The sequence below is a fragment of the Salmonella sp. 5800 genome (assembly GCF_046558195.1).
Classification (GTDB): Bacteria; Pseudomonadota; Gammaproteobacteria; order Enterobacterales; family Enterobacteriaceae; genus Salmonella; species Salmonella enterica.
This window is the reverse complement of sequence record NZ_JBGDOX010000006.1, coordinates 224,176-281,846: the sequence shown is the minus strand read 5'-3', so window position 1 is coordinate 281,846 and position 57,671 is coordinate 224,176. Positions and strand designations below refer to the sequence as shown.

The following is a 57,671-nucleotide window of genomic DNA, read 5'->3' as shown; positions in this document are numbered from 1 at the left end:
GCCCTTAATGATTATCTGGCGGGAATGGCGCTCGATCAGCTCAGCAACCAGGCGGCAGTGGGCGGCATTAGCTTTTCTACTAACGCCAACAATGGTCTGATGGTCACTGCGAACGGTTATACCCAGCGTTTGCCGCAGCTTTTCCTGGCGTTGCTGGAAGGATATTTTAGCTACGACGCCACGGAGGAACAGCTGGCGCAGGCGAAATCCTGGTATACGCAGATGATGGATTCTGCGGAGAAGGGAAAAGCCTACGAACAGGCGATTATGCCGGTGCAGATGATTTCGCAGGTGCCTTATTTTTCCCGTGATGAACGTCGTACCTTGCTGCCGTCCATTACGTTGAAAGAGGTGATGGCCTATCGTAATGCGTTAAAAACGGGCGCTCGTCCGGAATTTCTGGTTATAGGAAATATGAGCGAAGCCCAGGCGACCTCTCTGGCGCAAGATGTCCAAAAACAGCTCGCGGCGAACGGATCGGCGTGGTGTCGCAACAAAGACGTAGTGGTTGAGAAAAAGCAGTCCGTAATATTTGAAAAAGCGGGCAGTAGCACCGACTCCGCGTTAGCCGCGGTCTTTGTCCCGGTCGGCTACGACGAGTACGTCAGCGCCGCCTACAGCGCGATGTTAGGTCAGATTGTTCAACCGTGGTTTTACAATCAGCTACGAACCGAAGAGCAACTGGGATACGCCGTTTTCGCCTTTCCGATGAGCGTTGGCCGTCAGTGGGGAATGGGATTCCTGCTACAGAGCAACGATAAACAGCCCTCTTACCTGTGGCAACGCTATCAGGCATTTTTCCCTGACGCCGAGGCGAAGCTGAGGGCGATGAAGCCGGAAGAGTTCGCCCAAATTCAGCAGGCGATCATTACGCAAATGCGCCAGGCGCCGCAAACGTTGGGCGAAGAAGCATCCCGTTTAAGCAAGGATTTCGATCGGGGTAATATGCGCTTTGACTCGCGTGATAAAATCATCGCTCAGATAAAATTGCTGACGCCACAAAAGCTTGCCGACTTCTTCCACCAGGCGGTGGTGGAACCACAAGGTATGGCAATATTGTCACAGATTGCTGGTAGCCAGAATGGAAAAGCAGAATACGTGCATCCGACAGGCTGGAAAGTGTGGGATAACGTCAGCGCACTGCAGCAAACGTTACCTCTAATGAGCGAAAAGAATGAATGATGTCGCCGAGACTCTTGATCCTCTACGCTTGCCCCTGACAGGCGAGCGTTTGATTGAAGCATCAGCGGGCACAGGCAAAACGTTTACTATCGCGGCGCTGTATCTGCGGTTATTGCTCGGTTTAGGCGGCAGTGCCGCATTTCCCCGTCCGTTGACCGTTGAAGAACTGCTGGTGGTAACCTTTACGGAGGCCGCCACTGAAGAGCTGCGTGGGCGAATCCGCAGTAATATCCATGAGTTGCGCATCGCCTGTCTGCGGGAAAGCACGGATAATCCGCTGTATGCCCGCTTGCTGGAAGAAATTAGCGACAAAAAGCAGGCCGCGCAGTGGTTATTACTGGCGGAACGACAAATGGACGAGGCCGCGGTCTTTACCATCCACGGTTTTTGCCAGCGTATGCTCAGCCTGAACGCTTTCGAATCCGGTATGTTGTTTGAGCAACAGCTTATTGAAGACGAATCTTTGTTGCGTTATCAGGCCTGCGCCGATTTCTGGCGGCGTCATTGCTATCCGCTGCCGCGCGACATCGCGCAGGTGGTGTTTGACGTGTGGAAGGGACCGAAGGCGCTCTTAAAGGATATCGATCGTTATCTGCAGGGCGAAGCGCCGGTCATTAAAGCGCCGCCATCGCAGGAGGAGACGCTGGCATCGCGTCATGAACAGATCCTGGCGCGCATCAACCAGGTGAAGCAGCAGTGGTGTGAGGCGGTTAGCGAGCTGGACGCGCTGATCGAATCATCCGGCATCGATCGCAGAAAATTCAACCGCGGCAATCAGGCGAAATGGATCGAAAAGATCACCGCGTGGGCGCAAGAAGAGACCAAAAATTATCAATTACCCGAGGCGTTGGGAAAATTTTCACAGCGTTTTTTAGCTGAGCGCACCAAAGCTGGCGGCGTGACGCCCCAGCACCCATTGTTTGTCGCCATCGATAACCTGTTGGGCGAACCGCTATCGATTAAAGATCTGGTTCTTACCCGAGCGTTATCAGAGATCCGTGAAACGGTGGCTCAGGAAAAACGCCGGCGCGGCGAGCTGGGGTTTGACGATATGCTCAGCCGTTTAGATACCGCGCTGCGTAGTGAAAGCGGCGAGGCGCTGGCTGCGGCGATTCGTACCCGTTTTCCGGTGGCGATGATCGATGAATTTCAGGATACCGACCCACAACAGTACCGTATTTTTCGCCGTATCTGGCGACATCAACCCGATACGGCGCTATTGCTGATTGGCGATCCTAAACAGGCGATTTATGCGTTTCGTGGCGCGGATATCTTTACCTACATGAAGGCTCGCAGCGAAGTGAGCGCGCACTATACGCTTGACACTAACTGGCGCTCCGCGCCGGGGATGGTGAATAGCGTTAACAAGCTGTTCAGTCAGATGAATGACGCCTTTATGTTCCGCGATATTCCCTTCAGTCCGGTAAAGTTTGCGCCCAGAAACCAGTCGCTGCAATTTAAAGTGAATGACGCGCCTCAACCGGCGATGACCCTGTGGCTAATGGAGGGAGAAAGCTGCGGTTCGGGCGATTATCAAAGTTATATGGCGCAGGTGTGCGCCACGCAAATTCGCGACTGGCTGCGCGCCGGGCAAACGGGCGACGCGCTGCTGACGAACGGCGATTCGTCGCGGCCCGTTCGCGCCTCGGATATCAGCGTGCTGGTGCGCAGCAGGCGGGAGGCCGCGCTGATACGAGATGCGCTGACCTTACTGGCGATCCCTTCCGTCTATCTTTCTAACCGCGACAGCGTATTCGAAACGCTCGAAGCGCAGGAGATGCTGTGGGTGTTGCAGGCGGTGATGGCGCCCGAACGTGAGAATACGCTGCGTAGCGCTCTGGCGACATCAATGATGGGCCTTACCGCGCTGGATATCGAAACGCTTAACAATGATGAAAATGCGTGGGATGCGGTTGTTGAAGAGTTTGATGGCTACCGACAAATTTGGCATAAACGCGGCGTGATGCCTATGCTGCGCGCGCTAATGTCGGCGCGCAATATTGCTGAAAACCTGCTGGCGACGGCGGGAGGCGAACGTCGGCTGACGGATATTCTGCATATTAGCGAACTGTTACAGGAAGCCGGTTCGCAGCTGGAAAGCGAACATGCGCTGGTGCGTTGGCTGGCGCAACATATCCTTGAACCCGATAGCAATGCTTCCAGCCAGCAACTACGTCTGGAAAGCGATAAGCATCTGGTGCAAATCGTCACCATTCATAAATCGAAAGGTCTGGAATACCCGTTGGTCTGGTTACCTTTTATCACCCATTTCCGCGTGCAGGACCAGGCTTTTTATCACGACAGGCACTCCTACGAGGCGGTGCTGGACCTTAGTCACGCCGAAGAGAGCATAGCACTGGCGGAAGCCGAACGCCTGGCGGAAGACTTGCGCCTACTTTATGTCGCGCTGACCCGTGCTGTGTGGCATTGCAGCCTCGGCGTCGCGCCGCTGGTGCGACGTCGCAGTGATAAGAAAGGCGAGACGGATGTGCACCAAAGCGCGCTTGGGCGACTCCTGCAAAAAGGCGAACCGATGGATGCCGCAGGCCTTCGCGCCTGTATTGAGGCGCTATGCGACGAGGATATCGTGTGTCGAACGCCAGGCAATACGGATAACGACCGCTGGCAAATTGCCGCTGCATCGCACGCGGAACTCAGCGCCAGAACGCTGCAACGCCTGCTTTATGATAGCTGGCGCGTCACCAGTTATTCCGGTTTGCAGCAGCGGGGACATAGCGTGGCGCAAGATCTTATTCCTCGTCTCGACATTGACGCCGCAGGCGTTGGCGAAGCGGCGGAAGCGCCGGCAATGACGCCGCATCACTTTCCTCGCGGGGCATCGCCGGGAACATTTTTGCACAGCCTGTTTGAAGAGCTTGATTTTACTCAACCGATAAACCCCCAATGGGTACAGGAAAAACTGGAGCTGAGTGGTTTTGAAACGCGATGGGAGCCCGTACTTACCCGCTGGCTGGACACCGTGTTGCACGTTCCCCTTAACGAGACGGGCGTTAGTCTGGGCGTGCTGACCGAGCGTGAAAAACAGGTCGAAATGGAGTTTTATTTGCCGATTGCCCAGCCGCTTACCGCCGGAGAGCTGGATGCGTTGATTCGTCGATACGACCCGCTTTCAGCAGGTTGCCCTGCGCTGGATTTCATGCAGGTTCGCGGCATGTTAAAGGGCTTTATCGACCTGGTGTTCCGTTATGAGGGGCGCTATTACCTGCTCGACTATAAATCTAACTGGCTGGGCGAGGATAGCGCTGCTTATACCCAGACGGCGATGGCTGCGGCGATGCAGGCGCATCGCTATGATTTGCAGTACCAGCTTTATACGCTGGCATTGCACCGTTACCTTCGTCATCGAATGGCGAATTACGACTATGAACGCCATTTCGGCGGCGTCATCTATCTCTTTTTACGCGGGGTGGATAGCGAACGTCCGCAGCAGGGTATTTTTACCACTCGTCCTGCGGCGGCGTTAATTAACCAACTGGATGATATGTTTGCAGGTGAAATGAGTGAGGAGGCGCAATGACAATCCAGGAGCGGTTGCTGGAGGCCGTTGAACAAAAACTCTTACGGCCCATTGATGCCCAGTTTGCTTTAACCGTCGCCGGTAACGACGATCCCGCCGTGACGCTGGCGGCAGCGCTGCTTAGTCATGACGCAGGTGAAGGTCACGTGTGTCTGCCGTTGTCGCGTTTAACGTTAACGGAGGAGGCGCATCCCTTACTGGTCGCCTGGATAAGCGAAACGCCTACGCCAATCGACTGGAAAAAGCGGTTACTGGCGTCTGCGGCGGTTAGCTGCGGCGATAGCCCCGCGCCGTTAATTCTGTGCGGCGAGCGTCTCTACCTGAATCGCATGTGGTGCAACGAACGTACGGTTGCGCGCTTTTTTAACGAGGTTAACCAGGCCATCGCCGTAGATGAAGATCAGTTATCCCGTATTCTGGACGCGCTATTCCCTCCGACAGACGAGGTGAACTGGCAAAAGGTGGCCGCCGCCGTAGCGCTAACTCGCCGTATCTCCGTGATTTCAGGCGGTCCCGGCACCGGTAAAACCACCACCGTCGCGAAGCTGCTGGCGGCATTAATTCAAATGGCGGATGGCGAACGTTGCCGTATCCGGCTGGCGGCGCCGACCGGGAAAGCGGCCGCACGCCTGACGGAGTCGCTCGGCGCGGCGTTGCGTCAGCTTCCACTTACCGATGCGCAGAAAAAGCGTATACCGGAGGACGCCAGTACGCTGCACCGACTGCTAGGCGCACAGCCCGGCAGCCAGCGATTACGCCATCATGCGGGCAACCCGCTGCATCTGGACGTGCTGGTGGTCGATGAAGCATCAATGATTGATTTGCCGATGATGTCACGTTTGATTGACGCTCTGCCGCCGCACGGGCGGGTCATTTTTCTTGGCGATCGCGATCAGTTGGCATCCGTTGAGGCGGGCGCTGTGTTGGGCGATATTTGCGCCTATGTCAACGCAGGGTTTACGGCGGAACGCGCCCGACAGCTAAGTCGACTCACAGGGAGCGCCATTCCGGCGGGGGCCGGAACGCAAGCCGCATCTTTACGCGATAGCCTCTGTTTATTGCAAAAGAGCTACCGTTTCGGCAGCGATTCTGGCATCGGCAAGCTGGCGGCGGCGATTAACTGCGGCGACAGGTCGGCAATCCAGGCTGTTTTTCAGCAGGGGTTTAGCGATATAGAGAAGCGTACATTGCAAAGCAGCGACGATTATGCCGGGATGCTGGATGAAGCGCTGGCGGGCTATGGGCGCTACCTGCGGTTGCTGCATGAAAAAGCGGCGCCGGAGGCAATCCTTCAGGCTTTCAATGAGTATCAACTGCTTTGTGCGCTGCGCGAAGGCCCATTTGGCGTGAGGGGACTGAATGACCGCATTGAGCAGGCGATGGTGCAGCAACGAAAAATTCAGCGGCATCCGCACTCTCGCTGGTATGAAGGGCGTCCGGTAATGATTGCGCGCAACGATAGCGCGCTGGGGTTATTTAACGGCGATATTGGTATTGCGCTCGATCGCGGGCAGGGGTCACGCGTCTGGTTTGTGATGCCGGACGGCACGATCAAGTCCGTTCAGCCCAGCCGTCTGCCGGAACATGATACAACCTGGGCGATGACGGTACATAAATCACAGGGGTCTGAATTTGATCACGCCGCGCTGATTTTACCCAGCCAGCGTTCGCCGGTCGTGACGCGGGAGCTGGTGTATACCGCTGTTACGCGGGCGCGGCGGCGGTTATCGCTGTATGCCGATGAACGGATCCTGGCAGGCGCGATTGTGACGCGTACGGAACGGCGCAGCGGGTTAGCCACCTTATTTGATGAAGTCAGTCGTACCGGATAAGACGAGTTCTCGCCGGATGGCGACGCGTAGCGTCTTATCCGGCCTCCAAATGATGCTTTCGAGCGTAGGCCTGATAAGCGCAGCGCCATCAGGCCCACCTTGTTATCCTAAATCCGCCATCAGCACCTTTGAACGTCGCTGATAGTTATACATTTTTTTCTTGCTCTCAGGCAGTAACTCAATATCGACAGGCGTGAAACCGCGCTCCTGGAACCAGTGAATACTGCGCGTCGTCAGCACAAACAATTTACGCAGCCCCATTTGCCGCGCCTGGGCGGCAACCCGCTCCAGAAGCACTTCTCCACGCGATGAGCTGCGGTAATCCGGATGTACCGCTACGCAGGCCATTTCGCCTATTTTCTCTTCCACAAAAGGATACAGCGCCGCGCAGGCGATAGTCATATTATCGCGCTGAATAATGGTAAATTTATCGATCTCCATCTCCAGTTGTTCACGGGAACGGCGTACCAGAATGCCCTGCTGTTCCAGTGGGCGGATAAGCTCCAGAATACCGCCAATATCGTTGATGGTAGCGCGGCGGATCTGCTCGGCGCTTTCCATGACGATCTGCGTACCGATACCATCACGCGAGAACAGTTCCTGTAATAGCGAGCCATCTTCCTGGTAGCTGATCAGATGGCAACGACGAACGCCGCTACGACAGGCTTTTACCGCGCCGCGCAAAAAACGTACGGTACCGGAGTTGTAATCGCCCTGCGCTTCCAACTCTTCCACCCGCGCCTGCGCTTCATTCGGGAAGAGTTCAGAAATGATGCCGCCCTCGCTATTGGTAACGCCCTGAGAAGAACAGAAACCGATCATTTTTTCCGCTTTCAGTTTAACGGCGAGTTGAGTGGCAATCTCTTCTGAGGTCAGATTAAAACTTTCGCCGGTCACTGAGACGGCGACCGGCCCCATCAGAACGATCGCGCCGTTATCCAACTGGCGGTTGATCGCATCTTCATCAATGCGCCGGATACGGCCGCTATGACAGTAGTCCACGCCATCATCAACGCCCAGCGGCTGCGCAATGGTGAAATTGCCGCTGACGACATTAATGTGCGCGCCCTGCAACGGCGTATTGTTCAGACTCATCGACAGACGGGCGGTAATATCAAGCTGGAGTAAACCGGCGGCCTGTTTCACCAGCTCCAGTGCTTTGGCGTCCGTCACCCGCGTGTTTTTGTGGTAAATCGGTTCATGATGATGCGCGGCCAGATTGGCGTCGATTTGTGGTCGCGCGCCATACACCACGACAAGGCGAATACCGAGGCTATGCAGTAGCCCGATATCGCTAACGATGCTGGAAAAATTGTCATGCTCAATGGCTTCGCCGCCGAGCATAATGACAAAGGTTTTTCCGCGATGGGTGTTGATATAGGGAACTGAATGGCGAAACCCTTCTACCAGTTCGGTTTTACGTTCCTTTATCATTGCGCGCCCCGCTAGCGAATTATTATTCGAAATTAGTGTATTTTTATTCTGTTTTTGCCCTCTGTGCAAGCGTAAATTTTATGCGGTCCGATCGCTTTTCTTAGTAATGCCGTGAATATAAAAAGAATGTTTACCCTTTTATAGATGACAGATTATGCGTCATTCGCTAAAGTTTCCGGTCAATTTGGATGAACTTTGTATGATCTCTATTTAGTTTTTGCTCGGGAGAAGCATGTCGGGAGCCAATTCAGCAATCAGCCGTCGCCGTTTACTACAAGGCGCGGGCGCCATGTGGCTATTAAGCGTGAGCCAGGTCGGGCTGGCTGCCGTAAGCCAGGTCGTTGCGGTGCGTATCTGGCCTGCGTCCAGCTATACCCGCGTCACGGTAGAGTCGAATCGTCTGCTGAAATATAAACAATTTGCCTTAAGTAACCCGGACCGCGTGGTAGTAGATATTGAGGATGTGAATCTGAACTCGGTGCTTAAAGGCATTGGCGCGCAGATTCGCAGCGACGATCCGTATATCAAATCCGCAAGGGTAGGGCAGTTTGATCCTAAGACTGTGCGTATGGTCTTTGAGCTAAAACAAAACGTGAAGCCGCAGCTATTTGCGCTGGCGCCTGTGGCAGGCTTTAAAGAACGTCTGGTGATGGATCTTTATCCTGCCAATGCGCAGGATATGCAGGATCCGCTGCTGGCGCTGCTGGAAGACTACAATAAAGGCGATCTGGATAAACAGGTGCCGCCTTCGCAAAGCGGGCCGCAGCCCGGTAAAGCGGGGCGCGACCGCCCCATTGTCATTATGCTTGATCCGGGACACGGTGGCGAAGACCCCGGCGCGATAGGCAAATACAAAACGCGTGAAAAAGACGTGGTGCTCCAGATAGCCCGCCGCCTGCGCGCGTTGATCGAAAAAGAAGGCAACATGAAGGTCTATATGACGCGCAATGAAGACATCTTCATTCCGTTAAAAGTCCGGGTGGCGAAAGCGCAGAAACAGCGCGCCGACCTGTTTGTCTCTATTCATGCGGATGCCTTCACCAGTCGGCAGCCTAGCGGTTCATCCGTATTCGCGCTATCGACCAAAGGCGCCACCAGTACCGCGGCGAAATATCTGGCGCAAACGCAGAACGCCTCGGACTTAATTGGCGGCGTGAGCAAAAGCGGTGACCGTTATGTCGACCATACGATGTTCGATATGGTGCAATCGCTGACCATTGCCGATAGTTTGAAATTCGGTAAAGCGGTGTTGAAGCAGCTTGGTAAAATTAATGACCTGCATAAAAACAAGGTCGAGCAGGCGGGGTTTGCGGTGTTAAAGGCGCCCGATATTCCGTCTATTCTGGTCGAGACGGCGTTTATCAGTAACATTGAAGAAGAACGCAAGCTCAAGACCGCGACGTTCCAGCAACAGGTCGCAGAGTCGATTCTGGCAGGCATTAAAGCGTATTTTGCTGATGGGGCGACGCTGGCGAGAAGAAGTTAACCTGAGATGACGGCGAGTTTATTGCGCGGGTAAGTAGGATGCTGCCCGCACTGTCGTTGCGGACCAGACGACAGATACAAAAAAACACCCGTAAGGGTGTTCATTAAGTTGGTTGCGGGGGCCGGATTTGAACCGACGACCTTCGGGTTATGAGCCCGACGAGCTACCAGGCTGCTCCACCCCGCGTCCGTCTAAACTTGCATTCTCATTGTAATTGGTTGCGGGGGCCGGATTTGAACCGACGACCTTCGGGTTATGAGCCCGACGAGCTACCAGGCTGCTCCACCCCGCGTCCGTGGATGCGCACTATACTCCGCTGAGCTTTTGTTGCAACCCTTTTTTCATATAAATCGCTAATTTCTCATGAATTGCGCAAATACACCGCAGATAGCGCGATTTTTAAACGAATTTACATAATGAGATCGCGATCGCATTTCATTACTTCGGACGGTTTGTTATCTTCACCGGGCACTTTCGATTACGCAGAAGACGAGACACCATGAAAGGACGTTGGGCAAAATATGTGGCGACAGGCGTAATGCTGGCAATGCTGGCTGCCTGTTCATCAAAACCGACCGATCGCGGTCAGCAATATAAGGACGGGAAATTTACCCAGCCCTTCTCCCTGGTAAACCAGCCGGACGCGGTGGGCGCGCCGATTAATGCTGGTGACTTTGCCGAGCAGGTCAATCAGATCCGTTCCGCGTCGCCGCGTTTATACACCAATCAAAGCAACGTCTATAACGCTGTCCAGAACTGGTTACGTTCCGGAGGCGATACGCGCACTATGCGTCAGTTTGGTATCGATGCCTGGCAGATGGAAGGCACCGACAACTACGGTAACGTCCAGTTCACGGGCTACTATACGCCCGTCGTTCAGGCTCGCCATACGCGCCAGGGCGCGTTCCAGTATCCTATCTATAGTATGCCGCCAAAACGCGGACGCTTACCGTCCCGCGCTCAGATCTACGCAGGCGCGCTGAGCGATAAGTACATCCTGGCCTGGAGTAATTCGCTGATGGATAACTTTATTATGGATGTCCAGGGCAGCGGTTATATTGATTTTGGTGATGGTAGTCCGCTGAACTTCTTTAGTTATGCCGGTAAAAACGGCTGGCCTTATCGCAGTATTGGTAAAGTGCTTATCGATCGCGGTGAAGTGAAAAAAGAAGATATGTCGATGCAGGCTATACGCGAATGGGGAGAGAAGCACAGCGAAGCGGAAGTGCGTGAATTACTGGAGCAGAACCCGTCGTTCGTCTTCTTTAAGCCGCAATCTTTTGCGCCGGTCAAAGGTGCCAGCGCTGTACCGCTGATTGGGCGAGCATCCGTCGCCTCCGACCGCAGCATCATTCCGCCTGGCACGACCTTGTTGGCGGAAGTACCGTTGCTGGATAACAACGGTAAATTTAGCGGTCAGTATGAGCTACGTTTGATGGTCGCGCTGGATGTCGGCGGAGCGATTAAAGGCCAGCACTTTGATATTTACCAGGGGATCGGCCCGGATGCCGGGCATCGTGCCGGATGGTATAATCACTATGGTCGCGTCTGGGTGTTAAAAAGCGCGCCGGGCGCCGGTAACGTGTTTAGCGGCTGATTGTGGTATTCTGCGACAACCGGATTGCCCGATAACGCGATCGCTATCGGGCCTGAAAATAGTGAGCAGGGGTGAGGAATAACCTCACCTTTTTTTATTCTGAGGTCATATGTCAGTGGTGATAAGTGATGCCTGGCGCCAACGCTTTGGCGGCACCGCGCGTCTGTACGGTGAAAAAGCGCTGCAGCGGTTTGCTGAGGCGCATATCTGCGTCGTGGGAATCGGCGGGGTGGGATCATGGGCGGCAGAGGCGCTGGCGCGTACGGGCATCGGTGCGATTACGCTGATTGATATGGACGATGTCTGCGTGACCAATACGAACCGTCAGATCCATGCGTTGCGTGATAACGTCGGGTTGGCGAAAGCGGAAGTGATGGCCGAACGGATTCGGCAAATTAACCCGGAGTGCCGGGTAACGGTTATCGATGATTTCATCACGCCGGATAATGTGGCGGGTTATATGGACGCGGGTTTTACCTATGTCATTGACGCCATTGACAGCGTTCGTCCAAAAGCCGCGCTGATTGCGTACTGTCGCCGATATAAGGTTCCTTTAGTGACCACTGGCGGCGCGGGCGGGCAGATCGATCCGACGCAAATCCAGGTCGCTGATTTGGCGAAAACCATCCAGGATCCGCTGGCGGCAAAACTGCGTGAGAGATTGAAACATAATTTTGGCGTAGTGAAGAACAGTAAAGGTAAGCTGGGCGTGGACTGCGTTTTTTCCACTGAAGCGCTGGTTTACCCACAGGCGGACGGTTCCGTATGCGCGATGAAAGCTACCGCAGAAGGGCCAAAACGGATGGATTGCGCCTCTGGCTTCGGCGCGGCGACGATGGTGACGGCAACGTTCGGTTTTGTCGCCGTTTCCCATGCGCTGAAGAAGATCATGGCTAAAGCGGCGCGACAAGAATAAAAGGACGGGGCGGAGTGTCACGCAGACGCGTATCCGGCCCTGCGCCCTTTGTTAGCGAAAGAAGCGCTGTACCCTGCCGAACACCGGTTTCAGACGGGCGCGGAGATAATGGGAATATAAATTTTCAGATATGCATAGAAACAACCCGAACCATACTGCACAAAAGCAGAGCAGTTCCGCGTAATTAATGTGCTCGCCAAATATCATAATGGCAAGTAAGAACTGTAAAGACGGCTCTATATATTGCGCCAGTCCGGTGACAATCAACGAGGTGTGATTTAACGCGATGGCAAATAATACCAGTGGAATGATCGTCACTGGCGCCGTCATGACATACAAAAAGAAAGGAGTATTAGCGGATATAATTGGTCCGCTATCGCTAAAGAGAAAGATTAATAGTGAGACAGGCAATGCCCATAATGTTTCAATCGTTATCGATGTCATCACATCATAATGTATAAACTTTCGCGCCAGTCCATATAGCGCAAATGATAATCCCATGGTTAGCGCCAGCGCCGGGAAATGCCGTAGCATGATAATTTGAAAAGTCAGGCCACAGACACCAGAAAAAACGGCGATGGCCTGAAACAACGACAGTTTTTCTTTAAGAAAAATGCATCCCAGCGCAATAACAAATAGCGGGTTGATAAAATAGCCGAGGCTGGCATCAAGTACCAGATGATGGGTTAGCGCATAAATAAAAGATGACCATGAGACAATCATCAAAAGTCCGGCGATCATGCAGAAGAAAAAAGATTTTTTATCTTTCCAGGCATCATGAAATCGCGTTCGCTGCCGAAATAACAACCTTACTGCCAGTAATAATGGAATTGACCAGAACACCCGGTATATCAATATTTGTGCGAGATTTCCCCCTGATAAATATTGATAATATAAAGGTGTTAACCCCCATAATATAAATGCCAGCACCACAAACATGGTACCGCTACGCAGATATTTTTCCACTTATCCATATCCTGTTATAACTTCACCCGATGCGTATGAATTTTCCAGTTCACCTGCTACGCTACATCGAGTGGCTTTATTTACTCTAAAATCTTCACGCCGTTTTAACATGGATTCTAACATTGTAATTTCATTGTGATAGCTGATAAAAATCAAAAGAATGTTTATCAGGGAAATCTGACGCCGAAACTAATAAAGTGACTGGATTATTTTATCTGCATCGCCTGACCGCCGCGGACGGCGCTGTCAGGCGACAGAATATTTACGCTATTTCAACCCTTATGCGTTGCGGCAACAATCGCTTCGCTCAGCGCGTTCAGCCCCTGACTACGTGAGGCGCTAAGCTGGGCGCGTAAACCCAGCTCATCAAACAGCGCCAGCGGTGAACGAGCCTGCAACTCGGCGGCGTTTTTTCCTTCCACCGCGGTGAGCAATACCGCCAGCAGGCCGCGGACAATCCGCCCCTCACTGTCGCCGAAAAAGTGCATCGTTCCGTTATCTGATCGGGTAAAGCCCAGCCAGACGCGGTTCTCGCAGCCGGCTATCTCTTTCGCCTGCGCTTTGCATTCATCCGGCAGAGCGGGGAGCTGTTTTCCTAACAGAATCAACTGACGATATTTATCCTCCCACTGGGTCAGCGGGAGAAAGATAGCGCGTAACGTCTCTTCCGTTACCGTTGTGCCGAACGGGTGTCCGGTATAAAGAGGGTTTGTCATTAATCCACCAGCAGTTCCAGCGCGCGGTCAACGGCGTTAACCAACGCATCCACATCATGTTGGGTATTATACGGCGCAAAAGAGGCGCGCAGAGTCCCTGTGACGCCAAGTTCCGCCAGCAATGGCTGGGCGCAATGTTGCCCGGCCCGGAGCGCAATACCGTATTCCGCCAGCAGCGTCACCATATCGCCGTGGTGCACGCCGACAAAATCAAAGGCCAGCAGGCTGGAGTCCTGGCAGCGGAACGAACGAAAGCCCGGGCGTTTCGCCAGTGCGTCTTCCGCCAGCGTCGCCAGCCCCCGGCTCCAGTTTTCGGCCTGTTCAATATCGATATCGGACAGCCATTCCAGCGCAGCGCTCAGGCCGATGACCCCGGCGACGTTCGGCGTCCCCGCTTCCAGTTTCCAGGGAGCGCTTTGAGTGGTGAAGCCTTCAAAGCTAACGTCACGGATCATCTTGCCGCCGCCGAGCCAGGGCGACATCGCCTCAAGAAGCTCCGGCTTACCGTACAGCACGCCGATACCGGTCGGGCCATACAGTTTGTGAGCGGAAAAAGCATAAAAATCGATATCAAGCTGCTGGACATCCGCCGGGAAGTGTACCGCGCCTTGCGCGCCATCCACCATCACGACCATTCCCGCTGCGTGAGCGGCGCTGATAGCGCTTGCGAGCTCCGGACAGCCGCCCGTTACGTTCGACATTTGCCCCAGCGCCAGAATCCGGCTGCGCGACGTGATCAGTTCCGGCAGACGCTCAACATCAGGAAGACGCCGGTCATTAAGCGGCAGTTTTATGACCTGCGCGCCGGTTTGTTGCGCCACCATCAGCCAGGGCACAAGGTTGGCGTGATGCTCGGCGACGCTAACGATAATTTCATCGCCGGGACGCAGACGAGGACGGGCGTAACACTGCGCCACCATGTTGATCGCTTCGGTGGTGCCGCGTGTCCAGACGATACTTTTTTCATCGGGCGCGTTTAACAGCCGCGCTGCTTTTGCTCTGGCCGCTTCATATTGCGTCGTCAGGCGCTGCGCCTGCGCAAACTGGCTACGATGAACGTTACCGGCGCTCAAACAATAAAACTGGTGCGTGGCGTCAATGACTGCCTGTGGCTTTAATGCCGTGGCGGCGCTATCGAGATAAACACCCGCATCGGCTAGCGCGGGAAACTGCGCGCGAAACTGCGTGGGATTAAAAGCGTTCATGATATTCCTCGGTTCAGTTTACCGATCGTGGCGTAAAAGCGCGGCTGATACAAGGTTTGTCCTAACCATCGGAATCGTCTGTATATCCTGGCGAATTATGTAAAGGAGGTTATGCTGAATAATGTTAGGCGAATGTTTAAGCCTGTTACGGAGTCCGCTTTAAATAGCACAAACAGCTTTAAGGAGAAGAAGATGAAAAAGACTGCCGCAATTATCTCTGCATGTATGCTGACTTTTGCCCTGAGCGCCTGTTCCGGTCCTAATTACGTTATGCACACCAATGATGGACGTAGCATTGTGACCGACGGTAAACCCCAGACCGATAACGATACCGGTATGATTTCGTATAAAGACGCTAATGGCAACAAACAGCAGATCAATCGTACTGACGTGAAAGAGATGGTGGCTCTGGAAAACTAACCGTTTGTTATACAAAAAAAAGCACCGCAATATGGCGGTGCTACATTAATCACTATGGACAGACAGGGTAAATGTACAGGAAGTGAAAAAGGGTAGTCTCGCTACCGTGGTCTGAATCGCAGACCAATTGCAAACACAACAACACAACATCACAACCGTAAGCCAAAAGCCCATCAGAACACGCATTCCGATAAAACTTTTCGTTCCGGCTCAGGAAGTGCCGCCACTATAGGTATTTGCTGGTAGAACCTCAACGGACAATTTATAATGTCTCAGATTAAAAAAACTAATAGGTTACATGTTGTTACCTATTTGTTAAATTCATTCGACATTAAGTCCAGAGGCCATGTCAAAACGATTACCTCCTTTAAATGCGTTACGCGTTTTTGATGCTGCCGCGCGCCATTTGAGCTTTACGCGAGCAGCGGAAGAACTTTTTGTGACGCAGGCCGCAGTAAGCCACCAAATTAAGTCACTTGAGGATTTTTTGGGGCTAAAACTGTTCCGCCGCCGCAATCGTTCGCTGCTGCTGACGGAAGAAGGCCAAAGCTATTTTCTCGACATTAAAGAGATATTTTCCCAGCTCACGGAAGCAACGCGTAAGCTCCAGGCGCGCAGTGCCAAAGGGGCGCTGACGGTGAGTTTACCGCCCAGTTTTGCCATCCAGTGGCTGGTGCCCAGGCTCTCCAGCTTTAACTCAGCTTATCCGGGAATTGACGTTCGGATACAAGCCGTTGACCGTCAGGAAGATAAACTGGCAGACGATGTCGATGTCGCGATTTTTTATGGCCGGGGAAACTGGCCGGGCTTGCGCGTCGAAAAATTATACGCAGAATATTTACTGCCCGTCTGTTCTCCTTTATTGCTCACAGGCGAAAAACCGTTAAAAACGCCGGAAGATCTGGCGAAACACACGTTATTGCACGATGCCTCCCGGCGTGACTGGCAGGCCTATACTCGTCAGTTAGGGCTCAACCATATTAACGTTCAGCAAGGGCCGATATTTAGCCACAGCGCGATGGTGCTACAGGCCGCTATTCACGGACAGGGGATCGCGCTGGCGAATAATGTTATGGCGCAGTCGGAAATTGAAGCCGGGCGACTGGTGTGTCCATTTAACGATGTTCTGGTGAGTAAGAATGCTTTTTATCTGGTTTGTCATGACAGCCAGGCAGAACTGGGTAAAATAGCCGCCTTCCGTCAGTGGATTTTGGCGAAGGCGGCGACGGAGCAAGAAAAATTCCGTTTTCGTTACGAACAATAATTAACTTAGGGTATGACCATGACCAGCCGTTTTATGCTGATTGTCGCCGCTATCAGCGGTTTTATTTACGTTGCTCTGGGCGCGTTCGGGGCGCATGTTTTGAGTAAAACCCTGGGCGTGGTTGAAATGGGCTGGATTCAGACCGGCCTGCAATATCAGGCGTTCCATACGCTGGCGATCTTTGGCCTGGCGGTGGCGATGCAGCGCCGTATCAGCATCTGGTTTTACTGGAGCAGCGTTTTTCTGGCGCTGGGCACGGTGTTGTTTAGCGGCAGTCTGTACTGCCTTGCGCTTTCGCATCTGCGCCTGTGGGCGTATATCACGCCTGTCGGCGGCGTCAGTTTCCTGGTGGGCTGGGCGCTATTGCTGATTGGCGCCATTCGTATGAAACGTAAGGGCGCGAGCCATGAATAAAGTTGTATTGCTCTGCCGTCCGGGGTTTGAAAAAGAGTGCGCTGCAGAAATTACCGATAAAGCGGGAAAACGGGAAATATTTGGTTTTGCACGCGTAAAAGAGAACGCAGGCTATGTCATTTATGAATGCTATCAGCCGGAAGATGGCGAAAAGCTGATTTCAGAGCTGCCGTTCAGTTCGCTGATTTTCGCCCGCCAGTGGTTTGTGGTGGGTGAACTGCTGCAACATTTACCGCCGGAAGACAGAATTACGCCGATTGTCGGCATGTTGCAGGGCGTAGTGGAAAAGGGCGGCGAGCTGCGGGTTGAAGTCGCCGACACCAATGAAAGTAAAGAACTGATGAAGTTCTGCCGCAAATTTACGGTGCCGCTGCGCGCGGCTTTGCGTGATGCGGGCGTATTGACGAATTATGAAACGCCGAAGCGTCCGGTCGTTCATGTCTTTTTTATCGCGCCAGGATGCTGCTATACCGGTTATTCGTTCGCGCATAACAATTCACCGTTTTATATGGGCATCCCGCGTTTGAAGTTTCCGTCTGATGCGCCGAGCCGCTCAACGCTGAAACTGGAAGAGGCGCTCCACGTTTTCATCCCGGAAGATGAGTGGGATGAACGTCTGGCGAACGGCATGTATGCGGTGGATTTGGGCGCCTGTCCCGGCGGATGGACGTACCAGTTAGTGAAGCGCAATATGTGGGTCTACTCCGTAGATAACGGCCCGATGGCGCAAAGCCTGATGGACACCGGACAGGTGACCTGGTTGCGTGAGGATGGCTTCAGGTACCGTCCGAACCGGAATAATATTTCATGGATGGTCTGCGATATGGTGGAGAAGCCGGCCAAAGTCACCGCGTTAATGGCGCAGTGGCTGGTGAACGGCTGGTGTCGGGAGACGATTTTTAACCTTAAACTGCCGATGAAAAAACGCTATGAAGAGGTATCGCATAATCTGGCGTATCTTCAGGCGCAGTTGGATGAGCATGGCGTTAATGCGCAGATCCAGGCGCGTCAGCTTTATCACGATCGCGAAGAAGTGACGGTACACGTGCGTCGGTTGTGGGCGGCTGTTGGCGGGCGTCGCGACGAGCGATAAAAACGCGCTGCCGTCATCCGGCGCGTCATCAGCGCCGGATGGCGCACGCTTATCCGGCCTATGACTACGGCGCATCTGAAACAATATGCGTCACGTCATCCAGATGGCCGATGCGCGCCTCTCCTGAACGATTAAATTTACTTTTATCAATCAATAATAAAGACTGCGAGGCGCGTCTGAGCAGGATAGATTTAAAATCGGCGTTGATCGCATTGGAGTCCCACAGATCGCCGCCGCTGTCGATCCCCTCGCAGGAAAAGATGAACAGATCGATATCAAGCGATTTTAGCTGTGAGATAAGCGACGGGTTAACGTAACAGCCATATTTACGTTCAAGCTGGCCGCCGGAACTTATCAGCGCAATGCGTTCGCGTTTTCCCAGCTCCTGACAGATAGGATGGCTATTGGTAAAAACCTGAATGGGAATATCCGGCAACTGGCGGGCCAGATACCAGCAGGTTGAACTGGCATCCAGCGCAATCGTCATTCCTTCTTCTATCCACGCTAACGCTTCACGGGCAATATCGGCTTTATGCGCATAATGGCTTTTCAGGCGGATATGGAATGGATCGCCGCTGTCCTGATTTTCACGATGAATATATTTAGCTCGTCCGTGATTACGCAGCACTTTTCCCTGCGTCTGTAGTTCACTGAGATCGCGGCGGATGGTCTCTTTACTGACGTTAAGCCGGGTGGCCAGCGCTTCGGTGGTCAGACTTTTATGATTGATCAGCAGATCGACTATCGCTTGTTGGCGTGCCGCTTTCATTTTTCTCACCCCATCATTCGATGAACGCCCGCGTCATGCGGGCGCACCGGCAAGAGATTACGGCGTTACCCCTTTTTTTAAAAGAATATTTCCGTACTTCGCGCACTCACCTGTGATAACGATCGCAAACGCTTTTTGCGCCCGCTCATAAAACGCATAGCGGTCGATACGAACGATATCCGGGCACGGCGCTTCTAATGACAAGGCATCGCGATAGCGCGCTTCAACGCTGGGATCGAGCGTGTCGCCTTCCACGGCGGCCATCATCACCAGCGGCGGGGCGTAGCTATCCAGCTCAAAGAGCGGAATAATTGCCCGCAGTAGATCGCTGACGCTAAGACCATCGGCGCGAATCACCTGCGGGCCCAGGCTATGCGCGGGAAAGTGAGCGTCAGAAAAAATGATTTCGTCCCCGTGGCCCATCTCGGCCAGCACTTTGAGCAGTGTCGGGGAAATTAACGGTGAAATGGTTTTTAGCATTTCATACTCCCTTAATAATTTCAGGTTCGGTTTGCGGCCAGAAATAGCGATACTGATAATTGACCTGCGCGCGCGCCTGTTCCGGGCTACTAAATTCGCCTACGCCGTACCAGCCAAACATGGCAGCGCCGGCCACGGTGGTTTCCGCGTCGTCCAGCACTTTGATAGGGATATCAAGCTGATTCGCTTTAATTTGATTCCATAAAGCGTTGCGACTGCCGCCGCCAACCAGTAACAGTTCTGTGGCGTTAAAATGGCCGATTTTCTCCAGCGTGCGCAGATTACGTTGAAGTTGCGCCGTCAGGCCTTCCAGCGCGGCGCGATAGAAATGGCCGCGGGTGGTATTGAGCGTCACGCCCTGCCAGCCTGCATTTTGGCAGGCGAGTAGATCGCACTGCATCCGTACGCCTTCCGCGCCAGCGGGAATAGCGCGCGCTTCGTCGATCAGCGTTTGCCATGGTGTTTCCGGCGTCCACAGCAGTTTTCGTACCCATTCGAGTACGCCGGAGGCCAGCCACTGCATTCCGGGGTTATAAAGCCCCGACTGACTGTCCAGTTCACAGGTCGAGCCCGGATACTGGCTGAGCAGCGAGGTATCCACCTGACCGCTGCGCACCATCAGAATCTCCCATGTTCCGGAGGAGAGCACCGGTTCACCTTGCTGCGCGCCAGCGCCGAATAACGCGAACTGAGTATCGTGTCCGGCAGAGATCACCGGCACACCCGCCGGGAGACCGAGTAGCCTGGCCGCGTCTGTCTGTAGCGTGCCTATCGGGGCGCCCGCTTCCACGATACGCGGGAACAGGCGGCGCGCCAGGCCCGTCGCTTGCAGGATTTCCGGACTAAAGTCGCGCTGATGGATATCCAGTAGCTGGCTGGTGCCTGCCATAGTGATATCGGTCGTAAACTCGCCGGTCAGACGGTGGTTAATCAGCGACGAGATAAACAGCCAGCAGTGAGCTTGTTCCAGCAGGCGCGGATGATTCTCTTTAAGCCAGACCAGTTTATACAGCGTGTTAAAGCTGAACGCGCCGACGCCGGAGAGCGTCTGCAATTGCCGGGGCGAGATAAAGCGCTCAATCGTTTCCATCACGGCAGCGGTTCGCGGGCATTTCCAACTGATGACCGGGTAGAGCAGCTTACCCTGCGCATCGACCAGCGCGCCATCGACGCCGAACGTAGTCACCGTAATACCGCGAACAACACACTCCGACAGGGCGCTGGAGAGTGACTTGCAGCAGTCGGCGAAACGTTGCAGGATGGCGTCCAGCGACCACTGATGCCAGGCGCTATTTTCTGCGGCAATGTCGCTGGCGTTAGCGGTTGAGGCGCGGGCGACAATTTTCCCCTGGCGATCAACGGCGATCGCCCGAACGTTTGTCGCACCGCAGTCGAGAACCAGGATAACGTCTTGTTTCATAGATAACTCCATAAACGCCGCCCGATGGCGCTACGCTTATCCGGCCTACGGTTCACGCGCCCGTAGGCCCGGTAAGCCTGCGCCACCGGGCTAAGCCGCATTAACGTTTATACAGCGGGCCATAATTCTGGCAGGCGCGATAATCCTGGCCTTCGATATCCATACCGTGAGCCGCCCAGGCGGAAGGACGGTAGATCTTCGCCTCCTCCACGTTGTGCATACATACCGGGATACGCAGCATTGCGGCGAGAGTAATAAAATCCGCCCCTACATGGCCGATGGTGAGTACGCCGTGGTTAGCGCCCCAGTTCGCCATCACCGAATAGACATCGGTAAACGGGCCTTTGCCGGTAAGACGCGGCGCAAACCAGGTGGTAGGCCAGGTAGAGTTGGTGCGGGCATCAAGCTGATCGTGCATCGCTTTCGGCAGTTCGACGCTCCAGCCCTCGGCGATTTGCAGTACTGGTCCCAGGCCTTTAATGATATTCACGCGGGTCATGGTGAATGGCACGCCGCCTTCGGTCAGGAAACGGGATGAGTAGCCGCCGCCGCGGAAGTATTCGTGAATCGCCGGGCACCATTCGGTGGCCGCCAGACACGCATCCGCCTCTTGTTGGCTGATTTCCCAGTGTGGTTTCATGGTCGGCTTGCCTTCGCTGTCGCGCTGTTTACAGGCACCGTCCAGAGCGGCAGAACCGGAATTAATCAGGTGAATAATGCCGTGTTCCGCCAGGCCGCTGAGCGCCTGGCCGGTGACGCGTTCTACGGCTTCCGGCGACCAGTAGGTTCGCACGTCGGCGAATATCTGCGCTGTACCGGTGAGTTGATGGCCGAACAGCATCGCTACGCCGTTCAGACTGTCATTTTCGGTGGCGACGACAAACGGTTCGCGTACGCCATTCCAGTCAAAAGAGCTATTGAGCAGCGCTTCGGCGGTATCGCCGTTCGGGTATTGATCGGTCCAGTGGCGCTGGCCCTGGAAGCCGGCGGCAATGGCGTTGTAGCCCAGCGATTCTTCAACTAACCCTTTGTCCGCCAGCGTCTTGTTGCCCTGCATCATGTCGCGAATACACATCGCCATCAGCAGGCTCTCTTTTAGCACCGCGCGGTTCTGGGCTTCATTGCGCTTATACTGCGAGGCGTTTTGATCTTCGCCGTAGCGGAAGTTTTTATCCGCCCACGCCAGCGCCATCTCCAGTTCGGCCTCATCATAAATTTTTTGATCGATACGGCGGCGCAGTTCGGTCATATCTACCGCTTGCACCTTCATGCCCAGCCAGGATTCAAAGAAGTTATGATCGACAATGGAACCCGCGATCCCCATCGACACGCCGCCGACGGAGAGGTAGCTTTTGCCTTTCATGCTGGCTACCGCTAACCCTGCCCGCGCAAAACGCAGCAGTTTTTCTTCGACGTCGGCGGGAATGGAGGTATCGTCGGCATCCTGCACATCATGGCCATAAATGGAGAACGCCGGAATGCCTTTCTGGCTGTGCGCCGCCAGCGCCGCGGCAAGGTAAACCGCCCCAGGACGCTCTGTGCCGTTAAAGCCCCAGATGGCTTTCGGACGCATCGGGTCCATATCAATGGTTTCGCTGCCATAGCACCAGCACGGCGTAACGGTAATGGTCACGCCCACGTTCTGGCTACTGAATTTTTCTTCACAGGCGGCGGATTCCGCCATTCCGGCAATACAGGTATCCGCAATGACGCACTCCACCTGTGCCCCGCAGGCGTGGCGGATTTTCTCGGTGATGAGCGCCGCCGTCGCTTTCGCCATGTTCATGGTTTGCTCTTCGAGCGACTCGCGTACGCCCATACGACGTCCATCAATCACCGGGCGGATACCGATTTTCGGTAAGCTGATTTTTTTCATGACAGATTCCTCACGTTATTCGGATAAATGTTCAGTTTGTCGCCGCTTGTGAACGGAAACGGGCAAAAATGAAGATGACGGCAAAGCACAATGCCGGAACCAGTTCGGCGGTCGGGATTTTGCCTGCGGCGTCGCTAACGAAGCCCATTACTGGCGTGACAATACCGCCGCCAATGATGGTCATGACGATAAAAGACGAGCCGTACTTAGTGTCCTGTCCCAGATTTTTGATACCCAGCGAGAAGATGGTTGGGTACTGGATTGACATAAATGCGCTACACAACGTCAGCGCCAGCAGGCCGATATGTCCGCCGCTAAAGGCGGAAATCAGACACAGGAGCATGGCAAACAGGGCGTAGGCGGCCAGCACTTTATGCGGCGCGAAGCGGCTGATAAGCCAGGTCCCGGTGAAACGGCCGATAAAGAAGCACACCATCGTGCCGGTCAGGTAGTTGGCGGCGAAACCGGGCGTCATTCCAGGGATCTCCTCAATGGCGTAGCGGATCAGATAGCTCCAGCAGGCGGTTTGCGCCCCCACGTAGCAGAACTGCGCCAGCACCGCCCAGCGCCAGTGGCGGATACGGATGAGTCGGGAGAGAGAAGATAAGAAAGAGCTTTGTTTCGCATCGCTATGATCGTCACTTTGCAGGGCCGGAAATTTGGTCAGCATAATCAGCAGCGCAACTACTAATACGATGGCGACGATAATCATGTATGGCGTTTGTACCGATAACACCAGGCTGTGTTTATAGGCGCTAAGCTGATCCGGCGTCATTTTATCAAGCGCTTCTTGCGATTGATGCGGCACGTTAGACAAAATAAGGCTTTGCCCAAACACAACGGCGATAATAGCGCCAAAGGAGTTAAAAGTTTGCGCCAGATTAAGCCGGAAATGTCCGCCGCTTTCTGGACCTAATACCGTAACAAAAGGGTTGGCTGCAGTTTCAAGGCAACCTAAACCGGCGGCGATGATAAACAGGCCAATTAAAAACAATGTGTAATTCATTATCTCGGCGGCAGGCCAGAATAATGCGGCGCCAACAGCATACAAAAAAAGCCCGGTGATAATCCCTGCTTTATAACTGAGTTTTTTCATCAAAATCCCAGCAGGAATTGGAATGACGAAATAACCGAAATAAAAGGCTGACTGAATAAGTCCGGCCTGAAAGTTAGTTAGCGTAAAAGCTTGTTGAAACTGCGGTAATAAAATGTCATTCAGATTATTGGCGACGGCCCACAGAAAAAATAGCGAGCAAAGTAAGGCGAATGGAATAATGTAGCGCTTGCTTTTGCTTTGCTCTGCATCCACAGCACGAAAACTCTGTGTTTGTATTGTTGTGTTTCCCATAGCATCCTCATCGGTTCAGAAGCTTTTGCGTGCGGTCGGTTCTGGTCACCAGACCGTAAAATTAGGTGAGTTCGCTTTTCTTACCGGTAATAAATTGGCGTCCGGAATGAACTCATGGATTCATTTTCAAATAAAAAAGGCCTTTTAATATGATGGCGGTCACATTTATACCTGAGAGCAGAGCGTTCTGTGATTATCATCACTTTAATTTTCATAAAAAAATGACCGTTTGAGATGTTTAATTTAAAAAACCACAGACTGAATGCCCGAATTAAATTATTGCCACGAAAACGGGCAGTAGTAACTTATTCTTCATCTTTGCCCGTTTTAAAAAATATTATTAAGAGCGGGCATTTATCGGCGAGAGAAACGGTAGTCGTCTGGTTTATCGTGGCGAATTAATTGATGTGAATCACAAAATATCGTTATTTAAATTCCCTTCTCTTTATTCAGTATGATGATAGTTGCTAACTATTCGATTATTTCAACAGGACAGCAGCGCGATGCGAAAGACGGTTTTGTTGTCTCATTTTGAATCACAGAGAGAGGTAAATAATGGAACGAAATAGACTGGCGCGGCAGATTATTGATACCTGTCTGGAAATGACGCGGTTAGGGTTAAATCAGGGGACGGCAGGTAACGTGAGCGTACGTTATCAGGGCGGAATGCTGATTACGCCGACGGGGATCCCCTACGAGAAGCTGACAGAGTCGCACATTGTCTTTATTGATGCAGACGGTCAGCATGAGCAGGGCAAGCTGCCTTCCAGCGAGTGGCGTTTTCATATGGCGGCATACCAGACGCGCCCTGATGCCAATGCCGTGGTACATAACCACGCGGTCCATTGTACGGCAGTCTCGATCCTCAATCGCCCGATTCCGGCGATTCACTACATGATTGCCGCCGCGGGTGGAAACTCTATTCCCTGCGCGCCCTACGCCACTTTTGGCACCCGCGAACTTTCTGACCATGTTGCCGTGGCGCTTAAAAATCGTAAAGCGACGCTGTTACAGCATCACGGGCTTATCGCTTGTGAAGAAAATTTAGACAAAGCGTTGTGGCTGGCGCATGAAGTGGAAGTGCTGGCGCAGCTCTATTTAAGTACGCTGGCCATTGTCGATCCGGTACCGGTACTGGATGACGAGGCGATCGCTATCGTACTGGAGAAATTTAAAACTTACGGATTACGTATTGAAGAGTGATGTCAGGAGACAGGCGATGGCGAACAGAATGATTCTGAATGAAACGGCATGGTTTGGCCGGGGAGCGGTGGACGCATTAACCGATGAGGTGACGCGCCGCGGTTATCATAAAGCGCTGATTGTTACCGATAAAACGCTGGTGCAATGCGGTGTGGTCGATAAGGTGACAAGCAGAATGGATGCCGCAGAGCTGGCGTGGGAGATCTATGCGGGCGTGATCCCTAATCCTACGATTTCCGTTGTCCAGGAAGGGCTTAAGGTCTTTACCCAAAGCGGCGCGGACTATCTCATCGCCATTGGCGGCGGTTCTCCGCAGGATACCTGCAAAGCGATCGGTATTATCAGTAACAATCCGGAATTTGCCGATGTGCGCAGTCTGGAAGGGCTATCGCCGACCCGTAAACCCAGCGTGCCGATTATGGCGATCCCGACAACGGCGGGAACCGCGGCGGAAGTCACTATCAATTATGTGATTACCGATGAGGAGAAACGGCGCAAATTCGTTTGTGTCGATCCACATGATATTCCGCAGGCGGCATTTATCGATGCCGATATGATGGACGGTATGCCGCCCGCGCTGAAAGCGGCAACGGGCGTGGATGCGCTAACCCATGCTATTGAAGGCTATATTACCCGGGCCGCATGGGCGCTGACGGATGCCTTACATATCAAAGCCATTGAGATTATTGCTGGCGCGCTACGCGGCGCCGTAGCCGGAGAAAAAGAGGCTGGTGAGGCGATGGCGCTGGGGCAATACGTTGCCGGGATGGGGTTTTCCAATGTGGGGCTGGGACTGGTGCATGGGATGGCGCATCCGTTGGGCGCGTTTTACAACACGCCGCACGGCGTCGCGAATGCTATTTTGCTTCCGCACGTGATGCGTTTCAATGCCGGGTCTACCAACGAGAAATTCCGTGATATCGCCCGAGCGATGGGGGTGAAGGTAGAAGGATTGAGTCTTGAAGAGGCGCGTAATGCCGCAGTGGAAGCCGTATTTGCGTTAAATCGCGATGTGGGAATTCCGCTGCATTTGCGTGATGTCGGCGTTCGAAAAGAGGATATCCCGGCGCTGGCGCAGGCAGCGTTCGATGATGTCTGTACGGGCGGCAATCCGCGTGAAGCGAGTCTGGCGGACATTGTCGAACTGTATCATACCGCCTGGTAATTTTGCCGGATGGCGCTGCGCTTATCCGCTCTACATTTCGTGCAGTTCTGTAGGCCGGATAAGGCGTTCACGCCGCCATCCGGCAACAAAACTACCGTACCAGCCGTAGCTGCTGTAAGTTTCCGTCGATATGTAAATCGGTTTGCAGACGTGCAATATCGCGGCAGAGAAATGCCATTTCTTTATGCGTCTCAAGCTTTTTGCGCCACTTTTCCGGCACCTTGTCCAGATGGGCGTAAATTCCCTCCAGATTTTGAAACTGAATCAATAGCTGGGTCGCGCTTTTGGGGCCGATACCGGCAACGCCGGGGACTTTCGAACTGCTGATTCCTGCCAGACCCCAGTAATCCGGCAACTGCCGGGGGAGTACGCCAAACTCTTTTTCAATAAACGGCGCGTCCAGCCAGCGTTTCTGGAAGTAGTCGCGAATGCGTAATCCCGGAGAGAGTAACTGGCAATAGCCTTTATCGGTTGACACAATGGTTGCCTGGTGTCCGGCTTCGGTAACTTTTAGCGCCAGCGTCGCCGCCAGATCGTCCGCTTCGTTACCATCTGATGCCCAACAGCGTACGCCGCGCTGTTCAAACGCGGCGCGTAGGGCGGGCATTTCATTATGTAAATCGTCAGGCATCGGCGGACGTCCTGCTTTGTAGTCCGGCAAACGCTGGTGACGCCAGCCGCTGCTGCGCGCGTCGTCATCAAATACCGCTACGGCATGGGTTGGCTGGCTGTGGATAATCAATTGATCGAGCGCGTGTTGGCAGGTTTCCACACAGGGCGATCCCTGAACGGCGTGAATACGGCGAATCAAATTGAGCGCGTCGATGATAAGCAGATGAGCAGCCACGGTGTTCTCCCTTACAAACCTGCGCGTAGGGTAACATTCACGGCGGGGGGAGGCGAGCATTGCGAAATAGCGCTATCCGTAGGCCTGATGAGCGAAGCGCCATCAGGCAACAAAAGCCGGATGGCGGCGAGCGCCTTATCCGGCCTACAGATCCTAAAATGTGCTGAGAATTAATCGCAGGTAACGATCTTCATCGCCAGGCCGCCGCGCGAAGTTTCGCGGTACTTAGCGTTCATGTCTTTACCGGTTTCGTACATGGTCTCAATCACTTTATCGAGGCATACACGCGGTTCGCTGGTACGGCGCAGCGCCATACGCGCGGCGTTGACCGCTTTGACTGAAGCAATCGCGTTACGCTCAATGCAGGGAACCTGTACCTGACCGGCAACCGGATCGCAAGTTAACCCCAGATTATGCTCCATGGCGATTTCTGCGGCGATACACACCTGCGCCGGACTACCGCCCAGCAGCTCGGCCAGACCCGCTGCCGCCATGGAACAGGCCACGCCGACCTCTCCCTGACAACCCACTTCGGCGCCGGAAATAGAGGCGTTCATCTTATACAGCGAGCCAATCGCGCTGGCGACCAGCATATAGCGAGCAAGTGAGTTAGCATTTACTTCGCGGATAAACTTGTCATAGTACGCCAGCACCGCCGGAACAATACCACATGCGCCGTTAGTCGGCGCAGTGACTACTCGTCCGCCTGCGGCATTCTCTTCGTTCACCGCCAGCGCGAACATATTGATCCAGTCGACGACCGCCATCGGATCGGTGGTGGTCTTATCCTGACTGACCAGCACCCGACGCAGCGCCGCCGCGCGACGCGGAACGCGCAGTTTGCCCGGCAATACGCCCTCGGTGGTGATACCGCGCTCAATACCGCTGCGCATTACCTCCCAGACCCTGGCGAAGTGCTGCTCCAGCGCTTCTTTACTGTGCAGGGCCAGTTCGTTTTGCATCATCAGACCGGAGAGCGACAGACCCGTCTCCTGGCAGTGACGCTGTAAATCCGCGGCGGTTTTGTAAGGGTACGGCACGTTAACAGGTTCGCTATTCGTCAAACCAAAGTGCTCTTCATCGACGATAAAGCCGCCGCCAATGGAGTAGTAGGTTTGGCTGTAGAGCACCTTATCGCCCGCCAGCGCGGTAATACGCATCCCGTTTTCATGCAGAGACAGGTTGTCGGCGTGGAAATTCATGCATTTATCGACCGGAAATTCGACTTCATGCTGCCCATTAGCCAGTAGTAAACGCCCATGGGTGTTCACATCCTGGATAAAGGACGGAATGGCGTCGATATCGACGGTGTCCGGCAGATTCCCCGCCAGGCCCATAATAATGGCGATATCAGTGTGGTGGCCTTTACCCGTCAATGACAGAGAGCCGTAGACATCCACCACGACGCGGGTGACATCTGTAAGGATATGGCGGGCAATCAGATCGTCCGTGAACTGCTTGCCTGCTTTCATTGGTCCGACGGTGTGAGAACTGGAAGGGCCAATGCCGATTTTAAAAATATCGAATACGCTAATCATAGGGCATCCATTGCGGTTGTATCATAGAGAAGCGCCGCGGTAAGCGGCGCTAAAGGACTTAGCTGAACAGTGAGTAGAAAATAGCGGAGATGGCAATCAGGCCCATAATCACAACGAATACGTTGCTGATATGACCGCTGTACTTACGCATTGCCGGTACTTTCTGGATGGCATACATCGGCATCAGGAACAGAATCATCGCGATGATCGGGCCGCCCAGGGTTTCAATCATGCCCAGGATGCTGGGGTTCAGCGTCGCCACAATCCAGGTGGTGACCAGCATGAACAGCGCGGTAATTTTATTCAGTTTGTTGATTTCGATGGATTTACCTTTACCACGCAGCGATTTAATCACCATCCCGTTAAAGCCTTCACGCGCGCCCAGGTAGTGGCCGAGGAAGGATTTGGTGATAGCAATCATCGCAATGATCGGCGCCATCCAGGCGATGATCGGCGCGTTAAAATGGTTCGCCAGGTAAGACAGAATAGAGATGTTCTGCTCTTTTGCCGCCGCCAGATCTGCCGGCGTCAGGCTCAGCACGCAGCTGAAGACGAAGAACATTACGGTCAGCACCATCATGATGTGGGCGAAGGCCAGAATTTTAGAACATTTCTTCTCAGCGCCTTCACCGTACTCTTCACGCTTCGCAACCGCGAAGGAGGAGATGATCGGGGAGTGGTTGAAAGAGAAAACCATCACCGGAATCGCCAGCCACAGCGTCATCCACAGACCGTTACCGGTAGACGCGGCGGAATCAAAGGACAGCGTTTCCAGCGCCGCGCCGTTCCACTGCGGGATCAGGTACAAGGCCAGCAGCATCAGCGCAGCGACGAACGGGAATACCAGGATACTCATCGCCTTAACGATCATTTGCTCGCCGAAGCGCACGATGGTCATCATGCCAACAATCAGGATCAGGGAAAGAATCGCCCGCGGCGGCGGATTAATCGCTAACTGGTGGGTCAGGAAGCTTTCCACGGTATTAGTAATCGCCACGCTGTAAACCAGCAGGATGGGGTAAATCGCGAAGAAGTAGAGCAGGGTAATCAGTTTACCTGCGCCGATACCGAAGTGTTCCTCAACGACTTCAGTGATGTCTTCACCCGGGTTTTTACCGGACAGCACGAAGCGGGTTAAACCACGGTGTGCGAAAAAGGTCATCGGGAAAGCGAGAATCGCCATGATGATGAGCGGAATCATGCCGCCGACGCCTGCGTTGATCGGCAGGAACAGAACGCCCGCGCCGATTGCCGTGCCGTAAAGGCCCAGCATCCACATGGTATCCGTTTTGCGCCATGCGCTTCGAGAGTCAATCGAAGCAATAGTGCTGGTCTGAGTGGTTTCCATCTATTTCTCCTGGAGGATGCTAAAAATCAGGTTGCTGGTCTAATCCAATGAAAAAAGACCTGATCGTAAAATGAAATCTGCTTAGGGACGCTTTTTATATAATTTTTCGCCGTAATAATTTTCGGGCGGAAAGATACATTTAAGTGATGAATCTATCAGTGATCCCGATCTCAAATGCAATAATCCGCTTCTTACATGGATAAATTTGGACCATTAATCTATTAAAAAAACGTCATAACGAATTTCCGGGCGCGAAGGCTACCATTAACGATATAAGGCCGGAAAGATTGGGGCGCAAGATACGGAGGTTTGACTATAAAAATCAAGGTTTTTAGTGGATTCTGGCGAAGAATAAGAGTTTGAGCCGATAAATCACGGTAAGAGGAGTCAAGTAAACGTTTGCCTGGCAATCTATTTATGATGAATTATAAATGGTGTTTATAAAACAATGCGGGCTATGCCTCTGATGATCATCATAAAAAATGAAGGCATACGTTAATCGCCATACCGCAATGAAAGGAATGGGAGAAGCGCCCGGCTGCTGGCGGCAACCGGGCATAAGCGCTAAGCGCAGATCTCGTAACAGGGGATGTAGGCGGAACCTGGCAATTTCATACGATGCTGCGCGACGAATCCCTGCAGCAGATCGTCCATGCGACGCATCATCTCTCGATCGCCGTGGATTTTATACGGACCATTAGCTTCAATGGCGCGTATCCCGACCTCCTTCACGTTCCCCGCGACAATACCGGAGAAGGCGCGCCGCAGATCCGCCGCCAGAATCTCAACCGGCTGATCCGGGTACAGTTTCAGGTTGGCCATATTCTCATGCGACGGCTCAAACGGCACCTGCAGATCCGGTGCAATACGCATCGACCAGTTAAAACTATAGGCGTCGCCGGTATCGCGGCGATTCTCTTTCACTTGCGGCATCGCTTTCTTCATCAGTCGCGCTACCTCCGCCGCATCGTCAATAATGATGCGGTAATGACGGCGTGCCGCTTCGCCCAGCGTATGGGTAATAAACTCATCCAGCACGCGGAAGTAATCGGCGCTTTCTTTTGGTCCGGTCAGGATCAGCGGCAGCACCTGATTTTTATTGGCTGGATTCATCAGAATCCCCAGCAAATAAAGCAGCTCTTCCGCCGTACCCACGCCGCCCGGGAAGATGATGATACCGTGTGCGATACGGACGAACGCTTCCAGGCGTTTTTCGATATCCGGCATGATGATCAGTTCGTTCACCAGCGGGTTAGGCGGTTCAGCCGCAATAATGGAAGGTTCAGTCATGCCGATAAAGCGGCTGTCTTTATAACGCTGCTGCGCGTGACCGACCGCCGCGCCCTTCATGGGGGCTTCCATCGCCCCAGGGCCGCAGCCGGTGCAGATGTTCAGCTCGCGTAATCCCAACTGCGTGCCGACGCGACGGGCATACAGGTACTCGTTTTCGTTAATTGAGTGGCCGCCCCAGCATACCACCATGTTTGGCGCTTCGCCGACGTGCAGCGCCCGGGCGTTGCGCAAAATGGAGAACACCAGATTGGTGATATGTGTTGAGCTTTCAAGATCCAGATGCTGGAAACGGCCGGCATTGTGGATCTGCCCATTCACAAAGAGAATGTCGCGCAGCACCGCGAACAGGTTAGCCTGTAGCGCACGAATAATCCGCCCGTCAACAAAAGCGTCTTCAGGCGGATTAATCAATTCCAGCTTCACGCCGCGCTCGCGGCGCAGCACGTTAATATCGAAATTTTCAAAGCGGGACAGCAGCTCTTTGCTGTTGTCGGTCAGGCTGCCGGAGTTAAGAACGGCAAGTGAACAGTTACGAAACAGTTGATACAGGTCGCTACTGGCCGTGCGTTTCAGCATGTCCACTTCCAGTTGCGACAACATATCCATTGAGCCAAGCGGGCTAATATGTGTAATCAAGTAAACTCCTTATGGGACGCAACACGCCATTCCCTGTTGATTACAATAGCCCTGGCTGATGACCTTTCACAACCTTACATGCGCAATCCGGCACGCAAAATTGACAAAAAAATTACTGTCGCGCCAGCCTGCCTGTGGCGGGCACGAAATCGGTATTGCTGCGCCAGGGATTAATGTCCAGCCCGCCGCGGCGGGTATAGCGCGCATAAACGCTTAGCGTTTCCGGCTGGCAGAAGCGCAGAATGTCATTAAAAATACGCTCTACGCACTGCTCGTGAAATTCATTATGGTGACGGAAGGAGACCAGATAACGCAGCAGTTTTTCCCTGTCGATTTTGCGCCCGCGATACTGAATTTGTATTGAGCCCCAGTCCGGTTGGTGGGTGATCAGGCAGTTGGATTTCAGCAGATGACTGACCAGCGTCTCCTCTACTTGCTTCTCGCCGCTGACCGCATGTTGCAGATAGTCGGTAGTAAACTGGTAGTTGTCGATACTGATATCCTGATCGTCAATACAGGTGCCGTGGAAATGGGCGACAGGCTGTCCTTCCAGCTCATCAAGACGATGAAGCCTCACGCTAACGTTGCCCTGCGCGCAGGCGCGCAGATCGCGCTCCAGCGTCTGGCGCACCGTCTCCCAAGTGTCAAAGCGCGTCTGGTTAAAGCTGTTCAGATACAGTTTAAAGCTTTTGGATTCGATTAAATTAACGCTGGTGTAATCCAGTTCGACATGCCCGACGGCGACCTGCGGAAGACCACGGCTGTTAAGCCAGGAAAGTTCATACAACGTCCAGATATCCGCGCCGTGGAACGGCAAATTATCGGCTGTTAATCCGAGCGGGTCGCGATTCAAACTGCGCGGTACGCCCTGCAGCAGGCTGGCGTCATAATTGTCCCGGTAATCCGTTGATTTTCCGAGAGTCAGGCCATCGAGAGCCTGATGGTTTTCATAAGAAGACATGTTTCACCGTCATAAACCAGATACACTATGCGCCAAGTGTATCCTGGCTTTTATGAAGAGAGAAACTGGTGGACGAACTGACAGCGCAGGCATTGAAAGCCTTTACGACGCGTTACTGCGACGCGTGGCAAGAAAAACACGGTAGCTGGCCGTTGAGCGAAGAACTGTATGGCGTACCTTCTCCGTGCATTATTTCTTCAACCCGCGATGCCGTTTACTGGCAGCCGCAACCTTTTGAAGGCGAAGAAAATGTAAACGCGGTTGAACGCGCCTTCGATATTATGGTACAACCTGCGCTCCACGCGTTTTACACCACGCAGTTTGCTGGCGACATGCCCGCGCAGTTCGCGGATGAAAAGCTTACGCTACTGCAAACCTGGAGTCAGGATGACTTTCGGCGCGTGCAGGAAAATCTGATAGGCCACCTGGTCACGCAAAAGCGGCTCAAGCTTCCTCCCACGCTTTTTATTGCGACGCAGGAAAATGAGCTTGAGGTCATTTCGGTCTGTAATCTGTCCGGCGAGGTGATTAAAGAAACGCTGGGCACCCGCAATCGTACCGTTCTTGCCGCAACGCTTGCGGAATTCCTTACGCAACTTAATCCTCTTCTGTAATCGTTTGCCCTAACAGGTGTGAGAGATCTCTTACAAAGTCTGTAGGAGATCGCCAGGATATCAGCGGATACTGAGTCCCGTTTTCTTATGTAAGTCTATATAAAACAACCTGTTAAAATGTTTTTGCGCACTTTCATATGAAAATTTACTTAAGGTATTGTCTGTAGGTGTCTTGTAAGACAAGGTGAAACAGGCGATTCTATCTTCGTCGACAGGGAGTCGTACAACGAAGCGAACGTCAGGATGATGGCGCTTCAGCAGGACACGCCAGGATGGTGTTACAAGGAAAGGCTTCAGGATGAAGCAAAGTGGAAAGCGCAGGATGCGTTAAAGGACACCTCCAGGACGGAGAACGAGAGCCGATCAGGATGTTCGGCGGGTCTGGATGACCAGGGACGCTTCAGGAAGAAGCTATCACATCGGGCGATGTGCGCAGGATGCAAACGTTCAGGATGAACAGGCCGTAAGGTCACAGGAAAAGTTGTCACGGATGAGCAGGGAGCACGAAAAGTAGCTGGAATGCTGCGAAACGAACCGGGAGCACTGTTTATACAGTGCTCCCTTTTTTTTGTTATTCTTCGCGCCAGATTTTCATCATTGAGGTTTTTAACATGACGACTCATGACCGTGTGCGTCAGCAGTTACATGCGCTTGAAACGCTGCTGCGCGAGCATCGCCACTGGCGGCTGGATGCGCCGCAGGCGCACCTGTTTACCAGTACCCAACCATTTTTTATGGATACCATGGAACCGCTGGAATGGCTGCAATGGGTATTGATCCCACGTATGCATACCCTACTTGATAATGCGCAGCCGCTGCCCGAGGCGTTTGCCGTCGCCCCTTATTATGAAATGGCGCTGGCGGCGGATCATCCGCAGAGGGAGGCGATCCTGGCGGTTTTGCAGGATCTGGATGCGCTATTCGTCCGCGATAAATCCTGATGTTGGAGATCCTCTATCAAGACCAGTGGCTGGTTGCCGTGAATAAACCCGCAGGCTGGCTTGTTCACCGGAGCTGGCTGGATCGCGACGAAAAAGTCGTGGTCATGCAAACGGTGCGCGACCAAATCGGCCAGCATGTTTTTACCGCCCACCGTCTCGACAGACCCACGTCGGGCGTACTGTTAATGGGGCTGTCCAGCGAAGCGGGACGCCGTCTGGCGCAGCAGTTCGAGCAGCACCACATCCGTAAACGCTACCATGCCATTGTGCGCGGCTGGCTGATGGATGACGCAGTACTGGATTATCCGCTGGTGGAAGAGCGCGATAAAATTGCTGATAAATTCGCCCGCGAGGATAAAGCGCCCCAGCCGGCTGTAACGCAGTATCGCGGACTGGCGACGGTCGAAATGGCGGTGCCGACCGGACGTTATCCCACCACGCGTTATGGTCTGGTTGAGCTGGAACCAAAAACGGGACGCAAGCACCAGCTTCGTCGTCATCTGGCGCATCTGCGTCATCCTATCATCGGCGACAGCAAGCATGGCGATTTGCGACAAAACCGCAGCGCCGCAGAGCATTTTGCCTGTCGTCGCCTGATGCTTCATGCCAGTCGGCTTGAACTGACGCACCCCTTCACCGGACAGCCGTTGATGATTCAGGCCGGGTTGGATGAAACCTGGATGCAGGCGCTGACACAGTTTGGCTGGCGTGGACTTCTCCCTGACAATGAAAGGGTTGAGTTTACGGCGGCGTCCCGGCAGGATGAGACTCATCAGGCATAATTCAGGGAGATACGCATAATGGCGGAAATTGGTATTTTTGTCGGGACCATGTATGGCAACTCACTGCTGGTGGCGGAAGAAGCGGAAGCGATCCTCGCCAGACAGGGCCACAGCGCGACCGTGTTTGAAGATCCTGAACTGTCCGACTGGCAGCAATATCAGGATAAGGTTGCGCTGGTCGTTACCTCGACGACCGGGCAGGGCGATCTACCGGATAGCATTGCGCCGCTCTTTCACGGCATTAAAGATACAGTCGGTTTTCAACCAAACCTGCGTTACGGGGTGATTGCGCTAGGTGATAGCAGCTACCCCAATTTCTGTAATGGCGGCAAACAGTTTGATGCCCTGTTGCAGGAGCAAAGCGCGCAGCGGGTGGGGGAGATGTTATTCATTGACGCCAGCGAACATCCGGAGCCGGAGAGCCAATCCAATCCCTGGGTTGAAAACTGGGGAACTTTACTTTCCTGAGGTAAATCCCTCCCCCCTACGGGAGGGTACCTTTTCGTTTGCTTGCGTTGCCAGTAAGCAAAATCACGACCTGTACACAGTGTAAAGTAACTGAATCGTGTTAGCTTTGGGCATATGCCCGCAAAAGCGGCAGTTTTTTACGGGCGTTTTCATGTAATCAAGCGACCTGTTTCACATTCTTCTCTTTTTATTCCTCCTGCGTCGACGCCTGACGCCTTCTGATTTCATTTCCGTGAAGTGGCTTCCACTGTCCTGGGCTTTTGCCATAAACAGGCGTAATTCATCGCCAAAATACTGTGTTGTTGCACGGTGAGTGTGTGTGGCGCGCTTTTTATACTTCTCCTGCCAGTGAATAAAAGCATGCAGCGTGCAAAGCAAACGACCTAATAAAAGCTGCAACAAGGAAACGTTATCTCTGATTCCCTACCGGTTGTGCAGTTCAGAGTGAGCGTAGCTAACGCGAAATTTCAGGAGTGCAACAATGAGTTCATTAAGTCACGCGGCGAGTAGTGCGGAGAAACGCACGAACGCCCGCTACTGGATAGTGGTGATGCTGTTTATCGTCACATCCTTCAACTACGGCGACCGCGCCACATTGTCCATTGCCGGCTCAGAAATGGCCAAAGATATCGGCCTTGATCCGGTAGGCATGGGCTATGTTTTTTCTGCTTTTTCATGGGCCTATGTTATCGGGCAGATCCCGGGCGGCTGGCTGCTGGACCGCTTTGGTTCCAAACGCGTCTATTTCTGGTCTATTTTCATTTGGTCAGTCTTCACCCTGTTGCAGGGTTTTGTCGATATCTTTAGTGGTTTCGGCATTATTGTCGCCCTCTTTACGCTTCGTTTCCTGGTTGGTCTGGCGGAATCGCCTTCTTTCCCGGGCAACAGTCGCATCGTTGCAGCCTGGTTCCCGGCGCAGGAGAGGGGAACGGCAGTGGCCATCTTTAACTCCGCGCAATACTTTGCCACGGTTATTTTCGCGCCGATTATGGGCTGGCTGACGCACGAAGTGGGCTGGTCGCATGTCTTCTTCTTTATGGGCGGGTTAGGGATCATCATCAGCTTTATCTGGTTGAAAGTTATCCATGAACCAAATAACCATCCGGGCGTAAATAAGAAAGAGTTGGAGTACATCGCAGAAGGCGGCGCGCTGATCAATATGGATCAGAAAGACACCAAAGCGAAAGTACCGTTTAGCGTCAAATGGGGCCAGATCAAACAGCTGCTGGGCTCTCGTATGATGATTGGCGTTTACATCGGTCAGTACTGTATTAACGCATTGACCTATTTCTTTATTACCTGGTTCCCGGTCTATTTGGTTCAGGCGCGCGGCATGTCGATTCTCAAAGCGGGCTTTGTCGCCTCGGTTCCTGCGGTCTGCGGCTTTATCGGCGGCGTGTTGGGCGGCATCATTTCCGACTGGTTGATGCGTCGTACTGGCTCCCTGAATATCGCGCGCAAGACGCCGATTGTGCTGGGGATGTTGCTGTCAATGGTTATGGTGTTCTGTAACTATGTGAACGTGGAATGGATGATCATCGGCTTTATGGCGTTGGCCTTCTTCGGTAAAGGTATCGGCGCGTTGGGCTGGGCAGTAATGGCGGATACCGCGCCGAAAGAGATCAGCGGTCTTTCCGGCGGCTTGTTTAATATGTTCGGCAATATCTCCGGTATTGTGACGCCAATCGCGATTGGTTACATCGTTGGCACCACCGGTTCCTTCAACGGCGCGTTGATCTATGTCGGCGTACATGCCCTGGTGGCCATCATCAGCTATCTGGTGCTGGTAGGCGATATTAAGCGTATTGAACTGAAACCTGTCGCAGGACAATTATCATGACAACGCAATCCAGTCCCGTTATTACGGACATGAAGGTCATTCCGGTTGCCGGACATGACAGTATGCTACTCAACATCGGCGGCGCGCATAACGCGTACTTCACCCGTAACATCGTCGTCCTCACCGATAACGCCGGGCATACTGGCGTCGGTGAGGCGCCGGGCGGAGAAGTGATTTATCAGACGCTGGTCGATGCTATTCCGATGGTATTAGGCCAGGAAGTCGCCCGCCTGAACAAAGTGGTGCAGCAGGTGCATAAAGGCAACCAGGCCGCTGATTTTGACACCTTTGGTAAAGGCGCATGGACGTTTGAACTGCGGGTTAACGCGGTGGCGGCTTTGGAAGCGGCGCTGCTTGATCTACTGGGACAGGCGCTTAATGTGCCGGTCTGTGAACTGTTAGGACCCGGTAAACAGCGCGATGCCGTCACCGTGTTGGGCTATCTCTTCTATATTGGCGATCGCACTAAAACCGATCTGCCGTATCTGGAAAGCACGCCGGGCAGTCATGAATGGTATCGCCTGCGCCATCAGGAAGCGCTGAACAGCGACGCGGTTGTGCGGCTGGCGGAAGCATCTCAGGATCGTTACGGCTTTAAAGATTTTAAACTCAAGGGCGGCGTGCTGCCGGGCGAACAAGAGATTGATACCGTTCGCGCGCTAAAAAAACGCTTCCCGGACGCGCGTATTACCGTGGATCCGAACGGCGCCTGGCTACTGGATGAAGCCATTGCGTTGTGCAAAGGGCTGAATGATGTACTGACCTACGCGGAAGATCCGTGCGGCGCGGAGCAAGGATTCTCTGGTCGTGAAGTCATGGCGGAGTTCCGCCGCGCGACAGGACTGCCGGTGGCGACCAATATGATTGCCACCAACTGGCGTGAAATGGGACACGCGGTGATGCTCAACGCGGTAGACATTCCTCTTGCCGACCCGCATTTCTGGACTCTCACCGGCGCCGTTCGCGTGGCGCAACTGTGCGATGACTGGGGGCTAACCTGGGGCTGCCATTCGAATAACCATTTTGATATTTCACTGGCGATGTTTACCCATGTCGGCGCGGCGGCGCCAGGCAAACCCACCGCTATTGATACGCACTGGATCTGGCAGGAGGGCGATTGCCGCCTGACTAAAAATCCGCTGGAAATTAAAAACGGCAAAATTGCCGTTCCGGATGCGCCAGGACTGGGCGTGGAGCTTGACTGGGAACAGGTGCGAAAAGCGCATGACGCGTATAAAACGCTGCCAGGCGGCGCGCGTAATGATGCAGGCCCGATGCAATACCTGATCCCCGGCTGGACTTTTGACCGCAAACGCCCTGTTTTTGGTCGTCACTAATTCTGAATAAGGACACAGTTATGAGTACTCAATTTACGACGCCTGTAGTGACTGAAATGCAGGTTATCCCGGTTGCGGGTCATGACAGTATGCTGATGAACCTGAGCGGCGCGCACGCCCCGTTCTTCACGCGCAACATCGTCATTATTAAAGATAACTCCGGCCATACCGGGGTCGGCGAGATTCCGGGCGGCGAAAAAATTCGCAAAACGCTGGAAGATGCGATCCCACTGGTGGTGGGAAAAACGCTGGGTGAATATAAAAATGTCCTGACCGCCGTTCGCAACCAGTTTGCCGATCGCGATGCGGGCGGACGCGGTTTACAAACGTTCGATCTCCGTACCACTATCCATGTGGTGACTGGTATTGAAGCGGCAATGCTTGATCTTTTGGGCCAACACCTGGGCGTCAACGTCGCTTCGCTGTTAGGCGACGGTCAGCAGCGCAGCGAAGTCGAAATGCTGGGTTATCTGTTCTTTGTCGGCAATCGCAAGGCCACGCCGCTGCCGTATCAGAGCCAGCCGGATGAGCAATGCGACTGGTATCGTCTGCGCCATGAAGAGGCGATGACGCCGGAAACGGTAGTACGTCTGGCGGAAGCCGCCTATGAAAAATACGGCTTCAACGACTTCAAACTGAAAGGCGGCGTGCTGGCGGGCGAAGAAGAGGCCGAGTCAATCGTGGCGCTGGCGAAACGTTTCCCACAAGCGCGCGTCACGCTCGATCCAAACGGTGCCTGGTCGCTGAACGAAGCGATCAGCATTGGTAAATACCTGAAAGGTTCTCTGGCCTATGCAGAAGATCCGTGCGGCGCGGAGCAGGGTTTTTCCGGACGTGAAGTGATGGCGGAATTCCGTCGCGCGACCGGATTACCGACGGCCACCAATATGATAGCGACCGATTGGCGTCAAATGGGGCATACGCTGTCGCTGCAATCTGTAGATATCCCGCTGGCGGACCCGCACTTCTGGACTATGCAAGGCTCTGTACGCGTGGCGCAAATGTGTCATGAGTTCGGTCTGACTTGGGGATCGCACTCTAACAACCACTTTGATATTTCGTTGGCGATGTTTACCCATGTTGCCGCGGCGGCGCCGGGCAAGATCACCGCGATCGATACCCACTGGATCTGGCAGGAAGGCAACCAACGTCTGACTAAAGAACCGTTTGAAATTAAAGGCGGCATGGTGCAAGTACCGACCAAACCGGGGCTGGGCGTTGAGCTCGATATGGATCAGGTGATGAAAGCGCATGAGCTTTATCAAAAGCATGGCTTAGGCGCGCGTGACGACGCGATGGGAATGCAGTACTTAATTCCTGGCTGGACGTTTGATAATAAGCGTCCTTGCATGGTGCGTTAAGTCAGAGCCGGTTCCGTAAGGAACCGGTCCTTCTCTGGGTGTATGCTTAACAGGATCAACATGCGTAAGGACGACTTATGAAAATAGTGATCGCACCAGACTCGTATAAGGAAAGTTTGAGTGCTCTTGAGGTAGCGACCGCCATTGAACAAGGATTTCGCGAGATCTGGCCTGACGCCGATTACCTGAAATTACCGCTGGCTGATGGCGGAGAAGGTACTGTCGAAGCGATGGTTGAAGCGACGGCGGGTCGAATCGTGCATGTTGAGGTCACCGGGCCGTTGGGGCATCGCGTCAATGCGTTTTATGGGCTTTCCGGCGATGCGCGTTCCGCGTTCATTGAAATGGCGGCCGCCAGTGGGCTGGAGCAGGTACCGCCCGCGCAACGCGATCCGTTGAAGACCACATCATGGGGAACCGGCGAGCTGATCCGTCATGCGCTGGATGCGGGCGTTGAGCATATCATTATTGGTATCGGCGGTAGCGCCACCAACGATGGCGGCGCGGGGATGGTGCAGGCGCTGGGGGCCAGGCTACGGGATGCGCAGGGCAATGATATTGTGCAAGGCGGCATTGGGCTGGAAACACTCGCCAGCATTGATATCAGCGGCTTGGATAAGCGTTTGTCGGCGTGTCATATAGAGGTCGCCTGCGATGTCACGAATCCCCTTACCGGCAAAGAGGGCGCGTCTGCGGTTTTTGGTCCGCAAAAAGGGGCGACGCCGGAAATGATTGAACGCCTGGATACGGCATTGACTCGCTATGCGCATTTGATTGCCCGCGATCTGCATGTCGATGTGTTGGATCTGGCAGGCGGCGGCGCGGCAGGCGGCATGGGGGCGGCGTTATACGCGTTTTGCGGCGCGCAGCTACGGCGTGGTATTGAGATTGTCACCGATGCGCTTCATCTGGAAGCGTGTCTTGCGGATGCTGATTTAGTCATCACCGGCGAGGGGCGCATCGACAGCCAGACCATTCACGGTAAAGTCCCTATTGGCGTGGCAAACATCGCCAAACGGTATAACAAGCCGGTAATTGGTATTGCGGGTAGCCTGACGGCGGATGTTGGCGTGGTTCATGAACATGGGCTTGATGCCGTTTTCAGCGTGATTTATACCATCTGTACGCTGGAGGACGCGCTGAAGAATGCGAGTGAAAACGTACGAATGACCGCGCGCAACGTGGCTGCAACGCTGAAAGCGGGGCAACAGTTACGCTGAGTTATAGGCCGGATAAGGCGGTCATGCCGCCATCCGGCGAATATCAGCCCAATATCTTCTTCGCTTCACGCGCGACATTATCCATCTCATCCAGCAGCTCCAGAAACTCAGGCTCCAGCTCCTCTTCGTGGACGCCGCTGCGAAGCTGTTGCTCAATAAGCTGGCAAAGGTTCTTCATCCGCGGTACGCCGCTATAGCCGCAGCTCCCGTGTAGCTTATGGATCAGATCGACCAGACCGTTGGGGTTTTCTCCCACCAGTTGTTCTTCAATTTTGTTGCGCACTTCCGGCAGAAAATCAATCAGCATTTGCAGCATATCCCGTGCCAGATCGGGCTTACCGGCAGCCTGGCGGAGCGCAAGCTGCCAGTCGAGCGTCGCATTCGGATTGAAGATAAACTCAGCCGGTTCCGGCGCCATCAGGCGCGCTGCTACGTTGGCGCCGGGTTTATAGCGCAGCAACAGATTATGCAACTTCTCTTCTTCTATCGGTTTAGCCAGATAGTCGTTCATGCCCGCGCTGAGCAACTTCTCTTTTTGCCCGGCCATCGCATGTGCCGTAACGGCAATAACCGGTGTTTGCTGCTGATGAGGAAGCTGGTGAATTAACTCGCAGGCGCGTATGCCGTCCATATCCGGCATCTGAATATCCATCAAAATCAGATCAAACTGCATTTGTTTCGCCCGATCCACCGCCTGATGTCCGCTATCACAAAGCTCTACGTGCTGGACTTTATCTTCCAGTAACGCGCCGATAAGCTTCAGATTAGCGGGATTATCATCAACCGCCATAACCGTCATGGTGATTTTACTGGTATCCATTAGCAGCGGTTCAGGATGGTGATTCAACTGGCAATATTCCGTCAGCGCTGGCAACAGGCGCGTTGACGTCAATGGTTTTAACAGACAGGCCGCCGCGCCTCCTTGTTTCAGCTTTTCGGCGTTAATTTGCGCATGGCAAGGTAGCGCCAGCAGTAGAAAGTCCGTCATTGACGCCGCTTTCGCCAGACGTTCATGCTGCATGGTGAGCGGCTCGCGGAAGGTCACCGGAACGCTCAAAATCATAATATCGTAGTGCGCTAACGGCAGCGCGGAGAAGGTCGGGCTGTAAACCACCTCCACCGGCGTGTCGCTCAGTAGATCCAGGGTACATTGCGCGGCGGTAGCATTCGGTTCGACATAAGCCAGCCGTTTTCCGGCCAGACATGCGGTCGACGGCCCGTCAATAATAACATTTGGGTTAAGATCAAGATTAATATGAAACCAGAAGGTCGAGCCGCGATTAGGCTGGCTGTGGAAAGAGATATCCCCGCCCATTTCGTTGACCAGCTTTTGCGTAATCACCAGCCCAAGCCCGGTGCCGCCGTGACGGCGAGAAATACTGGCATCGGCCTGGCGAAACGCCTGAAACAGTCGCGACTGGTCGCGTTCCGGAATGCCGATCCCCGTATCGCGGATCTGCACTTCAATCTGTACTTTGGTGTTACTGAGCGCCCGCTTTTCTACCAGAATGTCGATATTGCCACTCTCGGTGAACTTAATGGCATTGCCCACCAGATTGGTAATGACCTGTTGCAGGCGCAGCGGGTCGCCAATCACATTATCCGGGACGTCGTTTTTAATATTTAACGTCAACTCCAGCCCTTTATCATGCGACGAGTGGGCCAGCAGCGTAACCACTTCATCCAGCGTGTTGCGCAGTGGAAAAGGGATACTTTCCAGAATGAGCTTACCGGCTTCCAGCTTGGAGAAGTCGAGCACGTCATTAATGATCGCCAGCAGATTATTCGCGGAACGCTCAATGGTGTTCAGATGGTCGCGCTGGGTGGGATTCAGCTCCGTTTTTAATGTCAGGCGGGTAAAGCCAATGACGCCGTTTAGCGGCGTTCGCAGTTCGTGCGACATGTTCGCCAGGAACTCCGACTTAATACGCGCCGCTTCCTGGGCGCGCTTTTTCGCCAGATCCAGCTCAACGTTTTGGATTTCCATCTGCTCAAGGGTTTCACGCAGGTCCGAAGTGGCCTGATCGATATTATGCTGCATCTCTTCGTGATAGGCGGCGAGCGACATCGCCATGGAATTAATGCCGTTTTTCAGCATATCCAGTTCGCCCAGCATAAATCCTTCCACACGGCTATCCAGTTGTCCGCGGCGAATGCGGTCAACGGTATTCACCATGTTACGGATAGGCCCGGTGACATCGCGCATAAGCCGCCAGCCAAAGATCAGCGCAATGCCAATACAAAAAAGCATCATCACGCTGGAGATAAAAATCTCTTTGTATTGCTGTAGCCTTACCGACTTGAGATCCAGTTCAAGCGCCACATACCCCAGCATATTTTTGGTATTTTTCGCGTCGGCAATCGCTGACTCGTCCGGCGAATAGCTCTCCGAGATAATCGGGGTGCGCAGAATCATAATATCGCCGTGGCGATCGACGCTCAGACGACGTGGAAACGGCGCTCCGGCGGGAAGCTGCATCTGTGAGGGGTCCAGATGGAAATTAGACGTTACAAACAGGCGGTTATGATCGTCATAAACGGAAATCGCCCGCACAATATCAGAGTGTCTGCGGTGCAGGACGCTGATAAGTTGGCCGATAGACTCCCGGTTTTGTAAGTTCATACCATATTCGCTGGAGACGGCGAGCGGTTCAATAATACTGGCGCCGGCATCTTCCAGTTGACGCTGCAGGTCGTTATAGCGGTGCACTACAAAAAAGATACTGAGCAGCAAACCTATCAGGACGGTCGGGGCCAGGATCAGAATCATCATGCGTGCGCGCAGGCTGTAGTTGGTCATGGAGTTCCGTTATGGGACAATTAGGGTCACACTGTTAAATTGAGAAAAAGCTGGTCGATGGCGCAATTCTACTCTGCAAAACGGCGCGTGACGACGCGTCAGATCATAACCGTTAAAGTCAATGACCTCGATTCATTTGGTCAGGGCGTAGCCCGTCATAACGGAAAGGCGCTGTTTATCCCCGGTTTATTGCCTGAGGAAAGCGCAGAAGTCATTATTACAGAAGATAAAAAGCAATTTGCCCGCGCACGCGTTTCGCGTCGTTTGAATGATAGCCCGGAACGAGAAACGCCGCGCTGCCCGCATTTTGGCGTCTGCGGCGGTTGTCAGCAACAGCATGTCAGCATCGCCCTGCAACAACGCAGCAAAAGCGCGGCGCTGGCGCGTTTGATGAAACACGAGGTGAATGACATCATCGCCGGCGCGCCCTGGGGTTATCGGCGTCGTGCGCGGTTAAGTCTGAATTGCCCGCCGGATAAACCGCTGCAAATGGGATTTCGCAAAGCGGGTTCCAGCGATATCGTCAATGTCGAACAGTGCCCCGTTTTGGCGCCCCAGCTTGAAGCATTGCTGCCCCGAATCAGGGCGTGTCTGGCGAGTTTACACGGCACCCGACATCTTGGGCATGTTGAGCTGGTACAGGCGGGAAGCGGTACGCTGATGATTCTGCGCCATACCGCGCCATTAAGTGCGGCGGATAAAGAAAAACTGGAACGCTTTTCGCATTCTGAGGGATTGTCTCTGTTTCTGGCGCCGTTTAGCGAGATACTGGAAACGGTATCTGGCGAGGCGCCCTGGTATGATTCGCACGGCTTACGTTTAGCCTTCAGTCCGCGAGACTTTATTCAGGTTAATGAGGTGGTAAACCAGCAAATGGTCGCCCGCGCGCTGGAGTGGCTTGATGTGCGCGCCGAGGATCGTGTCCTGGATCTGTTCTGCGGAATGGGGAATTTTACGCTGCCGCTGGCAACGCACGCGGCAAGCGTGGTAGGGGTTGAGGGCGTTCCGGCGCTGGTAGAAAAAGGCCGTGAAAACGCCATCCGCAATGGTTTACATAATGTGACATTCTTCCATGAGAACCTGGAGGAAGATGTCACGAAGCAGCCGTGGGCGAAAAACGGCTTTGACAAAGTCTTACTTGATCCTGCGCGTGCGGGGGCTACAGGAGTGATGCGACATATTATAAAATTAAAACCTATTCGCATTGTTTATGTATCCTGTAACCCGGCGACGCTGGCGCGCGATAGTGAAGCGCTAGTCAATGCGGGATATGAGGTTACGCGTTTAGCGATGCTCGACATGTTCCCGCACACAGGACATCTGGAATCAATGGTTCTGTTCGAGCGCATGTAATGATTACCGGCTTACCGACTTCGGTAGGCCTGGTCCCTTAAGGAGAGGACGATGGTCGCGGTAAGAAGTGCACATATTAATAAAGCTGGTGAATTTGATCCGAAGAAGTGGATCGCAAGCCTGGGAATTTCCAGCCAGCAGTCGTGTGAGCGCTTAGCCGAAACCTGGGCGTATTGCCTGCAACAGACACAAGGACATCCGGATGCGGATCTGTTGCTGTGGCGTGGCGTGGAGATGGTAGAAATTCTTTCCACGCTGAGTATGGATATCGACACGCTGCGGGCGGCGCTACTGTTCCCTCTGGCCGACGCCAACGTAGTCAGCGAAGATGTACTGCGCGAAAGCGTCGGCAAATCTATCGTGACCCTGATTCATGGCGTGCGCGATATGGCGGCGATCCGTCAGCTAAACGCCACTCATAACGACTCTGTTTCTTCGGAGCAGGTTGATAACGTCCGTCGAATGTTATTGGCGATGGTGGATGATTTCCGCTGCGTGGTCATCAAACTGGCCGAGCGAATCGCTCATTTGCGCGAAGTGAAAGAGGCGCCGGAAGATGAGCGCGTGCTGGCGGCGAAAGAATGTACCAACATCTATGCGCCGCTCGCTAATCGTCTGGGCATCGGGCAACTGAAGTGGGAACTGGAAGACTACTGTTTCCGCTACCTGCATCCGGCGGAATACAAACGCATCGCCAAACTGCTGCATGAGCGCCGTCTCGATCGCGAACATTACATCGAAGAGTTTGTTGGACATCTGCGCGCCGAAATGAAAAACGAGGGCGTGCAGGCGGAAGTCTACGGACGACCAAAACATATTTATAGCATCTGGCGCAAAATGCAGAAAAAGCATCTGGCGTTTGATGAACTCTTTGACGTGCGCGCCGTGCGTATTGTCGCTGAACGTCTGCAAGACTGCTACGCCGCGTTGGGGATAGTGCATACGCATTATCGTCACCTGCCGGATGAATTCGATGATTATGTCGCTAACCCGAAACCGAACGGTTACCAGTCTATCCACACCGTGGTCCTGGGGCCGGGCGGTAAAACCGTTGAGATCCAGATTCGTACCAAACAGATGCATGAAGACGCCGAACTGGGAGTGGCGGCGCACTGGAAGTATAAAGAAGGCGCCGCGTCCGGCGGCGTGCGTTCCGGCCATGAAGACAGAATTGCGTGGCTGCGTAAGCTGATCGCCTGGCAGGAAGAGATGGCCGACTCCGGCGAAATGCTGGATGAAGTGCGCAGCCAGGTGTTTGACGATCGGGTCTACGTTTTTACGCCAAAAGGCGACGTGGTTGACTTGCCTGCCGGATCTACGCCGCTCGATTTTGCTTACCACATCCACAGCGATGTCGGGCACCGCTGCATCGGCGCGAAAATTGGTGGGCGCATCGTACCGTTTACCTACCAGTTACAGATGGGCGATCAGGTTGAAATTATCACTCAGAAGCAGCCGAATCCCAGCCGCGACTGGCTGAATCCAAACCTGGGCTATGTGACGACCAGCCGCGGACGCTCGAAAATTCACGCCTGGTTCCGTAAACAGGACCGTGACAAAAATATCCTGGCTGGACGGCAGATCCTCGACGATGAGCTGGCGCATTTGGGGATAAGCCTGAAAGAGGCCGAGAAACATCTGCTGCCGCGCTACAACTTTAATGAGCTGGAAGAGTTGCTGGCGGCGATAGGCGGCGGTGATATCCGTCTTAATCAGATGGTGAATTTCCTGCAATCGCAGTTCAATAAGCCGAGTGCAGAGGAGCAGGATGCAGCGGCGCTGAAACAGCTTCAGCAAAAAACATACGCGCCGCAAAATCGTCGTAAAGACGACGGGCGCGTGGTGGTAGAAGGCGTGGGTAATTTGATGCACCACATTGCCCGCTGCTGCCAGCCGATTCCGGGGGATGAAATTGTCGGCTTCATTACTCAGGGGCGGGGGATTTCCGTGCACCGGGCCGATTGCGAACAGTTGGCGGAACTGCGCTCACATGCGCCGGAGCGGATCGTAGAGGCGGTATGGGGCGAAAGCTACTCGGCGGGATATTCGCTGGTGGTGCGCGTCCAGGCCAACGATCGCAGCGGTTTATTGCGTGATATCACCACCATTCTGGCTAACGAAAAAGTCAACGTGCTGGGCGTCGCCAGCCGCAGCGACATTAAGCAGCAGATCGCCACCATTGATATGACCATCGAGATCTACAACCTGCAGGTGCTGGGCCGCGTGCTCGGTAAGCTGAACCAGGTGCCGGATGTGATTGATGCCCGTCGTTTGCACGGGGGGTAAACCCCAGACAGTAATAATGTAGCGGCTTTGCTACTCGTTCAGCAAAGCCGCATTAGCCAACCCCATAAGCATGAGACATGGGGTATGTTTTTGACGTACATTTCATTTCCGGTGTACTCTTATGTAAGATTTATACTTACAGTGGAGGCTGTTATGGCCAGAACAATGACCGTTGATCTTGGCGATGAACTGCGCGAGTTTATTGAATCGCTCATAGAATCAGGTGATTACAGAACACAAAGTGAAGTGATCAGAGAGTCTCTTCGTCTGCTGAGGGAAAAACAGGCCGAGTCACGACTCTTGGCGTTACGTGAACTTCTGGCTGAAGGTCTGAACAGCGGAGAGCCCCAGGCCTGGGAAAAGGATGCCTTTTTACGGAAGGTCAAAACAGGGATGATCAAACCCGATGAGAACGGTAAAATTAACGCCAAAGGCCAGTGAAGATCTGGAAAATATCTGGCATTACGGCTGGCAGCATTTTGGCGAAATACAGGCCGATCGATATATTAATCATCTATCAGAAATATTCAGCATTATGAGTGCCAATAACATTTGGCACGCCTCGACCTGAACTGGGTGAATACATTTATGCCTTACCGTTTGAAAGGCATATTATCTATTTTATACAATCAGTTACGGAAGTTATCGTGATACGTATTCTGAGCCAGAATCAGGATGCTGGTAAGCATGTAAATTGGTTATAGCCTTTTTATCTAAAAAACAAGTGTGATAGAGCAGGGGGAATCAACAATATTACCAAGGAAAGCGACCTTTGCTGTGTTGCTACCCGCGGCTTGAGCGCCGGAGACAATTCCTATAACTAAAGATGCGGTTACTGCCAGTTTACAAAAATGAGATGACTTCATCGTGTTATCCTTAATTAACGTATTTTATGGCAGCATTTTGTACGCGTATACCAAGGGATATGCGGCATAGAGCCATGCTGCGGGCTTTGGGTAAAAAATAGGCCATAATAAAATATTATATTTCTACATTTTTATGAGTATATTCTTAAGGGCTGAATGATCGTACAGGCTCATAAAATATTATATGTAATACTTTCAATATGCTTATTTCATGTATGTTCCAGAAAAAACAAAAAAAAGTGGTCTTTTTTGGATATTAAACTGGCGTGCATGCTACTCGTTTTTCCGTAAAAGTGAAATAATTTATTTTTTTGAAAGGGAAGGCTCTTTGGGTGGGGTACTTATAGCGTTTGCATAATTTTTTTTGCTTAATTGATGTTATTTATAATGCCTGGTGCAAATATCTGTTTTTTAATAATTTATTTATATGATTATTATATTGTTGTGTATCGATTAATAATTTTAAAATTATACGGGAGAGGTAGCGTTCAACACCTGTTAACAATATATTTTATTATATAGGCGTTGCCGTAGTGTCTCTGTGCGTGAATGGTTAAGAATAATACGTTACAATTGTCGCTAGTATTTACAACCGATTAAAAACCATGACAACTAACTATCAAATTGACCGTCTTCTCACCCTCATGCAGCGCCTGCGTGACCCGGAAAACGGCTGCCCGTGGGATAAAGAGCAGACCTTCGCCAGCATCGCGCCTTATACGCTGGAAGAAACCTATGAAGTACTGGATGCTATTGCGCGTGAGGATTTTGACGATTTGCGCGGCGAACTGGGCGACCTGTTGTTCCAGGTGGTGTTTTACGCGCAGATGGCGCAGGAAGAAGGTCGCTTCGATTTTAATGATATCTGCGCTGCCATCAGCGACAAGCTGGAGCGCCGCCATCCGCATGTTTTTGGCGAGCTTTCCGCGGATAATAGCGAAGAAGTCTTAGCTCGCTGGGAGCAAATCAAAACGGAAGAGCGCGCGCAAAAAGCGCAGCATTCCGCGCTGGACGATATTCCGCGCAGTTTACCGGCCTTAATGCGCGCGCAAAAAATCCAGAAACGGTGCTCAAACGTGGGCTTTGACTGGACGACGCTGGGACCGGTCGTCGATAAGGTCTATGAAGAGATCGATGAGGTGATGTTCGAGGCGCGGCAGGCGGTTGTTGATCAGGCTAAACTGGAAGAGGAAATGGGCGATTTGCTCTTTGCCACGGTCAACATGGCGCGTCATTTAGGTACGAAAGCGGAGCTCGCTTTGCAAAAAGCGAACGATAAATTTGAACGTCGTTTTCGCGAAGTTGAACGTATTGTCGCAGCCAGAGGCCTGGAAATGACCGGGGTGGACCTGGAAACAATGGAAGAAGTTTGGCAGGAAGTAAAACGCCAGGAAATTGATCTCTAAAGGTTTTAGGCGGTCAAGAGCGATTTGTGTGATTTTTTAAATAACAAGCGCTTGATTTACGTCAAAAACATTTACCTCAAAGGGGCTATTTTCTCCCTCCCTGTGTGAATGTCAGCCTGACGAAGAGGAGGAATAATGAAAGTTTGTGGCGTAGGTCATGTTCGGGTATACTGCTTTCCCGTCCTGGTTATTCCATCGTCTTTTAAACCTAACTTCTCAGGTTCCGCATGACAACGAACTATATTTTTGTGACCGGCGGGGTCGTATCCTCTCTGGGTAAAGGCATTGCCGCAGCCTCCCTCGCAGCCATTCTGGAAGCCCGTGGTCTCAACGTGACCATCATGAAACTGGATCCGTACATCAACGTCGATCCGGGTACTATGAGCCCAATCCAACACGGGGAAGTGTTCGTTACTGAAGACGGCGCTGAAACCGACCTGGACCTGGGGCACTACGAGCGTTTCATCCGCACCAAGATGTCTCGCCGCAACAACTTCACGACTGGCCGTATCTACTCCGACGTTCTGCGTAAAGAACGCCGTGGCGACTATCTGGGCGCAACCGTACAGGTAATCCCTCACATCACTAACGCGATTAAAGAGCGCGTACTGGAAGGCGGCGAAGGCCACGATGTGGTACTGGTGGAAATCGGCGGTACCGTCGGTGATATCGAATCGCTGCCGTTTCTTGAGGCGATTCGTCAATTGGCGGTAGATATCGGTCGTGAACACGCGCTGTTTATGCACCTGACGCTGGTACCTTACCTGGCGGCTGCGGGCGAAGTGAAAACTAAACCGACTCAGCACTCCGTGAAAGAGCTGCTGTCTATCGGTATTCAGCCCGATATTCTGATTTGTCGTTCCGATCGCGCGGTTCCTGCCAACGAGCGTGCAAAAATTGCATTGTTCTGTAATGTGCCGGAAAAAGCCGTTATTTCAATGAAAGATGTCGATTCCATTTATAAAATTCCAGGCCTGTTGAAATCTCAGGGGCTTGATGATTATATTTGTAAACGATTCAGCTTGAACTGTCCGGAAGCTAACCTGTCTGAATGGGAACAGGTCATTTACGAAGAAGCGAACCCGGCAGGCGAAGTGACTATCGGCATGGTTGGCAAATATATTGAACTGCCGGATGCCTATAAGTCGGTGATCGAAGCGCTGAAACACGGTGGTCTGAAAAACCGCGTTACCGTCAACATCAAATTGATCGATTCGCAAGATGTTGAAACGCGCGGCGTCGAAATTCTGAAAGATTTGGACGCTATCCTGATCCCCGGCGGCTTCGGCTATCGTGGCGTTGAAGGTAAAATCGCCACTGCGCGCTATGCGCGTGAAAACAATATTCCTTATCTGGGCATTTGCTTGGGGATGCAGGTTGCGTTGATTGAGTTCGCTCGTAACGTGGCCGGCATGGACAACGCCAACTCAACGGAATTTGTGCCAGACTGTAAGTACCCGGTTGTGGCGTTAATTACCGAGTGGCGCGATGAAGACGGTAACGTTGAAGTCCGTAGCGAGAAGAGCGATTTGGGTGGCACCATGCGCCTGGGCGCGCAGCAGTGCCAGCTTAGCGATGACAGTCTGGTACGTCAGTTGTACGGCGCGTCGACGATTGTTGAACGTCATCGCCATCGTTACGAAGTCAACAATATGTTGTTGAAACAAATTGAAGCAGCGGGTCTGCGTGTCGCAGGCCGTTCCGGTGATGATCAGTTAGTCGAGATCATTGAGGTACCGAATCATCCGTGGTTCGTGGCCTGTCAGTTCCATCCGGAATTTACTTCCACGCCGCGTGATGGACATCCGTTGTTCGCCGGCTTTGTTAAAGCCGCCAGCGAGCATCAGAAACGTCAGGCGAAGTAAAAAAGTTAGAACAGCGGTGCACCCTAAGCGGTGCACCGTTTGTCTGAAGTTTTAGTTTAACTAGTGACTTGAGGAAAACCTAATGTCCAAAATCGTTAAAGTCATCGGTCGTGAAATCATCGACTCCCGTGGTAACCCGACTGTTGAAGCTGAAGTACACCTGGAAGGTGGTTTCGTAGGTATGGCGGCGGCTCCGTCAGGTGCTTCTACTGGTTCCCGCGAAGCGCTGGAGCTGCGCGATGGCGACAAATCCCGTTTCCTGGGTAAAGGCGTAACCAAAGCTGTTGGCGCGGTTAACGGCCCGATCGCTCAGGCTATTCTTGGCAAAGACGCTAAAGACCAGGCTGGCATCGACAAAATCATGATCGACCTGGACGGTACTGAAAACAAATCTAACTTCGGTGCAAACGCCATTCTGGCTGTCTCTCTGGCTAACGCCAAAGCTGCTGCTGCCGCTAAAGGTATGCCGCTGTACGAGCACATTGCTGAACTGAACGGCACTCCGGGCAAATACTCCATGCCGGTTCCGATGATGAACATCATCAACGGCGGCGAGCACGCTGACAACAACGTCGACATCCAGGAATTCATGATCCAGCCGGTTGGCGCGAAAACGGTTAAAGAAGCCATCCGTATGGGTTCTGAAGTTTTCCATCACCTGGCAAAAGTGCTGAAAGGCAAAGGCATGAACACCGCTGTGGGTGACGAAGGCGGCTATGCGCCGAACCTGGGCTCCAACGCGGAAGCACTGGCTGTTATCGCTGAAGCGGTTAAAGCGGCTGGTTACGAGCTGGGTAAAGACATCACCCTGGCGATGGACTGCGCAGCATCTGAATTCTACAAAGACGGTAAATACGTTCTGGCTGGCGAAGGCAACAAAGCGTTCACCTCCGAAGAATTTACCCACTTCCTGGAAGAACTGACCAAACAGTACCCGATCGTTTCCATCGAAGATGGTCTGGACGAGTCTGACTGGGACGGTTTTGCATACCAGACCAAAGTACTGGGCGACAAAATCCAGCTGGTTGGTGACGACCTGTTCGTAACCAACACCAAAATCCTGAAAGAAGGCATCGAGAAAGGCATCGCTAACTCCATCCTGATCAAATTCAACCAGATCGGTTCTCTGACCGAAACTCTGGCTGCAATCAAGATGGCGAAAGACGCTGGCTACACTGCTGTCATCTCTCACCGTTCTGGTGAAACTGAAGACGCTACCATTGCTGACCTGGCTGTTGGTACCGCTGCAGGCCAGATCAAAACCGGTTCTATGAGCCGTTCTGACCGCGTTGCTAAATACAACCAGCTGATTCGTATCGAAGAAGCTCTGGGCGAAAAAGCACCGTACAACGGTCGTAAAGAGATCAAAGGCCAGGCGTAATCCTGCTTTTACCTCTTAACGTATAAACCCGCTTCGGCGGGTTTTTTTGTATCTGTTCAATAGCGCAGCCGCTGTGCATGACCGGGCAGACGAAATCTGCAATAATTAACGATTATCCCCTTAACAGAGAACGCTATGCAGTACCCGATTAACGAGATGTTCCAGACCCTACAAGGCGAGGGTTATTTTACCGGCGTCCCCGCTATTTTTATTCGTTTACAGGGATGTCCGGTCGGCTGTGCCTGGTGTGATACTAAGCATACCTGGGATAAACTGAGCGATCGGGAAGTGTCTCTGTTCAGCATTCTGGCAAAAACCAAAGAGAGCGACAAATGGGGTGCTGCGAGCAGTGAAGATCTGCTGGCGGTGATTAATCGTCAGGACTATACCGCGCGTCACGTTGTCATCACCGGTGGCGAACCCTGCATTCACGACCTCATGCCGCTCACCGCTCTGCTTGAAAAGAGTGGTTTTAGTTGTCAGATTGAAACCAGCGGGACGCACGAAGTGCGCTGTACGCCTAACACCTGGGTAACGGTTTCACCAAAAGTGAATATGCGCGGAGGATATGACGTGCTTTCCCAGGCGCTGGAGCGCGCCAATGAAATCAAGCATCCCGTTGGGCGAGTTCGTGATATTGAGGCGCTGGATGAACTGTTAGCCACGTTGAGCGATGATAAACCGCGCGTGATTGCTTTGCAGCCCATTAGCCAGAAAGAAGACGCGACGCGTCTGTGTATTGAAACTTGTATTGCACGTAACTGGCGGCTGTCTATGCAAACGCATAAATATTTAAATATCGCCTGATGCATTACTAATCTTACAGACGGCCTGCCGATGCCGTCTGTGACTCATCCATTACCTTGCATTGTTTATTTTCTCTATGCGAATTTCGATGAGTGTATAAAAGCGCTGATAAATTTTTCCATAGCGATGCACGGATCACGCTATTTTGGTAAATTTAAAGAAAAAATCATTCTATGAACTTTTTTGCATCAAAATCAGCAAATTAGCTGTTCTTTAATAATTTAAATTGTTGCGATTATGTTGGTAGAATGTGGTTCTGATAAAAAGTGGTTTATAAACAATGACATACGTTTAGTGTGTTCCCCGCGCCAGCGGGGATAAACCGGCGATCGGTCCCCGTACTGGCGGGTAAATCAGGTGTTCCCCGCGCCAGCGGGGATAAACCGCGTAATTGGTAGTTCATTAGCTCATTTCATATGTGTTCCCCGCGCCAGCGGGGATAAACCGGCATTGATGTAACACTCCTTAACTGCGGCGGCGTGTTCCCCGCGCCAGCGGGGATAAACCGGAACAGATCGCGCTCGGCGACGCGGCGGTTATGTGTTCCCCGCGCCAGCGGGGATAAACCGTGATTTTTTATTACCACGGTGTGCCTTTTGGAGTGTTCCCCGCGCCAGCGGGGATAAACCGATCGACGTGTACAAAAATGATGCAATTCGTTTGTGTTCCCCGCGCCAGCGGGGATAAACCCGTAGAAGACGACGTAACAAACCGCATTTACAAGTGTTCCCCGCGCCAGCGGGGATAAACCGCTCCGGCGCAACCACTTGCTTAACGTCACTTGGTGTTCCCCGCGCCAGCGGGGATAAACCGCTATCAATGTGATTGCGTTGTCCTTACCGGCGGTGTTCCCCGCGCCAGCGGGGATAAACCGACCGCAGGCGAATTCTGGAACAGGCTGCGGAAGTGTTCCCCGCGCCAGCGGGGATAAACCGCTTAAAAGAGATGTGCTCTCTAATGGGGTTATGTGTTCCCCGCGCCAGCGGGGATAAACCGGGTTCAGCGTAGCCCGACCGCTGTAAGCGGTCGTGTTCCCCGCGCCAGCGGGGATAAACCGCTATTAGCGCGGCTGGCACCCGTGCCGCGCTCGTGTTCCCCGCGCCAGCGGGGATAAACCGTTTGTTTAAATAACGGAGACATGACCAATGAAGTGTTCCCCGCGCCAGCGGGGATAAACCGCAAAATGCCTCGGGTAGGGTAATGGGGTGAGTGTGTTCCCCGCGCCAGCGGGGATAAACCGTCTCGCCGTTAATCGTTATGTCACCTGTACCGGTGTTCCCCGCGCCAGCGGGGATAAACCGGGCATGCGCGCGGAGGCATACGCGATGTTTAGGTGTTCCCCGCGCCAGCGGGGATAAACCGGGGAATAAGCACCCGGGCATTCCCGCAAAACCGTGTTCCCCGCGCCAGCGGGGATAAACCGGGAATGCGGCTTATGCTGGTGCAAGCCAAGTAGTGTTCCCCGCGCCAGCGGGGATAAACCGTTCTGGCAATGGTCTTATTTTTTGAGGTTTAGGTGTTCCCCGCGCCAGCGGGGATAAACCGATCTGTCGCCTGGCGAGTGCTCGACGCTCAATGTGTTCCCCGCGCCAGCGGGGATAAACCGCGCTCTCAATATACGACGCGCCTTTAATTGTTGTGTTCCCCGCGCCAGCGGGGATAAACCGGAGTGAGCATGGCTAAGACACAAATGCAGTTAGTGTTCCCCGCGCCAGCGGGGATAAACCGCGAAATGTCGCGGTCGCTGGCTTTAATCCAGCGTGTTCCCCGCGCCAGCGGGGATAAACCGCGGCGCGAACGAGATGATCCAGCGCGAATCGCGTGTTCCCCGCGCCAGCGGGGATAAACCGCCGGCAATCTCCGCGCCCTGATAGTCAGCGAAGTGTTCCCCGCGCCAGCGGGGATAAACCGCCGGATGGACCTTCCTTTTCAGGTCCATATAAGTGTTCCCCGCGCCAGCGGGGATAAACCGGGAATCGTCTTTTCAATGGGCGCGGGAAATGGGTGTTCCCCGCGCCAGCGGGGATAAACCGCGAAGGGAAGCTAACGGCTGAAAAAGTCGTAAGTGTTCCCCGCGCCAGCGGGGATAAACCGCAAGACCGCAAAGAGGCGCTGAATCATGAAAAGTGTTCCCCGCGCCAGCGGGGATAAACCGGTGAAATTGAGCCGCTTCAAGGGCTTCGCATCGTGTTCCCCGCGCCAGCGGGGATAAACCGACGTCGAGATATATCAGTCTAAAAGAAATGTGGTGTTCCCCGCGCCAGCGGGGATAAACCGGCGAAATTCCCCAGATACCGCGCATCGGCACTGTGTTCCCCGCGTCAGCGGGGATAAACCGGACGAGTTCTGGAAATGGTTAGCTGATAAAGAGTGTTCCCCGCGCTAGCGGGGATAAACCGCCGGATGAAAACGCCTACCCGGAAGACTACGAGTGTTCCCCGCGCCAGCGGGGATAGCCGTTGCATAATCATAATCTGTGTACCAGTAATGGCTGCTACAAACCTGTAAAGTAAAAAGGCCGCGTTTTCCCGGGGAGGCTTTTATACAGGAGAAGGCCATGGCGTTAAGGATCAGGGTATTGCTCGAAAATCATAAGGGAGCTGGAGCGGATAAATCGTTGAAGGCCCGGCCAGGATTAAGCCTGTTGGTCGAGGATGAGTCTACGTCGATCTTGTTCGATACCGGCCCTGATGGCAGTTTTATGCAAAACGCGTCGGCGATGGGGATCGACCTGTCCGATGTGTCTGCTGTGGTGCTTTCGCATGGTCATTACGATCATTACGGCGGCGTGCCGTGGCTTCCTGATAACAGTCGAATCATCTGCCATCCCGATATTGCGCGCGAACGTTATGCGGCAATGACTTTTCTCGGTATTACCCGCAAAATAAAAAAATTGTCGCGTGAGGTGGACTATTCACGCTATCGAATGATGTACACGCGTGACCCCCTGCCGATTGGCGAAAACTTTATCTGGTCAGGGGAAATACCGGTGGTCGCGCCTGAAGCCTACGGCATTTTTGGCGGCCACGATGCGGAGCCGGACTCTATTTTGGATGAGGGCGTACTGATTTACCAATCGGCAAAAGGATTAGTCATCATTACGGGATGCGGGCATCGGGGGATCGCAAATATTGTCCGGCACTGTCAGAACATTACCGGTATAAAGCGGATTTACGCGCTTGTCGGCGGATTTCATCTCCGCTGCGCATCACCGTTCACGATGTGGCGAGTCAGGCGCTTTCTGCAAGAACAAAAACCTGAAAAACTATGCGGTTGTCACTGTACAGGGGCCTGGGGGCGGTTGTGGCTACCGGAAATAACCGCACCTGCAACCGGTGATGTGCTGCGCTTTTAACACCACGCGCTGGACAATGTTTTCACTGATAAAACGTCGTGT

43 protein-coding genes, 2 tRNA genes, 2 pseudogenes and 1 CRISPR repeat array (1 of these 48 running past the window's edge) are annotated in these 57,671 nt (G+C 53.2%); of the genes and pseudogenes, 29 read left to right on the top strand and 18 right to left on the bottom strand.

The genetic code is table 11. The features are described from left to right. The 3 genes in view from ptrA to recD are tightly spaced (each overlapping or abutting the next) and all read left to right on the top strand, a layout consistent with a single transcriptional unit that may run on beyond the window. Nucleotides 1–1,182 carry the 3' end of a pitrilysin gene (gene ptrA / locus ACLJZ5_RS13855; protein ID WP_410958958.1) on the top strand. The gene continues 1,707 nt to the left of window position 1, outside the view, so the window shows 1,182 of its 2,889 coding nt (coding positions 1,708–2,889); its start codon lies off the left edge, out of view; its stop codon occupies nt 1,180–1,182. Continuing rightward, complete coding sequence (gene recB, locus ACLJZ5_RS13850; RefSeq protein WP_024798096.1) at nt 1,175–4,720, top strand: exodeoxyribonuclease V subunit beta; 3,546 nt, start codon at nt 1,175–1,177, stop codon at nt 4,718–4,720. The genes ptrA and recB overlap by 8 nt, the downstream gene beginning before the upstream one ends. Continuing rightward, on the top strand, nt 4,717–6,552 hold the full coding sequence (gene recD, locus ACLJZ5_RS13845; protein ID WP_410958956.1) for an exodeoxyribonuclease V subunit alpha: 1,836 nt from the start codon (nt 4,717–4,719) through the stop codon (nt 6,550–6,552). Before recB ends, recD begins: the two co-directional genes overlap by 4 nt. A gap of 102 nt (nt 6,553–6,654) precedes the next feature. Here the strand turns inward: recD and argA are convergent, their stop codons facing one another. Beyond that, nucleotides 6,655–7,986 carry an amino-acid N-acetyltransferase gene (gene argA / locus ACLJZ5_RS13840; protein WP_000588964.1) on the bottom strand — a complete coding sequence of 444 codons (1,332 nt, stop codon included), beginning with the start codon at nt 7,984–7,986 and terminating at the stop codon, nt 6,655–6,657. A gap of 232 nt (nt 7,987–8,218) precedes the next feature. On the opposite strand from argA, the gene amiC reads away from it, so the two are divergent. Then, entirely contained in the window at nt 8,219–9,472 is a 1,254-nt protein-coding gene (amiC, locus tag ACLJZ5_RS13835; protein WP_000011919.1) for an N-acetylmuramoyl-L-alanine amidase AmiC, read from the top strand. A gap of 109 nt (nt 9,473–9,581) precedes the next feature. Here the strand turns inward: amiC and ACLJZ5_RS13830 are convergent. Together ACLJZ5_RS13830 and ACLJZ5_RS13825 are read right to left on the bottom strand one after the other, a co-directional pair. After that, a tRNA-Met gene (locus ACLJZ5_RS13830) sits at nt 9,582–9,658 on the bottom strand. Between the two features lie 29 nt (nt 9,659–9,687). Then, nucleotides 9,688–9,764 (bottom strand) — tRNA-Met (locus tag ACLJZ5_RS13825). A 207-nt stretch (nt 9,765–9,971) separates the two neighbouring features. On the opposite strand from ACLJZ5_RS13825, the gene mltA reads away from it, so the two are divergent. Both mltA and tcdA read left to right on the top strand, forming a co-directional pair. Continuing rightward, complete coding sequence (gene mltA, locus ACLJZ5_RS13820) at nt 9,972–11,069, top strand: murein transglycosylase A (RefSeq protein ID WP_000678626.1); 1,098 nt, start codon at nt 9,972–9,974, stop codon at nt 11,067–11,069. 109 nt (nt 11,070–11,178) lie between these two features. Continuing rightward, nucleotides 11,179–11,985 carry a tRNA cyclic N6-threonylcarbamoyladenosine(37) synthase TcdA gene (gene tcdA / locus ACLJZ5_RS13815; RefSeq protein WP_000117742.1) on the top strand — a complete coding sequence of 269 codons (807 nt, stop codon included), beginning with the start codon at nt 11,179–11,181 and terminating at the stop codon, nt 11,983–11,985. Between the two features lie 51 nt (nt 11,986–12,036). Here tcdA and rarD read toward each other — a convergent pair whose 3' ends face one another. The 3 genes from rarD to csdA all read right to left on the bottom strand — a co-directional run bounded on the left by rarD (nt 12,037) and on the right by csdA (nt 14,872). After that, the gene (rarD, locus tag ACLJZ5_RS13810; protein ID WP_077248417.1) at nt 12,037–12,924 is read right to left on the bottom strand and encodes an EamA family transporter RarD; all 888 of its coding nucleotides are present in this window, start codon (nt 12,922–12,924) and stop codon (nt 12,037–12,039) included. Between the two features lie 299 nt (nt 12,925–13,223). Next, entirely contained in the window at nt 13,224–13,667 is a 444-nt protein-coding gene (csdE, locus tag ACLJZ5_RS13805) for a cysteine desulfurase sulfur acceptor subunit CsdE (protein WP_000184198.1), read from the bottom strand. After that, on the bottom strand, nt 13,667–14,872 hold the full coding sequence (gene csdA / locus ACLJZ5_RS13800; RefSeq protein WP_024798419.1) for a cysteine desulfurase CsdA: 1,206 nt from the start codon (nt 14,870–14,872) through the stop codon (nt 13,667–13,669). The genes csdE and csdA overlap by 1 nt, the downstream gene beginning before the upstream one ends. 192 nt (nt 14,873–15,064) lie before the next feature. On the opposite strand from csdA, the gene ACLJZ5_RS13795 reads away from it, so the two are divergent. The 4 genes from ACLJZ5_RS13795 (at nt 15,065) to rlmM (ending at nt 18,063) form a co-directional block, all read left to right on the top strand. Continuing rightward, nucleotides 15,065–15,292, top strand: a complete 228-nt coding sequence (locus ACLJZ5_RS13795) for a YgdI/YgdR family lipoprotein (protein WP_000750393.1) — start codon at nt 15,065–15,067, stop codon at nt 15,290–15,292. 346 nt (nt 15,293–15,638) lie between these two features. Continuing rightward, the gene (gene gcvA, locus ACLJZ5_RS13790) at nt 15,639–16,556 is read left to right on the top strand and encodes a glycine cleavage system transcriptional regulator GcvA (RefSeq protein WP_000044409.1); all 918 of its coding nucleotides are present in this window, start codon (nt 15,639–15,641) and stop codon (nt 16,554–16,556) included. 18 nt (nt 16,557–16,574) lie between these two features. Then, a complete protein-coding gene (locus tag ACLJZ5_RS13785; RefSeq protein ID WP_000203913.1) occupies nt 16,575–16,970 on the top strand; it encodes a DUF423 domain-containing protein in 396 nt (131 codons plus the stop codon). Next, nucleotides 16,963–18,063: a 23S rRNA (cytidine(2498)-2'-O)-methyltransferase RlmM gene (gene rlmM, locus ACLJZ5_RS13780; RefSeq protein WP_001045494.1), complete on the top strand. Its 1,101-nt coding sequence runs from the start codon at nt 16,963–16,965 to the stop codon at nt 18,061–18,063. Before ACLJZ5_RS13785 ends, rlmM begins: the two co-directional genes overlap by 8 nt. A 64-nt stretch (nt 18,064–18,127) precedes the next feature. On the opposite strand, the gene fucR is transcribed toward rlmM, so the two are convergent. From fucR to fucP, 5 genes are all read right to left on the bottom strand, one after another. Continuing rightward, entirely contained in the window at nt 18,128–18,832 is a 705-nt protein-coding gene (gene fucR, locus ACLJZ5_RS13775; protein ID WP_031617786.1) for an L-fucose operon activator, read from the bottom strand. Nucleotides 18,833–18,889: 57 nt separating this feature from the next. After that, nucleotides 18,890–19,312 (bottom strand): L-fucose mutarotase, encoded by a 423-nt coding sequence (gene fucU / locus ACLJZ5_RS13770; RefSeq protein WP_000920848.1) that lies wholly within the window; start codon nt 19,310–19,312, stop codon nt 18,890–18,892. Between the two features lies 1 nt (nt 19,313). After that, entirely contained in the window at nt 19,314–20,732 is a 1,419-nt protein-coding gene (gene fucK, locus ACLJZ5_RS13765) for an L-fuculokinase (protein ID WP_024798420.1), read from the bottom strand. 100 nt (nt 20,733–20,832) lie between these two features. After that, complete coding sequence (gene fucI / locus ACLJZ5_RS13760) at nt 20,833–22,608, bottom strand: L-fucose isomerase (protein ID WP_000724126.1); 1,776 nt, start codon at nt 22,606–22,608, stop codon at nt 20,833–20,835. A gap of 31 nt (nt 22,609–22,639) precedes the next feature. After that, nucleotides 22,640–23,956 carry an L-fucose:H+ symporter permease gene (gene fucP / locus ACLJZ5_RS13755; RefSeq protein ID WP_000528622.1) on the bottom strand — a complete coding sequence of 439 codons (1,317 nt, stop codon included), beginning with the start codon at nt 23,954–23,956 and terminating at the stop codon, nt 22,640–22,642. Between the two features lie 555 nt (nt 23,957–24,511). Between fucP and fucA the strand changes: the two genes are divergently transcribed. Further along, nucleotides 24,512–25,159, top strand: a complete 648-nt coding sequence (gene fucA, locus ACLJZ5_RS13750; RefSeq protein WP_000440828.1) for an L-fuculose-phosphate aldolase — start codon at nt 24,512–24,514, stop codon at nt 25,157–25,159. 16 nt (nt 25,160–25,175) lie between these two features. Beyond that, the gene (gene fucO / locus ACLJZ5_RS13745; RefSeq protein ID WP_024798421.1) at nt 25,176–26,324 is read left to right on the top strand and encodes a lactaldehyde reductase; all 1,149 of its coding nucleotides are present in this window, start codon (nt 25,176–25,178) and stop codon (nt 26,322–26,324) included. Between the two features lie 91 nt (nt 26,325–26,415). Here fucO and xni read toward each other — a convergent pair whose 3' ends face one another. The 5 genes from xni to queF form a co-directional block, all read right to left on the bottom strand. Then, nucleotides 26,416–27,171 carry a flap endonuclease Xni gene (gene xni, locus ACLJZ5_RS13740; RefSeq protein ID WP_024798422.1) on the bottom strand — a complete coding sequence of 252 codons (756 nt, stop codon included), beginning with the start codon at nt 27,169–27,171 and terminating at the stop codon, nt 26,416–26,418. A gap of 170 nt (nt 27,172–27,341) precedes the next feature. Continuing rightward, entirely contained in the window at nt 27,342–28,709 is a 1,368-nt protein-coding gene (sdaB, locus tag ACLJZ5_RS13735) for an L-serine ammonia-lyase II (protein ID WP_000626384.1), read from the bottom strand. Between the two features lie 58 nt (nt 28,710–28,767). Further along, nucleotides 28,768–30,057 carry an HAAAP family serine/threonine permease SdaC gene (sdaC, locus tag ACLJZ5_RS13730; RefSeq protein ID WP_000450462.1) on the bottom strand — a complete coding sequence of 430 codons (1,290 nt, stop codon included), beginning with the start codon at nt 30,055–30,057 and terminating at the stop codon, nt 28,768–28,770. A 564-nt stretch (nt 30,058–30,621) separates the two neighbouring features. Continuing rightward, on the bottom strand, nt 30,622–31,986 hold the full coding sequence (gene ppnN / locus ACLJZ5_RS13725; protein WP_000627973.1) for a nucleotide 5'-monophosphate nucleosidase PpnN: 1,365 nt from the start codon (nt 31,984–31,986) through the stop codon (nt 30,622–30,624). Between the two features lie 112 nt (nt 31,987–32,098). Next, a complete protein-coding gene (queF, locus tag ACLJZ5_RS13720; protein WP_024798543.1) occupies nt 32,099–32,947 on the bottom strand; it encodes an NADPH-dependent 7-cyano-7-deazaguanine reductase QueF in 849 nt (282 codons plus the stop codon). A 68-nt stretch (nt 32,948–33,015) separates the two neighbouring features. On the opposite strand from queF, the gene syd reads away from it, so the two are divergent. The 8 genes from syd (at nt 33,016) to ACLJZ5_RS13680 (ending at nt 41,510) form a co-directional block, all read left to right on the top strand. After that, nucleotides 33,016–33,561 (top strand): SecY-interacting protein, encoded by a 546-nt coding sequence (syd, locus tag ACLJZ5_RS13715; protein WP_000343990.1) that lies wholly within the window; start codon nt 33,016–33,018, stop codon nt 33,559–33,561. 611 nt (nt 33,562–34,172) lie between these two features. Further along, on the top strand, nt 34,173–34,502 hold the full coding sequence (locus ACLJZ5_RS13710; RefSeq protein ID WP_000207010.1) for a YqcC family protein: 330 nt from the start codon (nt 34,173–34,175) through the stop codon (nt 34,500–34,502). Next, nucleotides 34,502–35,284 (top strand): tRNA pseudouridine(65) synthase TruC, encoded by a 783-nt coding sequence (gene truC / locus ACLJZ5_RS13705; protein ID WP_000890034.1) that lies wholly within the window; start codon nt 34,502–34,504, stop codon nt 35,282–35,284. Before ACLJZ5_RS13710 ends, truC begins: the two co-directional genes overlap by 1 nt. 18 nt (nt 35,285–35,302) lie before the next feature. After that, nucleotides 35,303–35,752 carry a flavodoxin gene (locus ACLJZ5_RS13700; RefSeq protein WP_000807739.1) on the top strand — a complete coding sequence of 150 codons (450 nt, stop codon included), beginning with the start codon at nt 35,303–35,305 and terminating at the stop codon, nt 35,750–35,752. 481 nt (nt 35,753–36,233) lie between these two features. Then, nucleotides 36,234–37,592, top strand: a complete 1,359-nt coding sequence (gene gudP, locus ACLJZ5_RS13695; protein ID WP_000097015.1) for a galactarate/glucarate/glycerate transporter GudP — start codon at nt 36,234–36,236, stop codon at nt 37,590–37,592. Continuing rightward, nucleotides 37,589–38,929 carry an enolase C-terminal domain-like protein gene (locus tag ACLJZ5_RS13690; protein WP_023136652.1) on the top strand — a complete coding sequence of 447 codons (1,341 nt, stop codon included), beginning with the start codon at nt 37,589–37,591 and terminating at the stop codon, nt 38,927–38,929. The genes gudP and ACLJZ5_RS13690 overlap by 4 nt, the downstream gene beginning before the upstream one ends. A 20-nt stretch (nt 38,930–38,949) precedes the next feature. Then, nucleotides 38,950–40,290 carry a glucarate dehydratase gene (gene gudD, locus ACLJZ5_RS13685; protein WP_000107113.1) on the top strand — a complete coding sequence of 447 codons (1,341 nt, stop codon included), beginning with the start codon at nt 38,950–38,952 and terminating at the stop codon, nt 40,288–40,290. Between the two features lie 77 nt (nt 40,291–40,367). After that, nucleotides 40,368–41,510 carry a glycerate kinase gene (locus tag ACLJZ5_RS13680; RefSeq protein ID WP_000706486.1) on the top strand — a complete coding sequence of 381 codons (1,143 nt, stop codon included), beginning with the start codon at nt 40,368–40,370 and terminating at the stop codon, nt 41,508–41,510. A 43-nt stretch (nt 41,511–41,553) separates the two neighbouring features. Here ACLJZ5_RS13680 and barA read toward each other — a convergent pair whose 3' ends face one another. Next, entirely contained in the window at nt 41,554–44,310 is a 2,757-nt protein-coding gene (barA, locus tag ACLJZ5_RS13675) for a two-component sensor histidine kinase BarA (RefSeq protein ID WP_000186399.1), read from the bottom strand. Between the two features lie 57 nt (nt 44,311–44,367). Between barA and rlmD the strand changes: the two genes are divergently transcribed. From rlmD to ACLJZ5_RS13655, 4 genes and pseudogenes are all read left to right on the top strand, one after another. Continuing rightward, nucleotides 44,368–45,663 (top strand): 23S rRNA (uracil(1939)-C(5))-methyltransferase RlmD, encoded by a 1,296-nt coding sequence (rlmD, locus tag ACLJZ5_RS13670; protein ID WP_024798192.1) that lies wholly within the window; start codon nt 44,368–44,370, stop codon nt 45,661–45,663. 51 nt (nt 45,664–45,714) lie between these two features. Beyond that, on the top strand, nt 45,715–47,949 hold the full coding sequence (relA, locus tag ACLJZ5_RS13665) for a GTP diphosphokinase (protein WP_000226841.1): 2,235 nt from the start codon (nt 45,715–45,717) through the stop codon (nt 47,947–47,949). An 84-nt stretch (nt 47,950–48,033) separates the two neighbouring features. Next, a complete protein-coding gene (locus tag ACLJZ5_RS13660) occupies nt 48,034–48,390 on the top strand; it encodes a type II toxin-antitoxin system ParD family antitoxin (RefSeq protein ID WP_072196359.1) in 357 nt (118 codons plus the stop codon). After that, a pseudogene (locus ACLJZ5_RS13655) lies at nt 48,356–48,653 on the top strand (type II toxin-antitoxin system RelE/ParE family toxin). The gene ACLJZ5_RS13660 and the pseudogene ACLJZ5_RS13655 overlap by 35 nt, the downstream one beginning before the upstream one ends. Before the next feature lie 18 nt (nt 48,654–48,671). On the opposite strand, the pseudogene ACLJZ5_RS13650 reads toward ACLJZ5_RS13655, so the two are convergent. Next, nucleotides 48,672–48,815: pseudogene (locus ACLJZ5_RS13650) on the bottom strand (fimbrial protein SteA); the annotation flags it as partial. Nucleotides 48,816–49,420: 605 nt separating this feature from the next. Between ACLJZ5_RS13650 and mazG the strand changes: the two are divergent. The 5 genes from mazG to ACLJZ5_RS13625 all read left to right on the top strand — a co-directional run bounded on the left by mazG (nt 49,421) and on the right by ACLJZ5_RS13625 (nt 57,629). After that, on the top strand, nt 49,421–50,221 hold the full coding sequence (mazG, locus tag ACLJZ5_RS13645; RefSeq protein ID WP_024798191.1) for a nucleoside triphosphate pyrophosphohydrolase: 801 nt from the start codon (nt 49,421–49,423) through the stop codon (nt 50,219–50,221). A gap of 227 nt (nt 50,222–50,448) precedes the next feature. Then, nucleotides 50,449–52,086 (top strand): glutamine hydrolyzing CTP synthase, encoded by a 1,638-nt coding sequence (pyrG, locus tag ACLJZ5_RS13640; protein ID WP_000210864.1) that lies wholly within the window; start codon nt 50,449–50,451, stop codon nt 52,084–52,086. An 82-nt stretch (nt 52,087–52,168) separates the two neighbouring features. After that, nucleotides 52,169–53,467: a phosphopyruvate hydratase gene (gene eno, locus ACLJZ5_RS13635; RefSeq protein WP_000036734.1), complete on the top strand. Its 1,299-nt coding sequence runs from the start codon at nt 52,169–52,171 to the stop codon at nt 53,465–53,467. A 135-nt stretch (nt 53,468–53,602) separates the two neighbouring features. Beyond that, nucleotides 53,603–54,274: a 7-carboxy-7-deazaguanine synthase QueE gene (gene queE, locus ACLJZ5_RS13630; protein ID WP_024798190.1), complete on the top strand. Its 672-nt coding sequence runs from the start codon at nt 53,603–53,605 to the stop codon at nt 54,272–54,274. 296 nt (nt 54,275–54,570) lie between these two features. Next, a CRISPR array of direct repeats spans nt 54,571–56,734; the repeat unit is 29 nt; unit sequence GTGTTCCCCGCGCCAGCGGGGATAAACCG. Between the two features lie 97 nt (nt 56,735–56,831). Continuing rightward, nucleotides 56,832–57,629, top strand: a complete 798-nt coding sequence (locus ACLJZ5_RS13625; RefSeq protein ID WP_024798189.1) for an MBL fold metallo-hydrolase — start codon at nt 56,832–56,834, stop codon at nt 57,627–57,629. Nucleotides 57,630–57,671: the final 42 nt, after the last annotated feature.

What these genes read in the sequence shown, in the direction of transcription:
- recB (WP_024798096.1), top strand. Translation starts at nt 1,175, where the DNA reads ATGAATGATGTCGCCGAGACTCTTGATCCTCTACGCTTGCCCCTGACA.
- recD (WP_410958956.1), top strand. Translation starts at nt 4,717, where the DNA reads ATGACAATCCAGGAGCGGTTGCTGGAGGCCGTTGAACAAAAACTCTTA.
- argA (WP_000588964.1), bottom strand. Translation starts at nt 7,986, where the DNA reads ATGATAAAGGAACGTAAAACCGAACTGGTAGAAGGGTTTCGCCATTCA.
- amiC (WP_000011919.1), top strand. Translation starts at nt 8,219, where the DNA reads ATGTCGGGAGCCAATTCAGCAATCAGCCGTCGCCGTTTACTACAAGGC.
- mltA (WP_000678626.1), top strand. Translation starts at nt 9,972, where the DNA reads ATGAAAGGACGTTGGGCAAAATATGTGGCGACAGGCGTAATGCTGGCA.
- tcdA (WP_000117742.1), top strand. Translation starts at nt 11,179, where the DNA reads ATGTCAGTGGTGATAAGTGATGCCTGGCGCCAACGCTTTGGCGGCACC.
- rarD (WP_077248417.1), bottom strand. Translation starts at nt 12,924, where the DNA reads ATGTTTGTGGTGCTGGCATTTATATTATGGGGGTTAACACCTTTATAT.
- csdE (WP_000184198.1), bottom strand. Translation starts at nt 13,667, where the DNA reads ATGACAAACCCTCTTTATACCGGACACCCGTTCGGCACAACGGTAACG.
- csdA (WP_024798419.1), bottom strand. Translation starts at nt 14,872, where the DNA reads ATGAACGCTTTTAATCCCACGCAGTTTCGCGCGCAGTTTCCCGCGCTA.
- ACLJZ5_RS13795 (WP_000750393.1), top strand. Translation starts at nt 15,065, where the DNA reads ATGAAAAAGACTGCCGCAATTATCTCTGCATGTATGCTGACTTTTGCC.
- gcvA (WP_000044409.1), top strand. Translation starts at nt 15,639, where the DNA reads ATGTCAAAACGATTACCTCCTTTAAATGCGTTACGCGTTTTTGATGCT.
- ACLJZ5_RS13785 (WP_000203913.1), top strand. Translation starts at nt 16,575, where the DNA reads ATGACCAGCCGTTTTATGCTGATTGTCGCCGCTATCAGCGGTTTTATT.
- rlmM (WP_001045494.1), top strand. Translation starts at nt 16,963, where the DNA reads ATGAATAAAGTTGTATTGCTCTGCCGTCCGGGGTTTGAAAAAGAGTGC.
- fucR (WP_031617786.1), bottom strand. Translation starts at nt 18,832, where the DNA reads ATGAAAGCGGCACGCCAACAAGCGATAGTCGATCTGCTGATCAATCAT.
- fucU (WP_000920848.1), bottom strand. Translation starts at nt 19,312, where the DNA reads ATGCTAAAAACCATTTCACCGTTAATTTCCCCGACACTGCTCAAAGTG.
- fucK (WP_024798420.1), bottom strand. Translation starts at nt 20,732, where the DNA reads ATGAAACAAGACGTTATCCTGGTTCTCGACTGCGGTGCGACAAACGTT.
- fucI (WP_000724126.1), bottom strand. Translation starts at nt 22,608, where the DNA reads ATGAAAAAAATCAGCTTACCGAAAATCGGTATCCGCCCGGTGATTGAT.
- fucP (WP_000528622.1), bottom strand. Translation starts at nt 23,956, where the DNA reads ATGGGAAACACAACAATACAAACACAGAGTTTTCGTGCTGTGGATGCA.
- fucA (WP_000440828.1), top strand. Translation starts at nt 24,512, where the DNA reads ATGGAACGAAATAGACTGGCGCGGCAGATTATTGATACCTGTCTGGAA.
- fucO (WP_024798421.1), top strand. Translation starts at nt 25,176, where the DNA reads ATGGCGAACAGAATGATTCTGAATGAAACGGCATGGTTTGGCCGGGGA.
- sdaB (WP_000626384.1), bottom strand. Translation starts at nt 28,709, where the DNA reads ATGATTAGCGTATTCGATATTTTTAAAATCGGCATTGGCCCTTCCAGT.
- sdaC (WP_000450462.1), bottom strand. Translation starts at nt 30,057, where the DNA reads ATGGAAACCACTCAGACCAGCACTATTGCTTCGATTGACTCTCGAAGC.
- queF (WP_024798543.1), bottom strand. Translation starts at nt 32,947, where the DNA reads ATGTCTTCTTATGAAAACCATCAGGCTCTCGATGGCCTGACTCTCGGA.
- ACLJZ5_RS13710 (WP_000207010.1), top strand. Translation starts at nt 34,173, where the DNA reads ATGACGACTCATGACCGTGTGCGTCAGCAGTTACATGCGCTTGAAACG.
- truC (WP_000890034.1), top strand. Translation starts at nt 34,502, where the DNA reads ATGTTGGAGATCCTCTATCAAGACCAGTGGCTGGTTGCCGTGAATAAA.
- ACLJZ5_RS13700 (WP_000807739.1), top strand. Translation starts at nt 35,303, where the DNA reads ATGGCGGAAATTGGTATTTTTGTCGGGACCATGTATGGCAACTCACTG.
- gudP (WP_000097015.1), top strand. Translation starts at nt 36,234, where the DNA reads ATGAGTTCATTAAGTCACGCGGCGAGTAGTGCGGAGAAACGCACGAAC.
- ACLJZ5_RS13690 (WP_023136652.1), top strand. Translation starts at nt 37,589, where the DNA reads ATGACAACGCAATCCAGTCCCGTTATTACGGACATGAAGGTCATTCCG.
- gudD (WP_000107113.1), top strand. Translation starts at nt 38,950, where the DNA reads ATGAGTACTCAATTTACGACGCCTGTAGTGACTGAAATGCAGGTTATC.
- ACLJZ5_RS13680 (WP_000706486.1), top strand. Translation starts at nt 40,368, where the DNA reads ATGAAAATAGTGATCGCACCAGACTCGTATAAGGAAAGTTTGAGTGCT.
- barA (WP_000186399.1), bottom strand. Translation starts at nt 44,310, where the DNA reads ATGACCAACTACAGCCTGCGCGCACGCATGATGATTCTGATCCTGGCC.
- rlmD (WP_024798192.1), top strand. Translation starts at nt 44,368, where the DNA reads ATGGCGCAATTCTACTCTGCAAAACGGCGCGTGACGACGCGTCAGATC.
- relA (WP_000226841.1), top strand. Translation starts at nt 45,715, where the DNA reads ATGGTCGCGGTAAGAAGTGCACATATTAATAAAGCTGGTGAATTTGAT.
- ACLJZ5_RS13660 (WP_072196359.1), top strand. Translation starts at nt 48,034, where the DNA reads ATGTTTTTGACGTACATTTCATTTCCGGTGTACTCTTATGTAAGATTT.
- mazG (WP_024798191.1), top strand. Translation starts at nt 49,421, where the DNA reads ATGACAACTAACTATCAAATTGACCGTCTTCTCACCCTCATGCAGCGC.
- pyrG (WP_000210864.1), top strand. Translation starts at nt 50,449, where the DNA reads ATGACAACGAACTATATTTTTGTGACCGGCGGGGTCGTATCCTCTCTG.
- eno (WP_000036734.1), top strand. Translation starts at nt 52,169, where the DNA reads ATGTCCAAAATCGTTAAAGTCATCGGTCGTGAAATCATCGACTCCCGT.
- queE (WP_024798190.1), top strand. Translation starts at nt 53,603, where the DNA reads ATGCAGTACCCGATTAACGAGATGTTCCAGACCCTACAAGGCGAGGGT.
- ACLJZ5_RS13625 (WP_024798189.1), top strand. Translation starts at nt 56,832, where the DNA reads ATGGCGTTAAGGATCAGGGTATTGCTCGAAAATCATAAGGGAGCTGGA.